Raw genomic sequence first — 56,744 nt, forward strand, 5'->3', positions numbered from 1 at the left:
CACCACCACACCACCGGCACCGATGCCACCGGCGTTTCTACGTGGCCCGCACGCCTTCACCGGCGACCTCGACACCGCAGCCAACCAGTAAGACCACTCCAAACACATTCACTAACAACATTTTTCACAAAGGACCCATTCTGATGAGCATTCATGACCCCAGCCTGCGAGCCGCGCTGAAAACGTTGAAGTTGACCGGCATGCTCGACACCCTCGACGCCCGTCTGGCCCAAACCCACGCCGGCGAACTGGGTCACCTTGAATTCCTGCAGGTGCTATGCGAAGACGAGATCGCCCGCCGCGAGACCGCCGCCCTCGCGCGGCGCGTACGCCGCGCCCGCTTCGAACAATCAGCCACCTTCGATGACTTCGACTTCACCGCCAACCCGAAACTGCCCGCCGCGATGCTGCGTGACCTCCTCGCGCTGCGCTGGCTCGACGCCGGTGAATCAGTCATCCTCTACGGACCCGTCGGAGTAGGCAAAACCCATGTGGCACAAGCACTCGGCCACCAAGTCGCGTTACGCGGACACGACATCCGATTCGTCAAATGCGCCCGCATGCTCGCCGACCTCGCCGGCGGCCACGCCGATCGCACCATCGGGCAACGCATGCGCGAATACACCCGGCCCACCGTCCTGATCATCGACGACTTCGCCATGCGCGAGCACACCACCACCGGCTCCGACGACCTCTACGACCTCGTCTCCGACCGCGCCATCGCCGGCAAGCCAGTCATCCTCACCAGCAACCGCGCGCCCAAAGACTGGTACCCACTGTTCCCCAACCCGGTCGTCGCCGAATCACTGCTCGACCGACTCATCAACACCAGCCACCAGATCCTCATGGACGGTCCCTCCTACCGACCACGCAAGCGCCCCGGACGGACACCGAAAAACAGCTGACCAGTCCTCGCAGCTACGCTCAACCCAGCACACCCAAACATGGGGAAATCCGTGACGGACACCCCTGAGGAATTACGCGACCGTCGACAAGTATGAAACATGTTGGGCAACAACACTATCGACGACACCAACGACGGAGAGTAGGGACGGCGACGACCTCCAGCCTGACCCCGACTCCGACGCTGCCGATCGAGGTCGAAGCGTTGATGAAACAACTCCGGCTACCGCGCCCACGCGATCGCCGCCGACGTACACGCCACCGCCCGCGCCCGACGGTTGAGTTGACCTGCTCCGCTCAACCCGTGACGGCCGAGAGCGCCGCGGGCTACGACCCCGCCATGCGCTCCAACCAATCGCCGAGCAGCGCGAAGACGGCAGCCGATCGGTCGAGATGAACGTTGTGCCCGCCGGCGTCGAACACGGCGAAAGTGGCGCGCGGATAGTGCTCGATCCTGGCCCACGCATCGTCGTAGCCGACAACCTGATCCTGCCGCGCCGTGATGAACAGCGACGGCTGAGTGAACGGCGCAGGAGACGCATCCTCGGGCTCAGCCGACAGCGCATAACGCTCAGAGATGCGATCCAATGCCTGCTGGTCTGCCGCAGCGAGCCCGGGGTGCGCATACTCCAGGAAGGCCTGCGCGTTCTCGCGAGTGTGAACCACGGCCATCTCGGCATACTCGGACCCCACGTCACCGAGTTCGCGCAGCACCGCTGCATCCTCCGACAAGACCGTCCGCTCAGGCACCGTCCGCTGGGAATGGTCCGCTACGAAGACGGCAGCAATGGTCGCCAACCCGAGCACACGGGATCGGAAGTCGTGTGCCAGTCGACGGGCCAGCATTCCACCGAACGAGTTCCCGAGCACCGCGAACGGCTCGTCACCAATCCGGTCACGAATCTCAGCCGTCACCGCGAGCACGACATCCTCCGCGCTCGACACGTCGCCGGCGGGACTCTCGCCGTGGCCCGGAAGGTCGAAGTACAGCCGCCGCCATCCGCCAGCAGCCTCGATCAACGGGTCCAGCGGCAACAGCAACCGATGATCAACAGAGAAACCATGCAACAGCACCAAAGGGACGCCCGACCCCCGCTCGACGACATGCATACCCCGACGGTAGAGGCCCGCAGCTGTCCCGCGTCAAGAGGACTGGCCGGACAGTGCTGACACGAGCTTGGAAACATCCGGATCTACTGACATTTCCACTGACACGAGCTTGGAAACTGACAATTTCTCGTGGAACCTACAACCGATAGCGGCAAGTAGTCAGCCCCTCGCCATATCCACGAACCTGCTCAAATGTAGTTGGTGCGCAACAGTAATCGTGGCGGTTGGACCATTGCGGTGCTTACCGACGATGATGTCGGCCTCGCCAGCGCGGGGGTCGTCGCGCTCGAATGCGTCGGGCCGATGAAGCAGGATGACCATGTCGGCGTCCTGCTCCAGGCTGTTGTGAACAGCGATGCCATCTGCGATGAAATTGTGGGTGCCTGGAACGGTTCCGTCGTAGACGTTTTGCACACCGACGGATTCGATCGAGACGATCTCGTCCCAGTACACGTCGTTGCTCACCGTGAGGTCGATGTCTGCACCATCGAGAAGCTCTGCGATCTCACTGAGGACTGAGCGATCGGCCACTGCGGTCCGCGACCGGGCAGCCGAGTCAAGGCTCGCCGGGACGAGTTCGAGAGCATCGAGAAGCTCGTGCATTCGCTTTGACGTCGTGACAGACCGGACATCGTCGGACTTGGACAAGGGCCGCGGCACGGCGAGACCCACGGTGGCTGCCAACTGCGAGAGCTGATCGTATCCGGTGACCTCAACGGTTCCGCTGGCGGTGATCACCGCGAACACACCCACACGTGCCAGGAGATACACCAAGTCCCGTGCGTGTTGAGCCGACTGGGCGGGCAATATCCACGCAACGTCAGTCATCCTAGCGCCGTTGACAATCAGGCCACGGAGCACCTCTGTCACCGAGTCGTCGGCGAGCCGGCGAACATCACCCTTCGGGTCCGCAGTCGATTCGCGGGGTTCGGGAACGTTCCGCGGAACGCCCAGCCGCTCGCCGACGCCGATCTCGGCCAACGGAATCCAGCCGTCGACGGTCATGAACGGATGATTCCCGGTCGCCTCGACCACGCGTCCCGATGCCATCCGCACGCGGAACACTTCCTTGCGTCCACTCGGGAACACCTTGACCATGGGCCTGGCAACCATGCGAAGGCGTTCGTCGAGCGACCACACGAGCGGTTGCTCTCCGGACTCCAACAACTCGCCGATGGTCACCTCGGACCCGTTGTCCGCACGAAGGATTCGCGTCGATGCGGGAAGACAACCCGATTCGCGCAGATCCGACACCTGCGGCTTCTTGTCGGTTCGCTGCTCGGGACCACGGTTCAGCTGGCTGATCGCGACCACCGGAACCTCGAGTTCCTTTGCGAGAAGCTTCAATTGACGGGAGAACTCCGAGACCTCTTGCTGACGTGACTCGACCTTCTTGCCGGAGGTCATCAGCTGCATGTAGTCCACCACAACGAGTTTCAGGTCGTTGCGCTGTTTGAGCCGTCGGGCTTTGGCGCGGATCTCCATCATGGTGAGGTTGGGTGAGTCATCAATGAACAGCGGCGCCTCGGAGATCTCACCCATACGTCGGGCCAGTCGGGTCCAGTCGTCGTCGGTCATCGAACCGCCGCGCATGTCACCGAGTTTCACCTTGGCCTCGGCCGAGAGTAGTCGCATGACGATCTCGACCTTGCTCATTTCCAGGGAGAACATGGCGCCGGTCATGTGGTGGTGAATTGAGCACGACCGCAGGAAGTCCATGGCGAGCGTTGAATTGTGGGTGGGTACCATCGCCTCACCGGCGAGGAACAGGTGATCATCGTTGTCGACCTGCACGCACCGCACCGGGACGCTGTCGACGGGACGCACCGCAACGATGCGCCGCACGCCTGCCGGGCGTCGGAGCTCCTTGTGCCGCAAGGCTTTGTGGTGAACGGTGAACACGTCGTCGTCGGCGTCGACGCGCAGCCACCCGGTGGCCGAACGACGGTAGGTGTAACCGAGCCCGGCGACGAGGTCGGCCACCACGGCCGTCATGTGCCGGGTGGCGGCGGGCACCGTGATCCAGCCGTCGTCGTCGACGGTCGCGCGTGCGTCCAGCAACCCGGCGAGCAGGGCGCGGCGCTGAGCGATGGACCCGCGCAGATACTCGTAGGGGATGCGCCCGCCGAGGTCGGCCATCAACGTCATCACGTCGACGGGCCCCTCGGCGTCGATGCGCATCCCGATCTCGGGATCATCGAAAGCCATGCCGGCCAACGCGGCGACGGTGTATGGCCCGTAGGCAAACCGCTTGCGCGGCAGTTCCAGTGGCTTGGTGTTGCGGATGAACGCGCTGCCGACGTGGGCACACATGCCCTCGGTGGTGACGACCTGACTGCTGCCGTCGACCTCGATGGCCCACTCGTGCCAGGCGTCGGCGAGGATGGTGTTGCCGTCGGCGAATTCGACCTCGTAGCAGGGCCGTTCGGTCATGACATCGGTCGCGGCCACGACAGTGGTGGGGCGGCCGTGGGCGTCGAGCAGTTTGTCGCCGACGGCGACGCGGCCCATCGTGGTCCAGCCCGTGGGCGTCGGTAGCGGTGTGTCCAGCGACAGCGCCTTGCCGACACCAGGACGTGCCGCCACGATGATCATCTGCCCCGGATGCAGTCCGTTGGTGAGCTTGTCGAGATCGGCGAAACCCGTTGGCACACCGAGTGACAGCCCGCCTCGCGAGGCGATCGAGTCGATCTCGTCCATCGTCGGCTGCAGGAGTTCCTCGAGGGGGACATAGTCCTCGGCGGTGCGGCGCTCTGTCACCTCGTACACCTCGGCCTGCGCGCGGTCGACGACCTCGGCGACGTCCTGGCCGTCAGCCCCGGAGTAGCCGAACTGCACGATGCGGGTCCCGGCCTCCACCAGTCGCCGCAGGATGGCCTTCTCGGCGACGATCTCGGCGTAGTAGCCGGCGTTCGCGGCGGTGGGCACCGTGGAGATGAGGGTGTGCAGATAGGGTGCACCGCCCACGCGGCGCAGCTCTCCGGCGCGTTCCAGCTCGGCGGCGACGGTCACGGCGTCGGCAGGCTCACCCTTGCCGTAGAGCTCGAGGATGGCGTCGTAGACGGCTTGATGTGCAGGCCGGTAGAAATCGGCCGGGCGGATCTTCTCGACGACGTCGGCGATCGCGTCCTTCGACAACAGCATGCCGCCGAGTACCGATTGCTCGGCGGCCATGTCCTGTGGCGGTTGGCGGCCGAACTCTTCGGTCGGGATCGGCGCTTCGTCGTCGAAACCCCCGGACCCCCCGCGTCCGGAATCACGCCGGGCGCCGTGCCCGCGATCATCGACAACCGCCACCGATGCCCCAACCTCTCGCGCCGATCACGGCAGATCCGCAACACGGATCCGCCCCTGCTCTCTCTGCCGTACTCAGTACCCGACGTACTCAATACCCGCGGCCACCGACAGAACCCGCGATCACGTCGCCGACACCGGTGCCGATTCACCCTGAGAGGTGACCCTAGGAGGAGACCGGCGCGCGTTCAAACGCGCCTGTGGACCGAGCTGTGCACCAATTGTGGACGCGTAGCGCGCGGCCTGTGGGTCGTCGGCGACGGCCTGTGGACAAGATGGGGAATGTTGACGCGATTTGTCCCATCACCACAGGTCAGACCATGTGCACGAATTCCACAGAGACGAGTTCTTTACTTCCTCGGCGTGTCGCTTGAATGTGGCGGCCGGGCGTGTTGCGAGTGACGGCAACCACTGGGCGTTTACCAGCTCGTGAACAGTCCGTGAGCCGGCGATGACACCGCGTTGGGACGCTCTCGAACCGCTCGGAGCGGAGCATCGGCCACGACGAGGATCAAACGCTCTCCCGCCTCCGCACGACTGTGATGCAATGAAGCCCGTGTCCAGGATTCGCACGTTCGGTACGTTCTCGCGCGCGCTCGCCACGGTCGGCGTTGCCGCGGCCTTAGCCGTCGTCGCGCCCGCCATGCTGGCATCGGATGCGTCGGCCGCTCCGCCGCCCCCGATGCCCGCAGAATTCGACCTGAGCCGCTACACCCCGGTGAGCCCCGACGCGTTCCGCTCGTTGGCCTACGAGGACAACGGGAGGTCGTTCTTCACCACCGGTCGCTACATGTGTCAGATCGGCCCGCAGTACCGCTACGTCGGCTGTGCGGGCAGCCCGGCCACCGCACCCGCCGACACCCCGACGTCGCAGACACTCGGCGCGACCATTGCCGGCGATCAGCAGGGGCCGTTCTGGGTGCGCACCAACTGGCCGTTCGCCCCGACCTATCGATTCGGCTCCACGACCGGGTTCCGCCCGCCGGTCCTGCACGTCGGGCAGCGGGTGACGATTGCAGGGGTCACCTGCACGGTGCCGACGCCGAACGAGGTCGCCTGCCGAACCGGTTCTCGCGCACTGATCTTCGCGCCCGGATGGCACAAGTTCTTCTATCCCGCATGGGATCAGTCACACGACGGCAATCCGGCGCCGCAGTATCTCCCTGCAGCGCTTCGGGGTTCGAGTCAACTGCCGGCGGCGCCTGTGGCGCCGGCGTGAGGTGCGTTGCAGCGCAAGGGTTACGCGGTCTCGAGGCTCGGCACCTGGGGCGCCTCGCACCTCGACCACCGATCAGAACGACCATCGATCGAATATCGACCGATACCCGACTTTCGATCAGAAAACGACCATCGATCGAAATGCACTTCGGCCCGCCGACCACGCATCATGTGCGTGATCGGCGGGCCGAAAGTTGTTGCGTGCGAGCCTGATCAGCCGGCGACGACGGCCAGCGACACGGTCGCGGCGACGTCGGGGTGCAGGTTCACCACGATCGGGAAGCTACCGGTGGCCTTGATGTGGCCCTTGGGCAGCTCCACGTTGCGCTTGTCGACGACGGGGCCGCCGGCCGAGCGGATGGCACCGGCGACGTCTGCGGCGGTGACCGAACCGAACAGCTTGCCCGAGTCGTGGGTCTTCACCGACAGCGAGACCTCGGAGAGGTTCTCGAGTGCCTGCTTGAGTTCGTTGGCATGCTCGAGGCCGCGGACCTCGCGGGCGGCCTGCGCCCGACGGATGGTCTCGACCTGCTTCTCGGCGCCACGGGTGGCCTTGATGGCCAGACCGCGGGGCAGCAGGTAGTTACGGCCATAGCCGTCCTTGACCTCGACGGAATCGCCGGCCTCACCGAGGTTTTCCACGGCAGCAGTCAGGATGAGCTTCATATCGTGTTCTCTCCCTTCGGCTTATCGGCTGGTCGAGGTGAACGGCAGAAGCGCCACCTCACGCGAGTTCTTGACGGCCACGGCGACGTCGCGCTGGTGCTGGACGCAGTTGCCGGTCACGCGACGCGAACGGATCTTGCCGCGGTCGGACAGGAAGCGGCGCAGCAGCGCGGTGTCCTTGTAGTCGATGGTGCTGGTGTTCTTGTCCTTGCAGAAGGAGCACGCCTTGGTCTTGGTGACCTTTTCGACGCGCACCTTCCGGCTGCTCTTTTGCTTAGCCATGTGATGCTCCAGTCAAAAATGTTTCTTAGAAAGGTGGTTCGTCGTCCCCGCCGCCGCCACCGAACGAGGAACCGCTCGCGGGCGCACTGCCCCACGGATCCTCGGGTGCGGACTGGCCCGATCCGCCGCCGCGGCTTGCGCCGCCACCGGACGAACCGAAGTTTCCACCGCCGGACGATCCGCCGCGCGAGGCGCGGTTGACCGATGCGGTGGCGAATTTCAGCGAGGGACCGATCTCGTCGACATCGAGTTCCACAACCGTGCGCTTCTCACCCTCACGGGTTTCGTAGGAACGCTGCTTGAGGCGACCCTGCACGATGACGCGGGTGCCCTTGGTCAGGCTCTCCGTCACGTTCTCCGCCGCTTCGCGCCAGATGCTGCACCGCAGGAACAGCGCCTCGCCGTCTTTCCATTCATTGGATTGACGATCGAAGGTGCGCGGAGTGGAGGCCACCGTGAAGCTGGCGACCGCGGCACCCGAGGGGGTGAACCGCAGTTCGGGCTCAGCAGTCAGATTGCCTACAACGGTGATGACGGTTTCGCCTGCCATGTGTCTCCCCTTGGTCGTGGTTGGGCACTCGATGATCGATGTGCACCGGACTAGTGATTCACCCTAGGGTCCGGTACCGACTATCTCGGGACATCGGAGAAAGCCTGTGTACTACTTCCGGAGAACCTTGGTGCGGAGCACCGACTCGTTCAGCTTCAGCTGACGATCCAGCTCGCTGACGGTGTTCGGCTCGGCGTTCAGGTCGATGACGGCGTAGATGCCCTCACTGTGCTTGGCGATCTCGTAGGCGAGACGGCGCTTGCCCCAGATGTCGACGTTGTCGACCTTGCCGCCGTCCTTGCGGACCACGTTCAGGAACGTGTCCAGGGACGGAGCAACGGTGCGCTCGTCGAGACTCGGGTCGAGGATGACCATCAATTCGTAATGACGCATGTGACCACATCACCTCCTATGGGCTCATCGGCCACGGACTGTCCGTGGCAGGAGGGTCGCCTGCGTCGGCAACCGTTCCAAGATACACGAGGTACCCCTGACCAGCGAAATCGCGCTCCACAGCCGATCGCGGACACGATCTGGCCGCTATCGGCTGCACGCTGGCGGCATCACATCCGAGAAAGGGCGCACCCTCATGTACTTCGCAGCCACCCGCATCCTCACCGACGACGTCGACGGTCTGGTCGGCTTCTACGAGACGGTCACCGGCCTACGCGCGAACCGTCTGCATCCGCTGTTCGCCGAGTTCACCACCGATTACGGCACCCTGGCCATCGCGTCGTCGACGACCATCACGGCGATGGGCGACGACGTACTCACCGCCGCGTCGAACCGCTCGGTGATCCTCGATTTCCTCGTCGGCGATGTCGACGAGGTGTATCGACGTCTCACCAACGGGCATCTGACCGACGTCGTCGACGGATTCGTCAATGACGGCCCCACCGATATGCCGTGGGGCAATCGCTCGTTTCTCCTGCGCGATCCCGACGGGAACCTGGTGAACTTCTACGCACCTCTCGCCGACCGGGACTGACCCCGCATCGGAGCGGCCCCGATCCCGACTGACCGGTCCGTCGGGATTGGGAGTGAGCCAAGTCACCGTTCGCCGGTCGATTTCATGGTGCGCGGGGCGTTCCGCTTACCCTGTAGCGCATGTCCGACCGCCTGAGCACGACGTTCCGCTACGGGCGCGTCACCCTGTCGCGTCGCGGGGATCTGATCCTGATCCTGACCGTGTCCCTGCTGTTGACCTTGCTGTTCATGTATTGGAGCTACGAGGTCAAGATCAAGTGCGTCGGTCCACCGTTCTTCCCGGACGGGCGCAGCCACAAGTGGCCGGTCGGCGATCCGCACGCGATCATCCCCTGCTACTCGGATCTGGCGTACCTGTGGGTGGGTCGCGACATCAACAACCACGTCTTCCCGTACATCCACGGCGGTATCGGCGCCAACGGCCAACTCTTCGGTGGTTCGGTGGAGTACCCGGTGCTCTCGGGAATCCTGATGTGGCTCGGTGCGATCGGCGCGCACACCGACGTCGACTTCTTCCGCCATTCGGCGGCGCTGCTCGCGCCGTTCGGTGTGGTGATCACCGCGATGCTCGCCGTGCTCACCCGCTGGAATGTGTTGTGGTGGGCGATGACCCCGCCGCTGATCCTCTACGCCTTCCACAACTGGGAACTGCCGGTGGTGGCGACCGCCGTCGGTGCCGTCGCCGTCATGGCCTGGGGGGCGAGCATCAAGCCGTCGACGGGCGAACGCCGAATGAGTTTGCGTACCAGCGCAATCCTCGCGTCGATCCTGCTGGCCATCGGATTCTGTCTGAAGCTCTACCCCGGATTCTTCGTGCTGCCTCTGGCGATCTATGTGTTGACCGGCGGTCTCCGCGGGCGCCGAGCGCTCGACTGGATCGGCGCGGCATGGGTGGCCATAACGGCTGCGCTCACCGTCGTCGTCATCCAGTTGCCCTTCATGGTGCTGGGATACGACGGGTGGCGCGCGGCGCTGACCTTCCAGGGCAAACGTCGCGCCGACGTGGACACCAACTCCATCTGGTACTGGGGCCTACGCCATCTCACCGGCGGCCAGGACGGCACCTACAACTCGATCGTCGGCGTGTTGTCGCCGACGCTCATCGTGTGCGCCTTCGTCGTCGCGGTGTATTTCGGCTGGCGGCAGTACAACCGGACCGGGCTGTATCCGTGGATCGGTGTCAGCGCGGCGATGCTCGCCGGTTTCATGGTGTTCCACAAGGTGCATTCGCCGCAGTACACGCTGTGGATTCTGCCGTTCTTCGTGCTGCTGCGAGTGCGCTGGCCGGTCATCGTGGCGTATCTGATCGCCGATTTCATCCTCGACACCACCATCTTCCGGTTGTTCGGCATCTATGTGTCGGGCGAGCCGATGAAGTGGTGGGTGATGGCCGGGGTCAACGTCGGCGTGTGGGTGCACGCGGTGTTGCTGGTCTATCTCATCGGCGCCTTCGTCAGCGCGGGTCTGCGCGAACCGCTCGCCTCGATCGGCCGACACCCAGACCTCACCGACGCGGCCTCGTCCGAACCCGACGACGCACCACCCGGGCAGCGCGTGCCCGCCGGGGCATGAGCGACTGGCTCGGCACCGGCCCGCTCGTCGGGGACCGGGTGACGTTGCGGCCGTTCACCATCGACGACGCCGACGCACTCGCACGGGTCGTCGGCGATCCGGCCCGATTCCGTTGGGTGCCCGGCGTCCCGACCGACGCCGACTCCGCGGCCCGATGGATCTCGGCGGCGCTCGCCGATCCCCAACGCCGCGTGGCCTTCGCCGTCATCGACAACACCGACGGCCGGCTCGTCGGCTCGACGAGTTTCTACGACATCGACCCGGCCAACCTGTCGGTTGCCATCGGCTACACGTTCTACGCCGAGGACGTTCAGGGCACCACGGTGAACCCGACCGCCAAATACCTGTTGATGCACCACGCCTTCGAGCAGTGCGGGGCCGTCCGGCTGGTTTGGCACACCCACGAGAGCAACACCCAATCCCGGGCCGCCATCGCCAAATTGGGCGCCACCTTCGAGGGGCTGCTCCGCAAACACCGACGCTTCGGTGACGGCTGGCGCACCACCGCGCAGTTCGCGATGATCGACGAGGACTGGCCGGCTGCGAAAGCTGCTCTGCGGGAGCGGATTCGGGGCTAGGGGTACGCCCCGACCTCCTCAATCACGGTCTCCTCGTCCGCAGCCCTCCGGGTGCGTCGCGTCCGCCCCAGCGATAGCCGATCCGCCGCACCGTCGAGCACCCCACCCGCCGGGTCGTCGAGTTCGTTGCCCTCGTTGTCGCGGCGCATCAGGTCGTTCTCGGGCCGCAGGACCTGCCAGATGACGATGATGCAGAGCGCGATCACGAACAGTGCCCGGATCACGATGATCGTGGTGAACCACTCCTGCGGCAACCACTTTCGGCTGGGATCGATGAACAGCGACATCCGCGGAATCCACACGAGGGCGTCGATGGTCATCCACGCGAGCAGCAGGCGCGTGTGCGGGATGGCCAGCACCGCCAGCGGCACCAGCCACAGCGAGTACTGCGGGCTCCACACCTTGTTGACGAGTAGGAACCCGGCAACGATCAGGAAGGCCACCTGCGCGACGCGGGGTCGGCGTGGCGCAGCCATGCACAACCACCCGATGCCGAGGACGACGAGAATCATCAGCCCCAACGAGACGATGTTGAGGACGTCGACCTTCCACGTGGCACCGACCGCCTTGGCGGCCAGACGCAACAGGGTGTCGGCGTCGGCGCCGCGGTCGGAATTGAGCCGGAAGAACTCGTACCAGCCGTGGGGATACAGGATGAGGATCGGTAGGTTCACCGCGGTCCACGCGATCACCGCCGCCGCGGCCGCCGCGCACCAGTCGCGCATCTTGCCCGACCGCAGACACAGGAAGAACAGCACCACCAGCAACAGCAGCGGATAGAACTTGGCGGCTGTCCCCAGACCGATGAACATGCCTGCGAGCCAAGGCTTCCTGCGCGCCCAGCACAGCAGGGCCACGGCCAGGGCTGCGGTGGCGATGGCGTCGAAGTTGGTGAAGGCATGCACGATCACCAGCGGGGAGACGGCCGCGAGCCACGCCGCCCAGATACGCGTCCGAGCGGTCAGTGCGGTGGCCCAGACCGTGACCAACCAGAACAGTGCCAAACCCAGAGCGGCGACGTCGAAATAGAGCACTGCGGGCAACGCACCCGGGATGCCCCAACGGTCCGATGCCGACGCCCATTCACGACCCAGCCAGGCCGTGGCGTACATGTACATCCCGGTGATCACCGGATATTCCATGTACCGCTTGATCTCCTGGCCGTCGCCGTTCTTCTCGAACCAGAAGGTCTTGTACGGGAATTCGCCCCTGTCGAGTTGTTCGGCACCGAAGAGCGAGATGACGTCGGAGTAGCAGAGGTCGGTGAACTGACGCTGATCATCGCGGTCGAGTTTCACCGCGGGCTGCCCCTGGCCCGGATTCACCACCACTTCCTGCTGCAGGCAACCGGCCTTGCCGAACCAGCTCAGCGCCAACGTGCACAGCGCGAGCAGAAACAACACCCGGATCGGCGTCCAATGACGGCTGCGTCCCACCGCTGCGTGCGCACCGAGGGGGCCGCCGACGGCCCGCGAGGCCTCGGCGACCACCGGATCGTGGTGGCTCGGGATCAGCCGACGCGTGTCGGTACGAAGGTCGGCGGCCGGCGGCGCGGGACTGTCGTCGGCGACCTCGTCGGTCGGCGGCGGAGTCCCGTCAGCCACCGGGCGCAGGGACCGCTCCTTCGTCGCCGGTACCGCCCTCGCCGCGGGTGCCGCCTCCGGTACCGCCGTTGCCGGTGCCACCACCGGTGCCGCCGTCACCGGCACCACCGCTGGTACCGCCGTCACCGCGCTCCGCGCCACCCGGGACCGGGATGGTGATGCCTGGTGCGATGGTGATCGCTCCCCCACCTCCCGGATAGTCGGGGGTCGGCGTCCGTTGACGCGTCGACGGATAGTTGTTGTTGTACGAGGTGGGCGGCGGCTCGTACGGGACGCCGGCCTGGCCACCGACCGCTGCGGGCTCGGGGAACTGCTCGATGGGCTGGCCCTCGAGTGCGTCGTCCATGCCGCGCTTCCAGATCTGCGCCGACAGACCGCTGCCGTAGACCATCGACCCGCTGGCGTTGACCAGGGCGGTGCCCTTGTCGGTGCCCACCCACACCGCGGTCGAGAGCTGCGGGGTGTAACCGACCATCCACGCGTCCTTGTTCTGGCCGGTGTTACCCAGCTGCGCGGTGCCGGTCTTGGCCGCCGACGGACGCGAACCCAGCTCGTCGTCGTAGAGGTTGTTGTTGTTGGAGTACGCCGCGATCGGCTCGAGCGCCGCGGTCACGTTGTCGGCGACCTTGGCCGGGAACACGCGCTTGCCCGGGTCGGGCTGGCGCTCGTAGAGCACGTCGCCGGTGGAGGTCTCCACCTTCTGCACGAAGTGCGGAGCACGGTAGATACCGGATGCGGCGAAGGTGGCGTAGGCCGAGGCCATGTCGATGACGCGGGACGGGTACTGCCCGAGCACCACACCGCCCTGCACGCTGCCGTTGGATTCCTGCAGAGTGTGCGCGATGTCGCCGAAGGACTCCGCGATACCGGCGGCATGCGCGGCATCGGCGACGTCCTGCGCCTGGTTCTTGAGGTCCATCATCAACCGGTAGTACACGGTGTTCAGTGACATCTTCATCGCGGTCGCGAGGTTGCACGAGCCGCAGCTCTCACCGTCGGAGTTCTCAATGGTCAGCCCGCTCGGGGTCTGATATGGCGCCGAGCTGTACACCTTCGACAGGGGGATGTCCTGCTCGAGCGCCGCGGCGAGGGCGAACACCTTGAACGACGATCCGGTCTGCAGACCCGCCTGCGCATAGTCCCAGCCCTGGGCGTCGTCGCCGCCGTAATAGCCCGCGACCCCACCGGTACGGGGATCGATCGACACGGCGGCGTCGCGGATCTGCGCCGGCTCGCCGACGAGAATCCCGTTGGGGCACTTGTAGATGTCGTTGTCGCGGCACGCCGCCTGCACGAGGCCGTTCTGCACCTGCGGATCGATCGTCGTGGTGATCTTCAAGCCCTCGGTGCGGACCTGCTGCTCGGAGATGCCGAGATCGGCGAGTTCGGCGAGCACCTGCCGCTTGATGAGGCCGTTGGGTCCGACAGTCTCACCGGTCGCCGTCGGCGGCGGCGCCACCTTGGGATAGCGGATCGCCGCACGGTCGGCCTGGGTGATCGAACCGATCTGCACCATGCCGTCGAGCACGTAGTTCCATCGGGCCGTCGCCGCCTCCTGATTGACCGCCGGGTCGTAATAGGAAGGTGAGCGGATCGCCGCGGCAAGCACCGCCGACTCGGCGGGTGTCAGATCCTTGACGTCCTTGCGGAAGTAGGCCTGCGCAGCGGCCCCGACGCCGTAGGCGCCCCGACCGAAGTAGATGGTGTTGAGGTAGGCCGCCATGATGTCGTCCTTGGACCACTCGCTCGACATCTTGGTCGCGATCACCAGCTCACGCAGTTTGCGCTCGTAGCTGTGTTCATCGCCGACCAGCGCGTTCTTCACGTACTGCTGGGTGATGGTCGATCCACCGCCCGCGAGATCGTTGTCGGTGATGCGACCCCACACCGCGCGGGACAGCCCTCGGATGGAGAAACCGTCGTTGGTGCGGAACTCGCGGTCCTCGGCGGCGATGACGGCGTCCTGCATCGACTTGGGGATGTCGTTGATGCTGACGTCGGTGCGGTTGCCCTCCGGCGGCACGATCTTGGCCAGGGTGTTGCCCTTGGTGTCGACGATCGTGGCGACCTGGTTCTGCTTGATGTCGCCCGGGCGCGGCACGGTGACCGTCGCATAGGCGATCAAGAAACCCACGATCGCGACCAACGCGACAACCGGGACGATCAGACCGAGCGCACCCACGATCCACGCGACCAGCCGGAACCGCGAACGCTTCGGGTCCTGACCGGTCTTGGAGTCGGTGGATGTGGTGCGCCGCGACGTCGTATCGCGTGACTCGCTCATCGTCGGACCTCCCAATGAACCGCATACACCATCGGCTCGACGTTCCTCACACTACTTGTCGGCATGATTGCCGCCTGTCGGCATGTTTGCCGCCCACCACTCTGACGCACCGACGAGCCGCAGCCAAAAGCCGGACATCGATGAGGCGGCCGCGGGCCGCTTACTCGGCCACCCGGCGACGACGGGCAGAGCGCGGAGGCAGACCGGCAACGTATGACTGCACGAGATGGTTCCAGCTGCAGGTCCGGCACACCTCGACGACGTGCACGGAGAATTCCTCGGCGGTCGTGTCCAGGCGGGAGATCTCCTCGGTGGTGCGCGCGGACCCCGACACCTGGCCGAGTCTCTCGCCGAACACCCACGAGACCAACGTCACGTGCTCTTTGCGGCAGATCGGGCAGAGCGTCGAACTGGGGCGACCGTGGAACTTCGCGGCGCGCAGGAGATAAGGACTCGCGTCGCAGACCTCGGCCACGCCAACCCGCCCGGAATGGACCTGCGACAGCCGCGATCGCCGCTGGAGGGCGTAGTCGACGATCTGGCGTTGCACGTGAACCAGCGTACGTGGTCGATATCGGCGTTGTCGGTGTGACCTGCCCGTCGATTCGGGCCTGTCGAGACCACGATCGCCACCCGCAAGTCGAGGCCGATATCGACAGCGTTTATATCGGTGCGATACATTGGGCGAAAGCATCGGCACGACGAACCATCGGAGAGGGGGTCAGCGGTGCTCGAAATGGCGATCCTCGGCCTCCTGCTCGAATCCCCCATGCACGGCTATGAGCTGCGCAAACGGCTCACCGGGCTGCTTGGCGCATTCCGCGCGTTCTCCTACGGTTCGCTGTACCCGACGCTGCGTCGGATGCAGGCCGACGGGCTCATCGACGAGACCAGCGCGCCGTCGGGAGTGAAGGTGCGTCGCGGACGTCGCGTCTATCAGCTCACCGACGCCGGACGCGAACGCTTCACCGAACTCGTCGCCGACACCGGGCCGCAGAACTACACCGACGACGGATTCGGCGTGCACCTTGCCTTCTTCAGCCGCACCCCGGCGATCGCCCGGATGCGCATCCTCGAGGGCCGGCGTCGTCAGGTCGAGGAGCGCCGTGAAGGCCTGCGCGAGCTCGTCGGTCGCGCCACCGGCGCCTCCGACCGCTACACCCGCCAGATGCACGAGTTGAGCCTGGAATCGAGCGAGCGCGAGGTCCGCTGGCTCAACGAGCTCATCGCCGCCGAGGCCTCGGAAGCGTCGTCATCGGCGGCGTCGGCATCAGCCCCCACAGATTTCCCGGCCACCACGTCACCGACGTCAGGTACGTCACCGACGACCGGTGCCGAGGAGCAGGAAGAAACCGAGCAGGACGAACCGCTCGGTCGAACCCCCGTGTCGCAGCCCAGTGCTGCGGCCCGACAAGAAAAAGGAGAACCCGACCATGGGTGAGCCCAATAAGGTGCGCGTGGCCATTGTGGGCGTAGGAAACTGCGCTTCATCCCTGGTCCAGGGCGTGCAGTACTACCAGGACGCCGACGAGAACGCGACCGTGCCCGGCCTGATGCACGTGAAGTTCGGCCCCTACCACGTGCGCGACGTCGAGTTCGTCGCCGCGTTCGACGTCGACGCCAAGAAGGTCGGCTTCGACCTGTCCGACGCGATCTTCGCGAGCGAGAACAACACCATCAAGATCGCCGACGTGGCGCCGACCGGCGTCACCGTGCAGCGCGGTCACACTCTCGACGGTCTCGGCAAGTACTACCGCGAGACCATCACCGAGGCCGACGGCGACGGCGTCGACGTGGTGCAGACCCTCAAGGACAACGAGGTCGACGTCCTCGTCAGCTACCTGCCCGTCGGATCGGATCAGGCCGACAAGTTCTACGCCCAGTGCGCGATCGACGCGAAGGTCGCCTTCGTCAACGCGCTGCCGGTCTTCATCGCCTCGGACCCGGAGTGGGCCAAGAAGTTCACCGACGCCGGTGTCCCGATCGTCGGTGACGACATCAAGAGCCAGGTCGGCGCGACCATCACCCACCGCGTGATGGCCAAGCTGTTCGAGGACCGCGGCGTCGCCCTCGACCGCACTTACCAGCTCAACGTCGGCGGCAACATGGACTTCAAGAACATGCTCGAGCGCGAGCGCCTGGAGTCGAAGAAGGTCTCCAAGACCCAGGCCGTGACCTCCAACCTGACCGGCTCGCTCGCCGGCAAGGTCGAGGACAAGAACGTTCACATCGGCCCGTCGGATCACGTCGAGTGGCTCGACGACCGCAAGTGGGCCTACGTCCGGCTCGAGGGTCGTGCCTTCGGTGACGTGCCGCTGAACCTCGAGTACAAGCTCGAGGTCTGGGACTCCCCCAACTCGGCCGGCATCATCATCGACGCCGTGCGCGCCGCCAAGATCGCCAAGGACCGCGGCATCGGCGGCCCGATCCTGCCCGCGTCGGCCTACCTCATGAAGAGCCCGCCGGAGCAGGTCGCCGACGACATCGCGCGCAAGCAGCTCGAGGAGTTCATCGAGGGCTGACGCCTGATCGTCCGACCCAGCGTTTCCGTGGCGGTTCTCCCGAAGGGGAGGACCGCCACGGTCGTTTCGGTGTCACCCGAACTCGTCCAGCAACTCCAGGAGCCGCCCGTACTCGACGTCAGGATCGCAGTGATCGGGGCCGCCGGCGGCGATGTCGATCAGCTCACTCTCACCGGTACACCACTCGACACCCTCGGTCGTGATCGTGAACGTTCTTGCGGCAGAGCCTTGCTCACGTTCACCAGGAGTCGCGTGGACATAGTGCAGTTGCGTGCCGGGAGGCTTCAGGATCCAGCCGATATCGAAGATCTGCGCCGGGTGCACGTTCCGGGCAGTCTGCTCCACGAACTCTGACGGGATGTCATACCGTCGATATCGACGCGTCCCGTCGGCGAATTCGAAGTCGGCCACGGGCCGTCCGTCGAAGATCAACTGGATGCACTCAGCCAGTTCGGACAGCAGCACCTCACCCGGCATCACCACTCTCCGCCACCGGACCACCCGGGAGTTCTCGACGAGCTCGACGCGAAGGGTGAGCACCGGATACTCGTCGTCCAGGTACTCCCCGTCATCGGGATAGAGGTCGTCCTCGCTGTCGGCGTCCCACGCCAGAAAGCGGTCCTCGTCGAGATGATGCGACGACAGCGGAGGCCGAATGTGGTTGTGCCGACGCATGTTCTGCGCTCTGCCGGCGGTACCGCGTCGGGCTTTGCGCCGAGCGCGTCGTGCGGACTTGTCGATCGATTGTCTCCCCATGCCGGTGACGATATCGGTGGGTACCGACAAATCCGACAGACCTCACATCACTACCGCCCCCGCCCTCGCCTCCGCGAATTGCTCTTGCGCCGCCGATGCTCTTCTCGACGAAGATACTGCTGGTGCTCGAACCCCTTCATTGCAACACTGAGCGGTCCCTCAAGACCTTGGGGCACAACGTATTTGCCGTCCTCCAGACGCATCCACCCGTAGGTGATCATCTCGTCGAGGGCCTCGCGGATCCCCCGGTTTGTCCACGTAATAGGGGTCGTCGTGAATCCGGAGTGCGATTTCCTCGGCAGCCTCGTTGTCCATCTCGTCGTCATCCTCGTCCTCGTCGTCCCACAGGGAGTCGAACCAGTCGACGCCGCGCGGGGTGGAGGACGACCCGGCATCGATGAACGCGCAGAACTCTTCGCCCGATCCGCGGTTGCTCATCGATCGTTGGTCGTCGAGGAGGCGAACCACCCACTCCGAGAAGGTATCCCGTACCTGATCGATCGGCGGGCGCCCATCGCGCCAGTCCTTGGCGCCGGGGCCGCGGTGGATCAGGCCGTCGCCGCCGTAGGAGATCAGGGCGTGCTCGGGGTTACTTGCGTACTGGATGAGCCGCGAGGCGAGCCCTGCGGAGATGCCGAGCTTCGTCGCGCACGTGTCCAGGCCCGCCGGCAGCTGGCCGCCCGGAGCGGTCGGTTTTCCCTTCCCGATCCACTTCAGGATTCCCAACAGGCTGCGCATGGGTTCGACGGACAGCAAGACCTGCCGTTCGGCGTCGAAGTCATCCAGGCGCAGGCCGTCGATCGCGGAGTCGACCACGGTGCGCGCGGCCCGCAGCGCAGCGGGCGTACCGCTCCACTTTCCGGCGGATTCGGTGAAGATCAGGTACGTGTGCAGGGCGAAGCCGAGCTTCTCGCCCGGCACCAGGGTATCGAGCGCGGCCCGGAAGGCGAGCCCGACCTCGGTGAGAATCTCGGCGTCCGTGGACGTCCAGGCGATCGGGTCGAAGTCCGGGTTCGCTTTGTCCACCACCCGGAATGCGGCGCGAAGGTAGCGGCTCAGCAGCATTGACTCGTCGAAGTCGATCTCGGGCACCTCGCCAAGCGCCCACAGGCGGTATTCGTCGACGATTTCTTCGCGGCGCGCCTCGCGTTGCCGTTGTGCGGCGATGTCATCGGACATGTCTCGAGCCTACGAAGCCGGAACGGTCTCGGCGAGGTCATCGGGAGGATCGATGGCGAGCACGATGCGGTCGTGAGTGTTTCCCGTGGAACAACGGTGACCTGGGCCGCCGCCCGCGGTGAGAAGGACTGTCGGGACGATCCGGCACAATCGGCCCATGCGACGACGAGGTCTGGCGCTCGGGGCGTCCGTGGTTGCGATCGCCGCGATCGCAGGCTGTGCCGCACCTGGGGACCCGGTGACCGTTACCTCACCCGGCGCGACCGCGGTGAATGACACCGCACCGAGCTCCGCGACGTCATCGTCCTCGGTCGGGACACCCGCCCCGAGGACGCTGTCCCCCGAAGCAGCGCTGGCGTGGTCGCAGCTGCAGGCTCTGCCGGTCAAGGGACGCGCACCCAAGACGGGTTACAGTCGCGCACAGTTCGGTCAGGCGTGGTCGGACGACGTGAACGTCGACGACGGTCACAACGGCTGCGACACCCGCAACGACATCCTGCGCCGCGATCTCATCGACATCGTCCTCAAGCCCGGCACGCGCGGATGCGTGGTGCTCTCGGGGACGCTGCACGATCCCTATACCGACAAGACCCTCGGTTTCACGCGCGGCGCGGCCACCTCGTCGTCCGTGCAGATCGACCACGTCGTGGCGTTGTCGGATGCCTGGCAGAAGGGCGCGCAACAGCTGACACCGCAACAGCGCATCGACTTCGCCAACGACCCGCGCAATCTGCAGGCCACCGACGGGCCTACCAATCAGAAGAAGCGCGACGGCGACGCCGCGACCTGGCTACCCCCGAACCGTGCGTATCGGTGCACGTATGCGTCGCGGCAGATCGCCGTCAAGACCGCCTACCACCTGTGGGTGACCTCGGCCGAGCGAGATGCGCTGGCGCGCATCCTCGGTACGTGCTCCGCTCAGCCCTGAGCATGAGGCCCGTAGTCCGGGGGCCGTAACCGTGAGGGCCGTAGCCTTGAAGTCATGGGCCCTCGCACCGGCATCCCCACATGACCCCCACACGCCGCTGGGTCGCCCTCGGCCCGGGCGGCCTCGATGATTTCGCCCTCACCGACGTCGACGTGCCGTCGCCCGCACGCGGTGAGGTGACGATCGAGGTGACCGCCGCCGGGGTGAATCCGGCCGACCTCAAGCACGCGCGTGCCGCGACGGATTTCCCGCTCCCGATCGGGTACGAGGTCGCGGGCCGGATCGTCGCGCTGGGCCCCGACACCGAGATCGGTTCTGGTGCCGCAACAGTCGGCAACGAGGTCCTTGCTTTCCGGGTCAGTGGCGGATACGCGACGGCTCTCACGGTGCCCGCGGAGAAGGTGTTCGCGCGGCCGGAGACCCTGGGTGTCGACGAGGCGGCCGGACTCCTGCTGGCGGGTACGACCGCCGCGGACATGCTTCGTGCGGCACGTACTGCCCGGGACGAGCTGATCGTGTTGCACGGTGCGTCGGGAGCGGTCGGGGTGGCGGTGCTGCAGCTGGCGCGCCTGCGGGGAATCCGGGTCATCGGCACCGCAGGTCGCCGATCGTGTGAGCGCGTACGCGACTTCGGCGGCCTGCCCGTCACGTACGGGCCCGGCGTGCCCGACCGCATCCGGGCTGCCGCCGACGGTCGACCGATCGCCGCCGCGCTCGATGCCGTCGGCACCGATGAGGCGGTCGACGCGTCGCTCGATCTCGTCGCCGACCGCTCGCGGATCGTCACGATCGCCGCGCCACGGCGCGCCGCCGCCGACGGGTTCCGCGCCCTCGGCGGCCGCCAACCGGAGAGCGCAGAGTTTCGGGATGCGGTGCGCTCCAACCTGATTCGACTCGCCGCCGACGGTGATCTCGTCGTCCCGATCGGTGCGGTGTTCGGTTTCGAGCAGGCCCGGGAGGCTCTGCGCCTGGTCTCCGACGGGCATGCCGGCGGAAAGGTCATCCTCCGTACCGACCGATGAGCCGTCGAGCTATCACAGGGGTACGACAGAAATGAGCGCCGAGCGAGCCGCCAGAATGCCATTTCACGGCCGAATCTCGGTAACCAAATCGCTGTAAAGCTATGCACGACAGCTGCTTTCATTCTCAGTCATTCACTCGCCCTACTGTTCGCTCGGCGGTCGGGTGATCGGTCGAATCGGACGCGTGAGGCTCGCGTCACCACCATGTGCGGGGTCAGACTGAGTGGGCGCCGACAACCGTCTCACTCCTCGGAAACGCGAGTGAGATAACCGATCTCACGTCGGCCACTTCTTCCCGAGGAGGAGCGCCGTGCTCACCATCAGCGATCTGGACCTGGCCGTGGCGATGGCCGACCGTGCCCGCCGCAGGGTTCCTGCCTACGCAGACTTTCTGCGCCGCAACGGCATCGATCCCGGCGAACGTATCGACGCCGAGGCCTTCACGCAGCTGCCCGTGATGACGAAGGCCGGCTACATCACCCGGTATCCGCAGCCTGCCCGCTACTGGGACGGCCGGATCACCGAGGCGATGATGTGGTCGTCGACGTCGGGTTCCTCGAGCGGAGTGCCCACCCAGTTCGGGCGTGGAGCGCTCGCCCTCGAGCAGAGTGCCGCGATGTACGACCGGATCTTCACCGACTCCTTCACCTCGCAACCGCGAACCACGTTGCTGATCAACTGTTTTGCGATGGGTACCTGGATCGGCGGCACGTACACGATGGCCGGCGTGAGCGAGCTCAACAACCGCGGTCACCGAATCAGCGTCGCCACCCCGGCGATCGATCTCGACGTCGCCGTGGCCACCCTCGCCGAGCTCGGCCCCTTCTACGACCACGTCGTCCTCGCCGGATATCCACCACTGATCAAGGATCTCCTCGACAACACCCCGGCCAATCTGCTCGCGATGGACATCAAGCTGCTGCTGGCCGGCGAGGCGATCACCGAGAAGTGGCGCGACCACGTCCTCGATCTGCTGCATCGACACTCCGAGCCCGAGCGGATCTGCCTCAAGTACGGCACCGCCGACGCCGGACTGATGGGCTACGAGACCCCGAAAAGCATCGCCGTCCGGCGAGCCGCCCTCGATGACGCCGCCCTGTCGGATGAGTTGTTCGGTCCCGGCATCACCGCCCAACCGACGTTCGTGCGCTATCACCCTGAATACCGCTACACCGAGTGCGACGACGAGGGTCATCTGCTGTTCACGGTCGATTCGGCCATGCCGTTGATCCGCTACCGGATCAACGACCGCGGACGGATCCTCGACGGCACGCAGCTCCACGAGATCCTGCGCACCCACGGACACGACGACCTCGCCGCCGACGTGGAGCCGCACGATCACTTCCTGGTGCTGCACGGCCGCACCGACATCGCGGCAATCTTCCACTCGCTCAACGTGTACCCGGCCAACCTGCGGCCGGCGTTCGAGGACCCAGCCTTCGCCGCCGACCTCACCGGACGATTCGTCGTCGAGGTCCTCGAGAGCGAACAGCATCATCAGACCCTGCACATCCGTGCCGAACTGGCCAAGAACACCTCCGCCGAGGCAGGTCTGGCCCGCGCGCTGCGGGACCGCTGCCACGAGTCGTTGGTGAGCACCAACTCCGAATTCCGGGCGCTGAGTGCGTCATTGGGGAAAGCCGCCCGCCCCACCGTCTCCCTGTACGAGTACCACTCGGCGGGATTCGGTTCCGGCGCAAAGGACGTCTACATCCGAGGAGCAGCACGATGATCGAGATTCTTCACCCCACCCACGACCGCAGCCACATCGACACCCTGTGCACAGCGGGCGAGTACCGGCTGGTCGACGCGTGGACGACCGCACTGCCCGAGCTGACCGCGCTCGCCGCGTTCACCGGCGAACCCGTCCCCGAAGGCGGCGACCCCTCCGACGTTGACCCCGACGACGGCGACCTCGACGAGTGGAGCCGCTACGTCGTCTACCCGTGGCGGCACACCGTGGTCCGCACACCCGTCGACCCGGTCTTTCACCGACTGCGCACCGCACGCAATCGCTTTCTGATCACCGACGACGAGCAGGCCGCCTGGTCGGCCGCGCGACTGGCGGTGGCCGGGCTGAGCGTCGGCGCCTCCGTTGTCGGCGTCGCGGGATTGACCGGCGCCCGCCGATTCCATCTCGCCGACCCCGACACCCTCGGGCCGACCAACCTGAACCGGCTGTCGGGTTCGGTGTGCGATCTCGGCGTCGAGAAGACGACCCTGGCTGCCCGGCGTCTCCTCGAGGCCGATCCGTACGCCGAGGTCACCACGTGGGCGCAGGGTTTCGAGCCGGCCATGGCACCGGAGTTCTTGCGGTCACCCGACGGCCGCGCGGTCGACGTCGTGATCGAGGAGATGGACGACCTCGCCATGAAGGTCGCGCTGCGGGTGCATACCCGCCGGGCCGGGCTGCCACTGATCATGGTCACCGACGACGGCGACAACGTGATCCTCGACGTCGAACGCTACGACGTCGACCCCGACTATCCCCTCTTCCACGGAAGCGCCGGGGAGATCACCGACCTCGATACCGCCGCCCTACGTGATCCGGCGAATCGGGTCCGGCTGGCCGGGGCCATCGTCGGTGACGACGTGGCGCCGCGACTGTCGCAGGCGCTCGCCGAGGTGGGCCGGACCATTCCGTCGTGGCCGCAGTTGGGCACCGCCGCGAGCCTGGCCGGTGTGGTCGGCGCCTTCGCCGCCCGCACCATCGTGTGTGGAGGCGAACTATCCTCGGGCCGTTACCGTTTGGCGGTCGACGGAGCGCTGGCAGCGTGACGCGGGCTGCCGGTCACGCCGCCAATACGTCGGCGTGACCGTTGCGGCGACACCAGCTCATCAGGTAGCGGGCGTGCAGTCCGCACCACCGGTACACCGACGCCTGGGTCATCGGCAGATCCTCGTCGTGCTCGCCCCGACGGACGATCATCGGACCGATGTAGTGACTGGTGATCTTGTTGGCGGTGTTGGGTGACACCTTGGCCACCCGCGCCAGCGTCGCGGTGTCGGAGACGTGGCCGGCGGCGATGGCGCCGGCCATCCGACCCGCGGTCTGCCCGCGGCGGCCGGTGAACAGCTCGTAGAGGCTGGGCCGACGATTGGCCGCGGGGGTCTGGGGCAGCCGGCGGCCCAACGCGGCCACGCTGATGGCGTCGGCGAACGCGGCGAAGCCATCGGATTTGGCGACCACCCCGACCACTTCTTCGCGGCGGCGCGCCTCCTCGATGAGGTCGGCCTCCATGCTGTGACCCTGCGCGGTCAGCAGGACCGGCGCCAGCCGATCGTGATTGCGCAACGACTCGATCACGTCGAGACCGTCGAACGCCCACTCGGTGTCCGGCCGGTTCCACACCAGGTCGGCGGTCACCACATCGAACCGCACCCGGCCGGCGACCCGGCGAATGAACTCGGAATCATCAGTGGCCACCTCCACCGTCCAGTCGGCAAATCGCGACCGCAACGGCGCCGCGACCACCTCGCCCAACGGGGAGGCCACCAGTACACGTAAGCCCTCCGACATGGCCTCTATTGTGCCTCGCTAACGACGTTCATGCGTAATCACGCATGACGATCGCGGTTTGGGGGCCTTTTACACCTGAATCCCGACCATTTGTGTCGCACGAAATGGTGACCTGCCCTCGCAAACCGGACATCGTTGAATCCATGCCGCACGACCCCTCAGATCGCCCCGTCCCGACCGTCGTTCCCGACTCCGACGCCGCCGTCGGGGAGGCTGCGCCACTGTTCGTCGCGGTCGCCGCCGAGGACGACATCCTCGACACCGCCCTGTGCACTCTCGTGGAGGCCTGGGGTCATCGGGCCGGCATTCTGCGCCCCGACGCCGACCACTCCCGCTCCGGGCGGCCCGCCGACGAATCCGGGACCGTCATCATCGTCCGCTCGACGCGTCGACTGATGGAGGTCCGGCAACATCTGCGACTGCGCAAGGCGATCATCGTCGGGCTCGGTGTGCGCGCCGACGATCCGCGCGGTATCGACCTCGCGAACACCGGGCGCGCCCCGGCCGAGCTCGCGGCATACCTGACCAGCGTCGCCGATCGCCTTCCCCACCAGTCGGTCCGCGTCCGGCTGACCGATCGCGAACGACAGATCCTCACCACCTACGCGCTGGGCGCGACGATGCCCGAGACGGCCAAGCGCCATCACATCGCAGAAAGCACCGTGCGCGAACACTATCGCCGGGTGACCCAGCGCTACGCCGACGCCGGCAAGCCCATCGGCAACAAGGCACAGCTGCTGCTGCGGCTGATGAGTGACGGATGGGTGCGTCCGCGGGAAATCCTGCACGCGGCAGGGTGAGTCGGCTCGCAGCTCAGGGTCGGGTGGCAGCATGGGACTGTGCTGCTGCCGTCGCTGATCCCCCACGCACCCGACCTGTCCGATGCCGTCGTCGTCGGTGACGACCGTCTGTCACGCGAAGACCTCGTCGGTGCCGCGACCGCGGTGGCCGAACGTATTCGCGGGGCACACACGCTCGCCGTCCTCACCCGCCCGACGGCCTCGACCGTCCTCGCCGTCGTCGGCGGCCTGATCGCGGGGGTCGCGATCGTGCCGGTGGCGCCGGATTCGGGGCGCCGCGAACTCGACCACATCCTGCAGGATTCCGGCGCACAGGCCTGGTTGGGTGAGGCCCCCGCCGAGACGTCGCTCCCGGCCATCCCGGTCCGCCGCTACGCCAAGTCCTGGCATTCCCATCCCGAACCACCCGCCGACGCCACTGCACTGATCCTCTACACCTCGGGCACCACCGGCTTGCCCAAGGGCGTCCCGATCACACGACGCGCGATCGCGGCAGGCCTCGACGCCCTCACCGACGCCTGGGCATGGACGTCGGAAGACACACTCGCCCATGGCCTTCCGCTGTTCCACGTCCACGGCCTGATCCTTGGGGTGCTGGGACCGCTGCGGCGCGGCGGCCGGCTGATCCACACCGTCACGCCGACTCCCGACCATTACGCCCGCGCCGCCGACGCCGGCGCGTCGATGTTCTTCGGGGTTCCGACGGTGTGGTCGAGGATCGGCGCGGAGCCGGAGTCGGCCCGCCGGCTGTCGGGGGCGCGGCTGCTGGTGTCGGGGAGCGCTCCCCTACCCGTGCCGGTGTTCGACCGGATCCGCGCGGCCACCGGCCACGAGATCGTCGAACGCTACGGCATGACCGAGACGATGATCACCGTGAGCACCCGCGCCGACGGCGAACGCCGACCAGGCTGGGTCGGACTCCCGCTCGACGGCGTGCAGACGCGCCTGGTCGAGGGCGATGCCGTGCTGCCGCACGACGGCGAATCCGTCGGCGACCTGCACGTCCGCGGCCCCATGCTGGCATCGGGATACCTCAACCGGCCCGAGGCGACCGCGCAGAGCTGGCTCGACGACGGCTGGTTCGCCACCGGCGATGTCGCCGTCATCGACGGTGACGGCATGCATCGCATCGTCGGACGCCGCGCCACCGATCTGATCAAGTCCGGCGGATACCGGATCGGCGCAGGCGAAATAGAGACCGTCCTGCTCGCCCACCCGTCGGTCGCCGAGGTGGCCGTCATCGGCGTCCCCGACGACGATCTCGGCCAGCGCATCGTCGCCTACGTCGTCGGTGAGCAGGCCATCGACGGGCCCGGCAGCGACGGGTCCGGCAGCGACGAGGACCTCATCGCGTTCGTGAGCGCCGAACTCTCGGCGCACAAGCGTCCGCGCGAGATCCGTCGGGTGGAGTCGTTGCCGCGCAACGCAATGGGGAAGGTGCAGAAGAAGCTGTTGGGGTGAGCGGCGATTGCCGTCCGGCCGTCGCCGCGCCTGACGCAATTTCCTTGTCATCCACAGTTCGTTCGGTCGGCTGACGCATCCCTGTCCGATGCCAAACTCTTCGCATAAGGTGTGTGGCATCGCACGTAGAGTTGCGGTTGGCCGTTCAACGAAAGAAAGGCATACGGACATGGGCGTGAGCCTGAGCAAGGGTGGGAACGTCTCGCTGACCAAGGAGGCCCCCGGTCTGACCGCGGTCGCCGTGGGTCTCGGCTGGGATGCCCGTACCACCACCGGTACCGATTTCGACCTCGACGCCAGCGCCATCGCGCTGGGCACCAACAAGAAGGTGCTCTCCGATCAGCACTTCGTCTTCTTCAACAACCTGCGCTCGCCGGACGGCTCGATCGAGCACACCGGCGACAACCTGACCGGTGAGGGCGAAGGCGACGACGAGGTCATCAACGTCGATCTCGCGGGTGTCCCGCCGGAGATCGACAGCATCGTCTTCCCCGTCTCGATCTACGACGCCGACGCACGCAGCCAGTCGTTCGGCCAGGTCCGCAACGCCTACATCCGCGTCGTGAACCGCGCCGGCGGTGCCGAGATCGCCCGCTACGACCTGTCCGAGGACGCTTCCACCGAAACCGCCATGGTGTTCGGCGAGCTCTACCGCAACGGTGCGGAGTGGAAGTTCCGTGCCGTCGGCCAGGGCTACGCCTCCGGCCTCGCGGGCATCGCCCGCGACTACGGCGTCAACGTCTGAGAAACCGACACATCGCGCGAATGCCGCACCCGCTCATGGCGACGGGTGCGGCATTCGTTGTACACACACCGGCAGTACACATGTCGTTTCGACTCCTGTCGCTCGTCCACATGTAGAAAGGCCACATCCCCGTGGTACTCCGAATATTCGGTCTCTCCATCGTCGTCACGGTCCTCTCCCTGATCGCCGCCTTCTTCTACGGCGGCACGACGGCCCTGTTCCTGACCCTCATCCTCGGCATCCTCGAGGTCTCGCTGTCCTTCGACAACGCCGTCATCAACGCCACCGTGCTGCGGCGGATGAGCGAGTTCTGGCAGAAGATCTTCCTCACCATCGGCGTGATCATCGCCGTGTTCGGTATGCGACTGGTGTTCCCGCTCGTCATCGTGTGGCTGGCCTCGGGCCTGAACCCGGTCGAGGCGATGCGATTGGCGCTGAACCCGCCGGCCGACGGGGCCGCGTACTTCCCCGACGGCTCGCCGAGCTACGAAACCTATATCACCGATGCCCACCCGCAGATCGCGGCGTTCGGCGGCATGTTCCTGCTGATGTTGTTCCTGGGCTTCATCTTCGAGGAGAAGGAGATCACCTGGCTCAGCTGGATCGAACGGCCGCTGGAGAAGATCGGCAAGCTCGACCAGCTCGAAGTGGTCGTCGCGGCGGTCCTGCTCATCATCACCGCCGAGTTCATCGCACCCGATCAGGAGCGGTCGACGGTTCTGTTCGCCGGCATCCTCGGCATGATCACCTACCTCGCCGTGAACGGTCTCGGTGAGCTGTTCAACACCGATGACGACGATCCCGACGAGTCCGATGACGAACGCGCACAAGCGCAACGCACGCCCGGGGTCGACGACGCCGCGGGCGTTGCCGACGCCGAGGTACGCCGCCGTTCGGGACCGAGCGATCTCGCCAAGGCCACCGGCAAGGCCGGCTTCTTCTTGTTCCTCTACCTCGAGGTGCTCGACGCGTCGTTCTCCTTCGACGGCGTCATCGGCGCATTCGCGATCACCGCGGACCCGATCATCATCGCGTTGGGCCTCGGCCTGATCGGCGCGATGTTCGTCCGCTCGCTGACCGTCTATCTGGTCCGCAAGGGCACACTGAGCGAGTACGTCTACCTCGAGCACGGAGCGCACTGGGCCATCGGCGCTCTCGCGTTGATCCTGTTCTACTCGATCGGCACCCACGTTCCCGAGGTCGTCACCGGCCTCGTCGGCGTCGTGCTGATCGTGGCGGCCTTCATCTCCAGCGTCGTCCGGCGCCGCAACGAGCCCGAGGACGCCAAGGATCACATCGAGATCTGAGTTCGACCGACACCGATACACCACACGGATACACCAACGCGGCACGAGCTCGTGGGCGCCCCCTCTGCACGGGGCGCGTCCGCGAGTTCGTGCCGCGTTGGCGTTCTACCTGTCTCCTACTGCTGTTGCCCCAGCTGCTGGGTGATCTCCTGATTGATCTGCTGCAGTCCGGGCACCGACAGCCCGGGTAGGTGGCCCTGGATGGTCCGGACGATGGAGGTGTCGTTGCGGACCTTCTCGCTCGACTGGATGAGAACCGTTCCGCTGCCGGTGAAGTCGAACTGGCGCTCCTCGCCGGAGTTGATGCCGAATCGCCGGCCGGCGGCGGCGATGAAGGAGTTCACCCACGCCTCGTCGAAGTGATGGCTCGGCGACGGGCAATCGGCCCACCCGACGAGGGCTTCGGGGTCGACGCGCACCGGCGGTTCGGCGAACATCACCGGCCCGTTGGACGACGCGAGGAACTTCCCGGTGCCAATGAGCGTCAGGAAGCCGGGCACGATCGACTGCTGCAGCGACAACTGTGGTTGGAACGCAAGGAGATTGGCGGCCCGGATGGTGAGGTTGCCGTCGTCGAGGTCGTAGGCGTTGATATTGTAGCCGCGGTCGCCGATGATGAGCTTGCCCTGACCCTCGGCCACCACGTAGTCGCCCAGGTGCAGCGGAGCCGAGAACTGTTGGGCCACCATGTGCAACAGCTGCCCGGAGAGGCCGTGGGTCAGTGCCGTGAAGTTCATCTGCCCGTAGTAGGCGATCATCGCGCCCTTGGACATGAACCATGGCTGGTTGAGGTCGATGCAGAAGGAGTAGTCGTTGTCGGGGATGTTGTCGTCGGTCGGTAGGGTCGCCGGATTCCAGACGGTGTTGAGCTGGCTCACAACTTCTCCTCCGATGCCTGTACGTAGACGACGCCTTGTCCGGCGCACTCCAGTTGCATTGCCTCACCGCCGGTTCGGCCGACGTTGCGCCAGCTGACGGTGGACCGCAGGGTGGTGTTGACCTGTCCGGCCGCCCCGACATAGGCCTGGGGGTCGACGGTCACCGGCGGCCGGTCCGGTGACACGGGAAGCTCGAAAACCCCTCCGTGACCGAGGATCACGACCTGTCCGGGTCCCGACAGCTGCGTGGTGAACATGCCCTGCCCGGTCATCGCGCCGGCGGCCGCCGACCGCATCGAGCGCAACAGTCCACCGCCACCACCGCCTCCGCCACCACCCTGGGAAGTCACCGACACGATGGACGCCTGCAGATTCGAGGTGTAGGCAAGTGTGCGTGAAGCCTCCACGCGGATCATCCCGCCGACGGCGCCGACGTCGATGATCTGGACCTCGATCCCACGAAAGCCGTAGTGCACCACGCCTTGTCCCTGGGCGACCATCGTCGACTCGTGTTCACCGGACATCATCCGCCCGGCCATTCCGGCAACTCCGCCCATGCCGCCCATCCCGCCGCCGGCACCGGCGACCTGGTGGGGTTGGAAGAAGACGTTGCCGGTGTAGAAGAGCATCGCCCCGCGCCGCGCGACGACCGGCCCGCTGCGGCTGATGTCGACCGAGACGACCTTGCTGTTGACCTTCTCGAACATGTCGGTGCTCCCCTATCGCTCGGCCGGTTGGATGGAGACCACGCCGGTACCGTCCCAGCGCAGCGAGAACGCCTCTCCGCCACCCTGTCCCAGCGCGCTGCGCCAGCTGACGTCGGTGACGAAGGACTGGCTCAACGCGCCGCGCGCACAGACGAAGGCGTCGGGGTCCACGACGAGCGGATACTGCGGGCTCACCTCGAGATGGATCAGTGGGCCGCCCTGCGAGAGCAAGGCGATCTGACCGTGGCCGGTGACGGTGGTGGTGAACAGCCCCTGACCCGCCGTCGCGCCGCGCACCCCGGCAAAGGTGACGTTGGTCTGCAGATTCCCGTTCAGCACCATCAACTGCTGGGATTCGACCTGCAGGGTCTCACCGTTCATCTCGATGATGGTGGTCTCGGCGGCGTTGTGGGCGAAGTACACCACCCCGCTACCGGAGGCCTCCATCAACGACAGTCCCTCACCGGTGGCACGTTGCTTCATCCCGGCGAGAAGCCCGTCGCCACCACCGAATCCGGCGGACTTGAAGTTGACCTGTCCCTCATAGGCGACCATCGACCCCGACAGTGCCCGGACCGCTGTGTTGTTGAGCCGGGCCTCCACCACCCGTTTGGAACGCTGTACGAGCTGCATACGCCACCCCTTCGCGATTGTGCCGTTCGTCCGATACGACACGCCTGCCGAAGAACCTAGTCGATAGCATCGGTGGCGTGCCCAGGAAGTTTGCGAGGAGATGGTTCGGGGCCAGCTCACGTGCACAAGCCGATCTCGATGCGTACACGACTCGAATGACGTCGGCGTTCCTCGCCTCCGAATCCGCACTCTCCGACATCGACTCCGCGGTGCAGACCGCACACGATCTCGATCCCCGATCCCGCGTCCGCGATCAGTGGATCTCGGTCCGCGAACGCTACGCAGAGGTGACCGCCGAGTATCTCCGACTCTCGGCCGCGGCGGGCGCGCCGGAGGGACCGCGCCCAGGCGTCGAAGAGCTCACACGCTGCACCGACGCGCTGGACGCGATGACCGAGGAGATGACCCGCTTCGGGCAGACCCACGCCGCCGAACTCGATCGCGCCCGGCATTCGATCACCGAACTCGGCGTGCTCGAGCAACGCGCGCGGGTCGCGGCGACCACGTCGGCGACCGCACTCGATCAGGCCCCACCCGAGCTCCTCGGGCTGCGTACCGTCTCCCGTGCCGCCGACGCATTGCGTGACGCGACGATCTCGTTCGGCAGCGCCGATGGCATCCGCTCCCGGAAGTCGGCGGCGACGGCGGTGCTCGCCGCCGCCGAACGCGTCGGGTCGGCGTTGTCGGACGCTCCCGGCTTCGCCGACCGCGCCCTGCGCGTCATCCGGTCGGTCGACACCCGCCGCAGCGCGATCGAGACCCGCCAGGCTCAGATCCCCGACCAACTCTCGGCCCTGCGACGCGAGTTCAGTGGGGACTGCTCGCAGGATCTGCAGAACTCCGACGCCGTCATCCGCGAGCACTTGCGGGCCGCCGACGCCCACCTCGAAGCGGCCCGGACCGCTTTGCGCACTATGCCCGACCAGGCCATTGACGATGCGGAGGCCGCCCGCGACGATCTCGACGCCGCCGAGCAGGCCGTCGACGCCGTCGGCGACCGGCTACGACTGCTGCGTGAGGTGCGCGCCGATCCGGCGGCCACCGAGCAGCGGGTGCGGTTCCGGTTACGAGACGCACAACACTTCGCGGTCAACAACGCTCTGGTTGACGAATGGGGCTCGGTGCTCGATGCTCAGGCCGACCGGATCTCGAGGGCGCGGGGGGTGCTCGACCGAGTTCACCCCGATTACTGGTCGTATCTGACACAGCTGCGTGCCGTGGACCAGCGCATCGTCGAGATCGTCGACCGCATGAGAGGACAGGTGGCCGCACGATGACCACGACCGCGCCGCGGGGTGTCGACTCGACGAATCAATTCACCGACTCGACGGCCGAGGTCACCGGCCCGAGGCATTTTCACCAGCTCGCTCCCGACGTCCTCGACCGGCTGTTCCTGCGTCGGCCCGAGCCGATCACGGCCCAGTGGTCGACGCAACGCACCGCCGTCGCCCTGGGTGCGACGCTCTACGTTCCGGCCACCCGCCCCGACCTGGCCGAGGTCATCGCACGACGTCATCGAGAGGGCGTCATCTCCATGGTCATCGACCTCGAGGACGCCGTCGCCGACGAGCATTCCGACGAGGCGATCGACGCGACCGTCGCCGCCCTGCACCAACTCGACGGGTCCGCGGCCGGGCAGATGTTGTTGTTCGTGCGGGTCCGGGACGTCTCCCAGATCTCCTCCATCACCTCCAAGCTCGAGTCCGCCGGGGCGCTCTCCGGGTTCGTCATCCCGAAATTCAGTGCCGGCGAAGCAGATACGGCGTTGCAGGAGATCGATCGGTCCGCGCGACGTCTGGGCGGTCACCTGTGGGCGATGCCGGTGCTCGAATCGGCGGCGCTGGTGCACCGGGAGTCGCGTGATGACGAATTGGCCACCATTGCCACAGCTCTCGACGATCACCGCGATCAAGTGCTGGCGGTGCGGATCGGCGCCACCGACATGTGCGGGCTGTTCGGCATTCGTCGCGACCGCGATCTGACGATCTACGATGTGCGGGTGGCGGCCGACGCGATCGCCTGCGTCGTCAACATCCTCGGCCGCGCGGACGGGACCGGTCACGTCATCACCGGGCCGGTGTGGGAGTACTTCGCCGATCACGAGCGCCTTTTCGCCCCGCAACTGCGCACCACCCCGTTCCGCGATCACGATGCGGTGTGGTTCCGCCAGCAGCTCGTCAGTCGCGACATCGACGGTCTCCTCCGCGAGATCGCTCTCGATCGCGCGAACGGCATGCACGGCAAGACCGTCATCCACCCCGCACATGTGGCACCGGTGCACGCGTTGAGCGTGGTAACCCACGAGGAGTATCACGACGCCGTCGACATCCTGGCCGGCACGACCGGCGGGGTGGCCGCATCGGCATACCGCAACAAGATGAATGAGATGAAACCGCACCGCAAGTGGGCCGAACGGGTGATGGACCGGGCCGCCGCATTCGGCGTCACCGCACCCGGCGTCAACTTCGTCGACCTGCTCACCGCGATGGACGCCGCGTGAGTTCACCGAGCCACACGAGTACCACCGCGCGGCCCGCGGACTGGGTGGCCGAACAGTTCGGGGTGTCGATGACCGGTACCGATGATCTGGTGATACTCGGGCTGCGGCGCAACCGTCGGCGGGCGCACCTGTTGGTGTCGACGGTGCTCGGCAAGCACATCCCCACCCCGCCCGCCCGGATTCGTGGTGCCGCCGACGCCCTCGGCGACGCCGTGATCGAGCTGCTCGGTGCCGACCTCGCGGCGCTTGCCACGGTGCTCGGGTTCGCCGAGACCGCGACCGGCCTCGGGCATTGTGTGGCTCACCGGTGTTCGGCGCGCCTGTATCTGCACTCCACGCGGCGACACATCGACGGTGTTCCCGTATCGGGGACCTTCGAGGAGGGCCACTCGCACGCCACCACCCATCTGCTGCAACCGAGTTCGCCCGAACTGTTGTCGCTGGACCCGGCGGCGCCCGTGATACTCGTCGACGACGAGATCTCCACCGGCTCGACCGCCTTGCGTGCGATCACCGCGCTGCAGCAGATCACCCCCCGCGACCGGTATGTGGTGGCGTCACTGGTGGACATGCGCACCGATGCCCACCGTGCCGAATCCGCGCGCGTCGCAGCCGAACTCGGCGTCCGGATCGATCACGTCGCACTCGCGGACGGGAGCATCGAGCTGCCCGAGGGGCTCGTCGACGCGGTGTGGGACAGCGTTGCCGACCCACTCAACCCGGTCGATGACCGACGTGGCCGCGTCACCGAGATCGCTCTTCCGTGGCCGACGGGCGTACCCGACGGTGGCCGACATGGGTTTGCGCACAGCGATTCCGAGGCTTTCGCTCATGCGGTCGCCGACGCCACCGCGGCGGTGGCCGACCACCTCGATCCGGCGCTCGAGGTGGTGGTCGTCGGTCACGAGGAGCTCATGTACCTGCCGCTGTGTCTCGCCGAGGAACTCGACCGGCGTGGCATCCCGACGCGATATCAGACGACCACCCGCTCACCGGCACACGTCCGCGACGTCGACGGTTACCCGTTGCGTCGCGGGTTCACGTTCACCGCACCCGAATCCGACCCCGGGACACCCCGTTTCGTCTACAACCTGGTGCCGGGGGCAACGGTGGTGATGGTCATCGACGCGCCCGCCGACACCGACCTGCTGCGCGCGCCGGGCGGCCTTCTCGACGTGGTGACCGCCGCGGGCCACGATGTGTGCCTGGCGATCCTCCCGACCGGCAAGGGGCCCCGATGACCACGTCCGCACCACCGCCGCTGCGGGGGCCCGCCTTCGGGTCGTACGACCCCGACGAGGTCACCTGGCTGCTGAAAGACCTCTCGCATGTTGCTCTCGAAGGTGAGCTGGCCGAGCGCGAGCGTCGCATCCAGTCCGGCGCCGCCCATTACGCCGAGTCCCTACCGATCGAGTACCAGCCGGGCGCGCAGTATCAGGAGCTGTTCCACACCGCTCTGCGGGAGTCCGCCGCCCGGCTCGCGCACGCCACCGCAGTGGTGAGCGAACTCGTTGTCGCCGAACGTGATCGACAGCCCACGCTGGTGTCACTGGCGCGTGCGGGCACCCCCGTCGGCATCCTGATGCGGCGGTGGATACGTTTCGCGCACGGCCTCGACGCACCGCACTACACGATCTCCATCGTGCGGGACCGCGGCATCGACACCGTCGCCCTCGACCACATCACCGCACGGCACCGCCCCGAGTCGGTGGTCTTCGTCGACGGGTGGACCGGCAAGGGCGCGATCGCGCGCGAACTCACCGACGCCCTCGACGCCTACGCCCGTGCCGGCGGCGCGCGGCTGGCCGACGAGCTCGCCGTCCTCGCCGATCCCGGGTCGTGTACCCGCACCTACGGCACCCGCGACGATTTCCTCATCGCCTCGGCGTGTCTGAACTCGACGGTGTCGGGATTGGTGTCGCGCACGGTGCTCAACGCCGACCACATCGGTCCCGGGGAGTTCCACGGCGCCAAGTTCTACCAACACCTCCGGGAATTCGACGTGTCGAACCTGTTCCTGGACACCGTGTCCGAGCGTTTCGCCGAGGTGGAGCCCGACGTCCGGAGAAGTATCGAGCGCATCCTCGACAGTGATCGAGAGCCGCGGTGGTCCGGCTGGGCGTCGATGGAGCGCCTACGCGACGAGTACGGGGTGTCGTCGGTGAACTTCGTCAAACCCGGTGTCGGCGAGACCACCCGCGTGCTCCTGCGGCGCGTGCCGTGGATGGTTCTCGTCCGCGAGCCGGATCTGCCCGAACACCACCACATCCGGGTGCTCGCCGCCGAACGCGGGGTTCCCGTCGAGGTGCGCTCTGATCTGGCCTACTCCTGCGTCGGGCTCGTCAAGGAGGATGCGTGAGCGGCCCTGCCTCCACCGGCCTGCTCGCCACCGACCTGGATCGCACCCTGATCTACTCCCGAACGGCGATGGGCGAGAGCCAGTTTGCCGACGTCGATCCGGTGTGTGTGGAGATCTATCAAGACGCCCCGCTCTCGTACATGACCCGCCGGGCCCACGGCCTGTTGGCGCAGCTCACCGAGCTGGTGCCGGTGATCCCGGTGACCACCCGAACGCCGGCGCAGTTCGGGCGGATCACGCTGCCCGGCAGTCCGTTTCGCCATGCGGTCGTCTCCAGCGGCGGCCGTGTGCTGTGCGACGGCGCCGACGACGCGGCGTGGCGAGCCCACATCGAGCGACGCGTCGCCGCCACCTCGGCACCGCTGGCCGAGGTGACGGCCGGGCTGGCGGCCCGCATCGACGACGGCTGGGTGCGCTCGCTGCGCACCGCCGACGATCTGTTCTGCTACATCGTCGTCGACCTCGACACCCAGCCCGCGACCTTCCTCGACGACTGGCGCGCGTGGTGCGCGGCCCGGGAGTGGACGGTCTCGCAGCAAGGCCGCAAGATCTACGCGCTGCCGCGCGAGGTCACCAAGTCTGCGGCACTCGCCCACGTCCGCGAGCGGCTCGTCGACGACGGCACGCTGGCCGCCGCGAACGAGGTCTACGCCGCCGGCGACGGCCGTCTCGACATCGACCTGCTCACCTACGCCGCCGCGGCCGTCCGACCGTGCCACGGCGAACTCGACCAGATCGGTTGGACGCGCCCCGATCTGACGATCACCTCCGATCCCGGTGCCCTGGGCGGGGAGCAGATCGTCGAATGGTTTCTCGCCCGTGTCGGCGCGGATGCCAGGATGGGGGCATGACCGTACTGACCAAGGGCCAGAACGCACCACTGCCGGGAAGTGAGGTCCTCGTCTCCGTCGATGTGGGAGCTCCGGCCGATCTGTCGGCCCTGCTGGTGACCGACGCGATGACGGTTCGCACCGACGCCGACTTCGTGTTCTACAACCAGCCCACCGGACCGGGCGTGGACCTGCAGAATCCGTCGAACCGGCCGGTGCTGCGGGTGCGGACCGACGCGGTGCCCGCCGACATCCACGCCGTACGCGCGGTGATCACCCTCGGCGACGCGGCGTCGAGCTTCGGTCGACTCGGGGCTCCGGTCGCCCACGTGACCGACGCCCGCGGCACCGAACTGTTCACGTACACGATCGACGGACTCTCCACCGAATCGGTGGTGGTGGCGCTCGAGCTGTACCGCCGCGGCGCCGGCTGGAAGGTCCGCGCGGTCGGCCAGGGTTACGCGGGCGGATTCGCCGACCTCGTGCGCGATCACGGTGTCTCGGTCGACGATGCGCCGGCCCCGACGCCGGCCGCCCCGGTGACCCCACCTCCACCTCCGCCACCCGCGCCGACATCCGGATATGCCCCGCCACCACCGGGATTCACTCCGCAGGGTCCCGCGCCGCAGGGATTCGCCCCGCCACCTCCGGCGCCGCCGACTCCCCCGACACCGGCACCGCCCAGCGCGCCCGGCGAGGTCAGCCTGACCAAGAATCGGCGCGTGGATCTGTCCAAGGGCCAGAAGGTGTCGCTGCGCAAGGACGGTGGCGTCGCGCTCACCCGCATCCGCATGGGCCTCGGATGGGACCCGATCAAGCGCGGCGGATTCTTCGGCGGACGCCAACGCGACATCGACCTCGACGCCTCGGTGCTCATGTTCAGCCGCGGGCAGGTCGCCGACGTCGTCTACTACGGCAGCTTGCGCAGCGACGACAACTCGATCGTGCACTCCGGCGACAATCTGACCGGTCAGGGCGAGGGCGACGACGAGGTGATCAACGTCGATCTGACCGCGATTCACCCGGCCATCGACAATCTCGTCTTCACCGTCACCTCGTATCAGGGGCAGACCTTCCAGGAGGTCGACAACGCCTACTGCCGCCTCGTCGACGAGACCACGGGCGCCGAGTTGGCCCGGTTCACGCTTGCCGGCGGGATGGCGTTCACCGGGGTGACGATGGCGGTCATCTCCCGTGAGAACGGGGAGTGGAAGCTGCGCGCAATCGGTGACGGATTCCAGGGCAAGATTCCACGCGATGCGGTGCCGCACGCGGCACGGCATCTGGCCTGACGCACGCGATCCGGCCTGACGTCAGTCCGTCGGGCCGTACATCGCGCCGTACCACAGCGCGGTCATGGTGGCGATCGCCGTCTCGTCGTCGGGCGGCTCGACACCGATGTCACCGTTGCCCGCCAGCCATGTCCAGCAAAAGGATTCGAGCATCGAGATGATCGCCGACGCCATCGTCGGCAGGTCGATGCCGGCCAGATGGCCGGCCTTGCGGGCACGCTTGAGGTGCGTCATGACCCCGCGCATCCCGACCGCGCGCATCTCGCGCGCACGTTGCGCGTACCTCTCGTCGGTCATCGCCATCTGCGTCAGCCCGATCATCTCCGGCAGATGCTGGCGCGACGTCGTCCAGTACGCGGTGACCGCACCGCGCACACTCTGGTACGGGTCGTCGGACATCGCGGCCATCGACTGCTCCATCACCTCACCGGTGAACTGGTCGAGGAGGGCGTCGAGTAACTGCGCCTTGTTCTCGTAGTAGTTGTAGAACGATCCCGGCGAACGGCCCGCCGCGCGCGTGATGTCGGCGATCTTGGCGTTGAAGTAGCCCTGCTCGGCAAACACCTCGCGGGCGGCGTCGAGCAGCGCCCCCTCGGTGCGCTCACCCTTGCGCTTGGTCGCCATCGCCGCTCTCTCTGTGTCCGTTCATGCCGGTGGTCACGCCGCACGTGAATCCGGATTGGAGATTACGGGACCGGCCGATCTGACCGTAACCGAACGCGGAACTGTTTCTAAATCTAGACTCAGTTTCAGAATCAGCATGTTCGGAGGTTCCGCCATGACCGCACAGGCCATCATCCACGACAGCATCGATGCCGCGGTCCGTCGGCGCGCCCGCGAGCACGCCGACGACATCGCCGTCGTCGACCCGTATCGCCACCTCACGTGGAGCGATCTCGATGCGGCCGCCGACCGGCTGGCCGCGACGCTGGCGGCACAGGGCGTCGGGCGCGGTGATCGGGTGGCGTGGTTGGGGCCGAATGTCGCAGCGTATCCGATTACCGTGCTGGCCGCGTGGCGCCGTGGCGCGTCCATCGTCGGGCTCAATCTCCGTCTGCCGGCGGCGGATCTCGCCGCCATGACGCAGGCGGTGCGTCCCGCCCACCTGGTCTACGAGGCGCACTATTCGGAACTTGCTGCCGCCCTGGATGTTCCGGGCCGAACCGTGGTGGCTCCCGACGATGAGATCTGGCCGCCCATTGTGTCGGCGGGTGATGCACGCGTCGATCGTGCGGCGATCGATACCGACGCCGACGACGAGGCGCTGATCTACTTCACCTCGGGATCGACCGGACATCCGAAGGCGGTACCGTTGACCCGCGGCGCGATCGAGGCAACGCTGCCCTATGCGGCCGTCCATCGCTTCGACGAGAACTCCCGAGCGCTGGTGATCCCACCGAATTTCCATGCCGCCGGGGCGACCTGGGCCAACTACGGCATGTACATCGGGATGCGGCTGGTCTACATCGCCGACACCTCTCCGGCGGGCATCGCCGATGCCATCGTGGAGCACGGCATCACCCACATCTTGATGGTGCCCACCTTGATCCACTCTCTTCTCGGCGAACTCCGCGAGCACCCTCGAGCGCTTCCGTCGCTGCAGCACGTCGGCTACGGCGCCTCGTCGATCACCCAGCAACTGCTCGGTGACGCCATCGGGCTCCTCGGCTGCGAGTTCGCACAGGTCTACGGTCTCTCCGAAACCGGTGGCGGCGTGGCCTTTCTGGAGGTCGAGGATCACCTGGGCGATCACCCCGAGCGACTGTCGTCGGCCGGAAGACCCGGTGCCGGTATCGATGTGGAGGTCCGCGGTCCGGACGGGTCGGTACTCGCGGCCGGTGAGTCCGGCGAATTGTGGTTTCGCTCGCCCTGTGTGACCCGTGGCTATCTCGACAATCCCGATGCCACTGCGCGGGTGCTCGTCGACGGCTGGTTCAACACCCGTGACATCGGCTTTCTCGACGACGACGGCTACCTGTATGTGCAGGGCCGTTCGGACGACATGATCTGCACCGGTGGGGAAAACGTCCACCCGCAGGTCGTCGAGGAGGTCCTCGCTGCGATGCCCGGTGTCGAGGAATGCGCGGTGTTCGGCACACCCGACCCGCATTGGGGCCAACGGGTGTGCGCGGCGGTAATCGCCACTAAACCGATCAGCGAAGCCGACGTGATCGCCTGGTGCACCGAGCGTCTCGGACGATTTCAGGTACCCAAGTCGGTGGTGTTCCTCGACGAACTGCCGCGCACGGCGACCGGGAAGGTCAAGAGGTCGGCGTTGAGTGTGTGATCGACCGCGTGTGGGATCGACCGCGTGTCACGCCACATCGATCGCGACCGGCACCGCTTCGGCATTGATCGCCGGACCGTATGAATACTCCGATATTCCGTCCTTGTCTTACATGGATGGCAAACCTAGCGTGGCAGAGGTATGGGGTGGATCACAGCTGAGAGGTCGCACATGTCCACATTCGTTCTCGTCCACGGTGCTTGCCACGGCGGGTGGTCATGGCGACCGGTCGCCGAGATCCTGCGCGAACAGGGGCACACCGTCTACACGCCGACGCTGCCGGGGCTCGGCGCCGAAGACGCGCGAGCAGAGGTTCGGCTATCGGATTCCGTTGCAGCGCTTGTTGATTACGTCGCGGCGCGGGACTTGCACGATATCGTTCTCGTGGGACACAGCTGGGGCGGGTTCCCCGTGTCCGGCGCTGCCGCGGCGATCGCCGACCGGATCGACCGACTCGTCTACTGGAGCGCGTTCGTTCCGCTCACGGGCGAATCGCTGATCGATCTGTGCCCACCGGCCTACGGCGACATGTTCCGGGCCTCGGCCCAGTCGTCGCGGGACAACTCGGTGATGTTTCCCTTCGAGGTCTTCGCAACAGCGTTCATACAGGACGTCGGAGCCGAGGTCCAGCGAGTCATCCACCCGCTCCTCGAACGCCAGCCGTTCCACACCATGAATGACTCGCTCGACCTCGATGACTGGGCGCGGCTCGCACTTCCCTCGGTGTATCTGCTCGCCGAGGACGACTTGGCGCTGCCCCCAGGCGAATACGGTTGGGAACGCTTCGCCGGGCGCCTCCCCGAGGGCTCACCGATGCTGCGGACCCCCGGTAGCCACGAAGCGCAACTGTCGTCGCCCGCGACACTCGCCGCGAGCTTTGTCGAGGCGGCGACGGTGCCACTGCAACCGAAGGTGTCCTCTGCTCGGCGGTAGCCGAGCGGAGGAGTGAGACGTGCACAGCCCACGCATCGCAATCATCGGTGCAGGTATCGGCGGCCTGACGCTGTCACTCGCGCTTCGGCGCCATGGCATCGCGAGTGAGATCTACGAACGCACCGAGGAACTCCGGGAGGTCGGTGCAGCCGTCGCGCTGTCGGCGAACGCGACGCGCTTCTATGAGGGTCGGCTCGAACTCGGTGACCGGTTCGCGAAGGTGTGGGCCGAGATTCCCGAGCTGATCTTCCGGGACGGCCGCTCCGGCGAGGTCATCGGCCGGCACTACGGCGGCGAGGAGTACCGCCGCCGTTACGGCGCGCCCTACGCCGGCGTGCACCGGGCCGATCTCCAGGCCATCCTGTCGGAGGCAGTGGGTCCCGACACCCTGCATCTGGGCCACACGCTCACCGGCATCGACGACAGCGGTACCGAGGCGGTTCTGACCTTCCACGACGGCTCCACCGCCGCAGCCGATCTCGTCATCGGTGCCGACGGTGCCCGCTCCACCGTTCGACGACTCGTGCTCGGCTACGACGATGCGCTCTACTCGGGCTGTTCCGGCTTTCGTGGCATCGTCGACCCGTCGCACCTGAGGTCACTACCGGACCCCGCGGCCATCCAGTTCTGGATGGGGCCCGGTGGTCACCTGCTGCACTACCCGATCGGATCCGGCGCACATAACTTCTTACTCGTCGAACGTGGCCCGGCACCGTGGCCGTATCCTGCCTGGACAGCTCCGGCCACGGATTCCGAACGGATGGAACGTTTCTCGCGCTGGCATCCGGCGGTGACGGAGATGGTCGAGGCGGCCCCTGTCGGGGATCGCTGGGCGTTGTTCCACCGCCCGCCGCTCGCGCGGTGGAACCATGGCCGCGTCACCCTACTCGGCGACGCCGCGCACGCGCTCGTCCCGCACCACGGTCAGGGCGCCAACCAGTCCATCGAGGACGCCATCGTCCTCGCCGACCAACTCGCCGCGGGCACCGATCTCGACGCCGCGCGCGCTGGCTATGAGGACCTCCGGCGAGACCGCACCCGGAGGGTGCAGTACGCCTCGATCACCACCGCCGACGTGCTCCACCTCCCGGACGATTCGCCACTTCTCCACGGGCGCAACGCCCGTCTGGGAGCACCCGGGCTACCCGCTCGCCATCTCGACTGGATTCACGGTTTCGTTGCCTCCCACTCCTGAGGTCACGAGGTCCAGGCATCCGTCCAACACCGCACGGTCGTAGTACTGCGCCGGGGTTCCGCCGGCCACCGCGAGGGTTCGAGCGTGCCGAAAGTGGAGGTGCGCGTCGTGTTCCCAGGTGAATCCGATGCCACCGCTGACCTGGATGAGTGAGCTCGACGCCGCCAGATAGGTCTCGCCGGCCGCGGCATGGGCCAATGAAGCGAGGTGCACTGCGGTATCGGGGTCGGCAAACGTCGCACGGTCCAGCGCCGCGGCGCCCGCTGTCACCAGTCCGCGGGCACCGACCACATCGACCGCGGTCTGCGCGCAACGGTGCGCAATGGCCTGATAGCTGCCGATCGGGTGGCCGAATTGCTCTCGCACTCCGGCGTATTCGACCATCAACGACACACATCCTTGAGCGCCGCCGACCTGCTCGGCGGCCCGCAGCAGCGCGGACGCATCGCGGAATCGTTGCAGCGCAGTGGTATCGCCCGGCTCGGTGACGAGCAGGGCCGGCGCATCGGTGACGGTCACATCGGCGCGCGGCAGTGCGAAGTCGACGGTGGGTCGGGATCTCCGGTCGGCGGAGTTCTCGAGTATCACCAGCGCGGCGGCAACGCCGTCGTCGGTGCGCACCTCGGTGACCGCGAGCCCGGCAACAACACCGTGCGACAGTGCCCAGAGCACACCGCTCACCGCGCCGGCACGCCAGAGCGGAAGAGATTGTGGCTCTGCGATTTCGGTGCCGAGAGTCGACCCGGGGACGGCCATACCAGCGAACAAACCCTCGATGGTTCCGGTGAGGTCGACAGCATCAGTGAGGCCACCCAGCGCCCCCTCGCCCAGAGCCCCCTCACCCAGCGCCCAAGCCGCGAGGACGGCGGCCCGCACCGGTCCGGGATACAGGGCGGCTCCACACTCCTCGACGGCGGCCACCAAGCAATCCAGACCCAAACCCAGACCACCCCACCGCGGCGGCATGCCCAAGCTGCACAGCCCGACGTCCGTGGCGAGCGTCCGCCAGCTGCTCTCGTCGAATCCACTCGGCTGCCGGCCATCCCTGGTGCGGCGTACCTCGTCGAGACCTGGACGGGTCGCGAAGTAATCGCGCAGGGCGGCACGCACCTCGTCCGGTGAGATGTCGGGTGTGGTGCCGGCCGGACGGGTGCTGCTCAGAGACTCGTCCATGACCGCTCGCCCAGCCACTCGGTGATGGTGCCGACCGCCTTCTTCAGGTACGGCAGCTGCGCGCGCCCCGAATAGTAGTGGGTAGCACCGACGATGGTGCGCATCTGCTTGTCCGGGTGGCCGACGGCGTCGTAGAGACGTTGGGTGTGGCTCGGCGTGCACGCGTTGTCGGCGCTGTTGCCGAGTACCAGCGTCGGCACGGCCAGATCGGCGGCACACCGCGGACCATCGCCGTTGGCGTCGTCGAAACTCCACTGCGACAACCAACTCCGTAAGGTGGTGAAGCGGGCCAGGCCCACCGGTCCCATGTTGACGATCCTCGGGTCGCCGAGGTAGCAACCCGGTTCACGGTCGTTGGGGTCCTGGGTGAGGTCGAGCCACCGGGGGTCGGCCATGGTGCCGTGCACGACGAATCCCCGCTCCATCAACGGTTCTCCCTTGGCCCGCAGATCGTCGAGTTGCTCACGCACCCACGCCGTGATGCGCCGGTTCCGGTCGATCTGGGCCGCACGGTATCGGGTGACGAAGTCGTCGGTGTACGGCGGCTGGTTCGGGTTGTTCGGGTTGTAGAGATCGAGTTCGGGATCACGCTTGTCTGGATCGGTCTCGTCGAGGATCGACGGGTCCATCCATTCGGTGAGCGTGCCGTGCCTGCTGACGTGCGCGGCGAGCAACATCATCCCGTCCGCCGCAGGCAGATCGAGCTGCGTCAGATCGGGCGGCTCGCCTGCGGGGGTCGCGGTGACCGTCGCATGTTGCGCCTGCTGCTGGTAGTACAGCGACAACGCTCCGCCGCCACTCCACCCGGCGAGAACGACATTGCGGTACCCGAGCCGATCGCGGGCATCGGCGACGCATGCGCCGAGATCCTGGACGACCTTCTCCATGATCAACGCGCTGTCGACACCCCGGTAGCGGCTGTTGCAGTAGATGACGTGGTGGCCGGCGCGGGCGAGCGCATTGGTCATCGGTAGATAGGCTCCACCGCCGATGGGGTGCATGAACACGATGACGGTGTCCGAGCTGATTCCCTTGGGCTGCAAGAGATAACTCTCGAGCACCACGCTCTCGGTGACACCGCCGTAGGTGTCCCGGTAGGCCGAGGTGTCGTCGAAGACGACGAGATAGGGGATGCGGTCGTAGTCGAATTTGCGCGCCGTCGAATCCGTGGGGCTCATACCTGTGCCTCCGCGGCGACCTCGGCGGCAGCTGCGGCCGTCATCACCGGGGTGGCGGTGAGTCGAAGACGGGTGTCGATCGCGATGACCTGCCATTCGACGCGTTGGTCGACCTCGAATCGGCGCCGGGCTCGTTCGCGCGCGCGTTCGGGAATGCCGTGGTGGATTCCTTGTGGCGCATGCGAAATCAGACCGGGCGGCATGTCGATGCCGAAGACGCTGCCGCCGTGATAAAAGGCGATCTCGTCGAAGTCGGTGTTGCGGTGATACCAGGGCAACCGTTCGGTGCCCGGGCGGCCTTCGACGGGTCGGGGCAGGAAGTTCATCACGTACACGCCGGTGGCCTGCATGAACAGATGCACCGTCGGTGGCAGATGCACCGTCTCGGAGGTGATCACGTCGTAGTCCTCGATGTTGAAGGTGAATGCGAAGTTGTCTCCGCGCCAGCCTTCGACGTCGAGCGGGTTGAACGGGTAGAAGAGCGACGTGGCGCCCTCACGCTGCCGGAACCGCACCTCGTACTCTTCGCGCCCGTCGTCGCCGAACACCTCCGCCTCGGGCACGACCACCAACGACGGGTCGAACGGGAAGAAACGTCCCAGCACGCCGGCGTCGGGGACCCGGTACTCCTCGGTGGCCTCGATGATCAGGAAGTGGCAGCGATCGTCGGGGATCTGCCGGAAGGTGGTGCCCTTCGGGAGGTAGACCCAATCGCCCGGGCGGTAGGCCAGTCGCCCGAATTCGGTCTCGAAATGACCGGTGCCGTCGTGGACGAAGATCAACTCGTCGCCATCGACGTTGCGGGTGTAGAAGGGCGCCACGGTGTCTCGACGCGACAGCGAGATCCGACAATCGGCGTTGTGGAACATGAGCAGCGGCTCACCGGCCGGGTCGATCTGATCGGTCGGCGTCAGATCCGTTGTCGCGCGGTCGACCCCGGCGAGATCTCCGACGGCACGGTACTGCGTCGGGTCGTTGCGGCGGTACAGGTGTGCGGTTCGCCCGGTGAACCCGTAGCGGCCGAGCTCGTCGTCCTTGAGGTCCTCGACGTCGCGGTGAACCTGACGAGGCGTCCGGCCCTTGCGGTGGGTGATGAACGACTCCATCTCGACACTCCTTCGTGGGTGGTGCGGCACGGTCGTGCCGGAAACTATCGGCGGGGCAACCCGAGTCCGCGTTGGGCGATCACGGAGAGCTGGATCTCGTCGGTGCCGCCGGCCAGGTGCAGGGCGGGGACGCCGAGGATGAATTCCGACCACGCGAAGGTGTCGGGGTCACCGTTGTCGACGAATGCCCGCTCCCCGAGCACTTCGGTTGCCAGGCGGGCGATCTCGTCGGCGGCGCGGACCATCAGCAACTTGAGCACCGATCCGCTGACCGGCGCCATCCGGTGGCTCCACGATCCGGGGCTGAGCCCGGCCGCGGCACGCATGGCGGTCACTGCGGTTACGGTACGCGCGATCTGCGGCCGATGGACCGGATCCGCCTCGGCGTCGAGGCGGCGCACCAACTCGACGAGCCGCGCCATCACTACCGGCGTCAGCGGGCCACCGGGACCGCTCATCGTCGACCGCTCGCTACCCAGGCTCGTCGAGGCCACCGCCCAGCCCTCACCGATCCCCCCGATCCGGCGGCTGTCGGAGACCCGGACCCCATCCAGAAAGACCTCGTTGAACGCCGCTCCACCGGTCATCTGCCGGATCGGGCGCACCGTGATCCCGGGCGCATGCATGTCGAGCAGGAACATGGTGAGGCCGGCGTGTTTGGGCGCCTCGGGATCGGTGCGCACCAGGGCCTCGCCGACGTCGGCGAGATGGCCCATCGAGGTCCACACCTTCTGACCGGTGATCACCCAGTCGTCACCGTCACGCACCCCACGGGTGGTCACAGACGCGAGATCCGATCCGGCGCCGGGCTCGCTGAACAGCTGGCAGCCGATCAGATCGCCCCGGAACAGCGCGGGCAGCACGGAGTCACGCAAGTGCGCGGGCGCGTGTCGGAGCAGGGCCGGCGCGACGATGTTCAATCCGACGAAAAGTGCTTCGCGGGACGGGAATCCGAGCTCGTCGAGGACATTCTCCAGGACCTCGTCGTGTGCCGCGGACAGCCCGAGACCGCCGAGTTCGACCGGCCCGCCGGGCCATGCGACACCCGCGTCGAACAGCGCCCCCTGCAGTCGGCGCATCCGCGCGACCACCTCCTCGTGACCCGCACGAAGCTCTTCTACCGCCGCGATCCGGTCGCCTCCGGATTCACCGGCGTCGGGATCTTTGACCTCAGAACAGAACTCACCGGTCATGTCTGCGAGGCGACGCCGCAGATGTCGGGCGAAGGCGTCGAGCCCCGTGGGAATCCCGGTGAGCGTCATGCCAATCCCGCGAGCTCCAGAGCCGCGCGCTTGGCCTTGTCCATGTCGTAGTGTTTGCGTGCCACCAGACGTTGCGCGTAGAGTCCGCCGCCGGACTGCAGCATCGTCACCAGCTGCCAGCCACCATAGGCGTCGGCGGTGAAGTCGCGGATGGCGTGGAACAGTCTGGTGCGGTAATCGCCGTCGATGCCGTCCTTGGTGCGCATGTACTTCTTGATCAGCGGGCCCACCTCGTCGTTGTCGAGGTCGGCGGTCGACGGTGCGGTGAGGATCGAGCCGCCGCCGATGTCATGGAGATGTCGCACCATCAGGCTGTAATCGGCTGCGGCGTAATGCTTCGCGGCATTGGTGTAGAGCTCGCTCGGAAAGTACCAGCCCTCCGGGCTCTCCTCGGCGTTGGCGATCGCCGCCTCGAGGCCGGACCGGACCATGGTGGCGTAGATGACCATTTCGGCGATCTTCTCGCGAATGTGGTTGATGCGTTCGGTGCCGTTGGCCTCGGCGATCAGCTGCGCCAGCCCGACGAGTTGATCGGCGAACTCCGACATGTGGGCGGTTCCGCCGAGACGCTCCCACAGTCCGAGCGCGTGGGCGAAGGTCGCCGAATGGCCGACCTGACCGTCGAGGAAGACCCGCTCGGCGGGGACGAAGACGTCGTCGAAGATGATGAAGCCCTCGGGCATATTGTGTTTCGCGCTGACCGGGAAGTCGCCTTCGCGCTCACGGGGTGCGTAGCTGGTGTTGACGATGCGCACGCCCGGCGCGTTGACCGGCACCGCGCATGCGATCGCGTAATCCTCCTCGCCCGGTTTCATGTTCTTGGTGGGCATGACGACGAGTTCGTGACAGACCGCCGCCGACGAGATGTGCAGTTTGGCGCCACGGATGACGACGCCGTCGGGGCGGCGCTCGACGATCCGCGTGTAGACGTCGGGATCCTCCTGCGCCCCCGGCGGCAGCCGACGGTCGCCCTTGGCGTCGGTGATGGCCTGCACGCAGCGCAGGTCGTTGCGCCGGCAGTAGTCGAAGTAGTCCTCGATGCGTGCGGACGCCTCGGGGTGATCGGCGCGCATGCGGGCGGCCGCGGTCAGCAACGCGAGCAAGCCCTGGCTGGTGGTGACGGTGACCATGTCCCAGTGCAGCAGGTCCGACAGCAATTCCTTGAGTTGGGCAGGGCTGCGCGGGATGTCGAAGTACGGACCGCTCGCATCATCGCCCGGTCGGTAATGGTCGGCGTAACCCTGGCCCACGAGTTCGATGGCGGTGGCGAATTGCGGGTGCCGCGAGAGATCTTTGACCTGCTCCCCCTCGGCGAAGATCCGGCGACCGTCGTCGAGGGACGCGACGTAGGAGTCCCTGGTCATCATCGCCATGTGAGGCCTCTTTCGGGTGAGGGGAATGGGCGCGCGAGTTGGGCTCGACTTTTCTGATGCTAGATTCAGATTCAGAAATATACAAGCGCTTGAGTGCTGTCCATTGCACCTGCACGCCGAGTGGGTGAGGCTGGTTGTCATGACCGTGCAGGCCGCGAGGTGCGATCGCACCACCTTCGCGACGAACCGCAGGATCTCCCCCACGTCGACGACCTCGACGACTGGTCTCTCTGGTGTGCGCGGATCCGGCCGGGTCACCGCACGACCGGGCTCGTGCACCCACTCATCGCCGGTGCCGTCGACTTCGCACGGGATCGGGGCGCACCAGCGGTCGAGGCAAACCCCGTGGACAACCGCGGCGAACGCGTCGACCTCACGATGGCCTACGTCGGCACCCGCGCCATGTTCGAGACCGCCGGTTTCGTCAAGGCTTCCGACACGACGTCGGTGCTCAACGGCTTTCCGCGGGTCATCATGCGATTGCCGCTGGGGTAAGGGTGTGCCGTGGCCGGATACCCATCGGCGCACGGGGTCTCGAGGCTCCGTCGCTATCGCTCCTACGCACCTCGACCACCGGGAGGACAGCCCCCGCTGGGGTGGAGGTGCACCTCGACCACCGGGGAGAAGGCCTCCCCACTCGATGGTCGAGGTGCGAGCCGCGTGCGGCGAGCCTCGAGACCGCTTGCCACGGTGCTGGTTCCGGCTCACCCCGACGAGCAAAGCGCATCCAACGAGCAGTCGGGAACGTGAATCCAGCCCTCCCGCAGCGCCACCGATCGGTCGGCGTCGTCCGGTAGACGAGTGTGCCCCAGCTGCGCGGCACGGGCGATGAGTGCGGTGACGACGGCGTCGAAGGCGTTGTCGTCACGGCACATGAGCGCGTGGTGATCGCCGAGATCGAGCCACCCGGCAGCGTCCTGCAGCGCCGCCACGAGATCGGCCAGCGACTCCCGGTTGCCCGCCCGCTTGTAGCCGCGGGAACGCAGGCCCCAATGTCGCAGAGCGCCTGCGGGATACGCCTCCACTGCCCAGCCGTCCACACGATCGACGACGCCGAGGTCGGCCAGTAGCCCGGCGCAGCGGAACGCGACATGGGCGATCTGATCGGCGGACACGCTCAATGGCCGTCCCAGTCCGTGCTCGACGAGAAACCGGTCGGTGCGCCGAAATGCCAAGGGACGTCGGCGGTCGATCGCGTCGAGCCCGCTGCCGGTCGGCGTCGCGCCGCGGTGGTGGGCGACGACGAAGTCGACGAACTCCTCGGGCCACCCGAACGGCGAATCGATCCCCACCCGCGCCGACCCGGCCACCAGGGCCCGGATAGTCGCATCGTCGGCGGGTGTCACCAGCTCGACCAGCCGCGCGACGCCTGCCGACCAGTCGATCACCGCGACCGCGGTCGATGCCGGTGCGGCCGCGAGATCGACTCCGGCGGTGCGTGTCACACGTGTGACCGGTCGAGAAGCACTCAGGCCATCATGCCGTCGAGGAACTCCGCGTAGGCGGGCAGATCGAGCTGACCGTGGCCCGACAATCCGATGACGATGACCTGCTCGGTGGGATCGTCGGCGACGTGTGCCGCGGCTGCGGCGATGGCATGCGTCGACTCCGGCGCGGGCACGATGCCTTGGGTCCGCGCGAACTGGACGCCGGCCTCGAACGCCTTGCGCTGGGCGATCGCGATGCCCTGCACGAGTCCGAGTTCGACGGTGTGGCTCAGCGCGGGCGCCATGCCGTGGTAGCGCAGGCCACCGGCGTGGATCGGGTCCGGCACAAAATCCATTCCGAGCGTGTGCATCTTGAGTAGCGGGGTCAGTCCGGCGACGTCACCGTGGTCGTACCGGTACTCACCCTGCGTGATCGACGGGCAGGCGGCGGGTTCGGCGGCAACGATCCGCGGATTCGACCGTCCGGCCAGCTTCTCCCGCAGGAACGGGAACGAGAGACCGGCGAGGTTCGATCCGCCTCCGGCGCAACCGAAGACGACGTCGGCGCCGCCCGGCTCGACGCCGGCGAGCTGCTCGACGGCCTCCTGGCCGATGACACTCTGGTGGAGCACAACGTGATTGAGGACGCTGCCGAGCGCATACCGGGTGTCGTCGTGGGTCGCGGCGACCTCGACGGCCTCACTGACCGCCATGCCCAGGCTCCCGGTGGTGTTCGGGTCCTTGGCGAGCATCGCGCGGCCGGCCTCGGTGAGGTCGGACGGACTCGGGTGCACCGTCCCTCCGTAGGTCCGCATCAGATATCCGCGGTACGGCTTGGAATCGTAGGACGCACGCACCTGCCACACCTCGACGTCGATGCCGAACTGCGCTCCGGCGAAGGCCAGCGCGCTACCCCACTGGCCCGCCCCGGTTTCTGTCGTCAGCTTGCGCACTCCGTCGACGGAGTTGTAATAGGCCTGCGCGACAGCCGAATTGGTCTTGTGACTGCCGACCGGGCTGACGCCCTCGTACTTGACATAGATCCGCGCACCGGTGTTCAGCGACTCCTCGAACCGTCGCGCGCGAATCAGCGGCGACGGCCGCCACATCCGGTAGATCTCCCGAACCGGCTCGGGGATCTCGATGTAGGGCTCGGTCGACACCTCTTGAGCGATCAGCCCTGCCGGGAAGAGCGCGGCGAGATCGTCGGGACCGACCGGCTCTTTGGTGCCCGGGTGCAGGTGCGGCGGGATCGCCTCGTCGAGCTCGGCTGCCAGGTTGTACCAGTGCGTCGGCACGTCCACGGTGATCAGATCCGGGCTGGTGGCATCCACGTGCGTCGTCATGGCTGACAACTGTAGCGGGCCCACGCACGACAAGTTGCCGGGTCGTCGGACGCGGGGATCTGCGAGATTGCGGAGAGTTTGCTATGTTCAATTCTCAATCAGTTGTACTCACGTCGTGAGTACTAGCGACAAGGGGAGGTTGTTGACGTGCACAAGAAACTTGTGGGCCTACTGGTGGCACTGGCTGCCGTGACCGGGCTGCTACTCATCGGGGGCGGGCACGCGAGTGCGGCTGACGTTCGGGACACACCGACAAGAGTGTGGGTGGGTTTCACCCCCGCCGAAACCAAGCAGATCGCGGCCAGCGGGGTCGAGTCGATCTTCGACACCCCGCAGCTGCGCCCGTACTGGTACGCCAATCCGGACCGCGACTCCCGGTACAAGACGTTCTACGTCCCGGGTAAGGGCTACGTCGTCTACACCAGCGCCCAGGCGATGGTCAAAGAGGCCGCAAGCCACCCCAACGGCCGAGTCTGGGTGTCGTACAACAAGACACTGCCCAAGCCGCTGACCTTGTGGACCGAGTTCTGATCCAGTGACGTTCTGATCCGGTAACGGGCAACGGCACCCGGCGAGACGTTCGCCGGGTGCCGTGCTGTCTCCGCTCGGGCGCATCTCACCCACCTCGGCGGTTATCGGACACCAACGTCATCGGACACCGACGATTTGTCTGTCCGGCTCGATGAGTGCCACCGTGCGGTCGCGGGAGTAGGGCCGGCCGGTGTACTTCATGGCGATCCGGTCGATGATCTGCCACGCGCGGTCGCCGTCGAGCCAGGCGACGACGTGCCCACGGATTGCAATGGGGTGGAATGGATTGTCGGTCGGGGCGATGGACAGGGCGACCCGCGGATCGCGACGCAGGTTCCTGGCCTTGAGTGAGTGTGGTCCGGTGAAGATCACGATCTGGTCGTCTTCGGTGCCGACGAAGACCGGAACCGCATGGGGTGAACCATCTTCTCCGACGGTGGCGAGGTGTGCGATGGATGCGCCATCGAGAACGTGACGGACTTCTGGATCGAGCATGATGCGCTCCTTCAGCGGGAATGGGTGCGGCGCCAGGTGAGATAGTCCGCAATGGCCTCGGGCAGGTCGTAGGCGGGTACGAATCCGGTCTCGGCTCGCAGACGGGTGACGTCGAGGTGCGGGATCGGTTGCGGCTCAGACGTTCCCGGCTGAATTTCGAGCGGCCACGCCGGGTTGATCGTGCGGAGGGCGTCGACGAGTTCCTGATTCCGATACGTCTGTCCGCCGGAGACGTTGTACACGTCGTGCCGCAGGTCGGGCGCCGTCATGAGCAGCGCGATCGCTCGCCCGGCGTCCGGCGCGTAGCAGCAATCTCCGCCGCCATGGGGGTCGAGTGGCGCGGGACGCTGTCCGCGTAGTAGCGCGCTGATGTAGGTGACGATGCCTCGAACGGTGAGAACGGATCGAACAGCGGTCCCCAGATGCTGCCGATCCGTAACAGGACGGGCTGGATGTCGGTGCCGAGCAGTGCGTTCAGGACGATCGGCTCGGCGGCCTTCTTGAAGCCGACGATCAAATGCGGCGACGGCACCGTCGGCAGGGCGAGGTCTTCGGTCCACGGCACCTCCGGCCGACCGGCGTACACACCGAGGCTGCCGGCGACCGCAAAGCGACGCACCTTCCACTCACGCGCGGCATCGAGTAGTGCGAACAGCCCCGCCATGTCGTTGCGGAAGAACGCGATCGGGTCCTCGCCCGGGACCGTACCCGCCAGATGCACGATGTCACGGATGTCGTGACGGCGTCCCAGTTCGCGCACGGCGTCGCGGTCGGTGACGTCGAGGGCCTCGACGGCAACGCGGCCATCGAGAAACGCCGGGACGTCGGTGCGCTTGTGAGCAGTGACGACGACCTGCCTGCCCAGGTCGGCCAGAGCGCGGGCGGTGTGGGCGCCGATCATTCCGAGGCCGCCGGTGACCAGGATCATCGCTGCACCTCGTAGTGCAGGTGGGTGACGTCGGGGGCAGTCACCACGTCGACGATCCGCAGGGCGATGTGCTCGGGCAATTCGTGGAAGAAGCGTCTGCCGACGCCGAGGAGGACGGGCACCTGGTGCAGGATCAGCTCGTCGACGAGGCCGGCCTTGAGCGCTTCGGTGACGAGAACCCCGCCCATCAGGGCGACATCCTTGTCGGCAGCGGCCTCGCTCGCGGCAGCGACTGCCTCCTCGATCCCGGTGGTGATCAGCCGCTGGCGGTCACCCATCGCCGGTGCGGGCCGGTGACTGAGAACGAACAGGGGTGCGGTGGGATGCGGGGCGCCGACATCTCCGAATCGTTCGGAGTGGTCGTAGGTGGTTCGGCCGGCGAGGCTCGCACCCACCCGGCCGGCGAGTGCGTCGAAGAACGGCGCGCTCTGCGGGCTCAGGTGGAACCCCTCGAAGACGCTGCTGGGCACCTCACCGCTGCCGAACCAGTTGAACAGCTCATCGCCCGCGCCGAGGCCGTGCCCGGCGCGCGCGTCGCGTCCGGTGATGTAGCCGTCGACCGATACCGATAATCCGCAGATCACCTTGCTCATTGGCCTGTACCTTTCCTCGCTGGTTGGTCCTCGCACGTCCGGATCGTGCGACATCCTCACTCTGCGCGGCAGCGGTGGCGGGCAGTAGTGGCCGAGCGCAGGAGTGCTCCGGGCGTTGTGCACTCGGCAACCGTGCAAAGTGCACGACTGCCGAATGGACCCTGACCGAGCCCCGTGCCGGTCCTAGAGTTGAACCGTGCAGCCGAGCATCGCGAAGGATGTGCCCGGCGGGGACTCTCCGCGGGCCGCTGCGGAGTGCTCGGATCGGCCACGCCCGGACTTCGCTCCCGGCGCGGCGTCGGGGGCCAGGCCACTGGTGGTGGCGTATCTGGGAAGCCTGTTGATCAGCAAGCTCGCCGATGCGAACCAGCACCCCGATCTCCGCTATATGCCTGTGGTCGCACTGTGTTTCGTCCTGCCGTTCTGGTACGCGAGCGGCTGGGCACGTGCTCCCTGGCGACGGTGGGGTCGGTGCTTGCTACTCGGGCAGGCCGCGGTGACCTACCTCGGTTTTGCGCTCTTCGGAGATCACTGGGTCGGCGGGGTCTCCGGGCTGTTGGGCGCCCTGGTGCTGCTCGTGGTCCGACCACCGTGGCGCTGGTGGGTCTTCGGCGCCGTCGCGGCCGGCGAACTCGCCCTGTGGCTGGTGGTGGGTCTGCCGTACCGACCGGCGGTGAACGCGGCCGGGTGGCTGCTGATCGTCTTCGGGAACGTCAGTTTGGGAGTGTTCGGCCTGACCCGGCTCTCGGAGTTGGTGGAAGGCCTCGCCGCCACTCGGGAAGCTCTCGCCGAGGCGGCGGTGACGGCGCAGCGAGTCGCTGCGGCGACCGATGTCCGCATGCGGATCATGCACCACCTCGGCGACGTGCGGGCGCATGTTCGCAAGGCGCTCGCCGGGGCACCGCATGTCGAACGGGACGAATTGCGACAGGCCGGCGATGCGGCGCGCACAGCCGCGGCGTCGGCGCGGCGGATCGCCATCGATCTGCCCGAGTCGCCGGCCCATGCGACCGATCGGATCGATCGGACCACTCCAACCCTTGCCCGTCGTGTGGTCATCGCGGTCGTGATCTTGTTCGCCGGTCAGTACTTGCTGAACCTGATCGTCCCGGCCGAAGGGGGCGCCACACCAAGCCTGGCGACCACGCTGCTCGCGGTGTCGATCGCGGTGGTCATGGTCGCTCTCCAGTTGCGGCACTCACGCTGTCGCCCCGACGACCGACGGCCGCCGGGTTGGCCGTGGACATTGGGAGTGCAGGCCGTGCTCTGCTTCATCGCCTACCCGGTCTTCGGGGTGGTGAGCGTCGTCTTCCTCGCCTTCCTCAGCGGCAGCATCCTGTTGTTGATCAAGAGCCCGCTCCGCTGGGCACTCTTCGGTGTCGTCGTGATCTGCGTACCGATACTCACTGCGCTCGGTCCGGCAGATCTCGTCGGAGTGGCGTTACAGATTCGCTGGTCCATCTATGCCGCGTCGACGCTGGCCGCAGCGGGTCTGTTGATCTACGGTCTCTCGCGATTCAGCCGCACCGCCACCGAATTGGATCTGGCCCGACGAGAGCTGGCCGAGGCCGCCGTGACTGCAGAGCGGCTCCGGATCGCCCAGGACACCCACGACACTCTCGGCCTCGGACTGTCGACCATCGCCCTCAAGAGTGACCTCGCCCAGACCCTCCTCGATCGCGACGAGCCACGAGCACGACGCGAGATCGTACAGATGCTGCACCTGGCCCGCACGGTGACGTCGGACGCATCCGCCCTCGTGAACGGCACGTTGCGCCTCGAGTTGGACGACGAACTCGCGACCGCCCGGGACGTCCTCACGACTTCCGACGTGGTGACCACGATCGCCTGCGCGACGGTCTCCGCGGGGGCCGACGTCGAATCGGAGGTCGCGGCCATCCTGCGAGAGTCCGTCACGAATGTCCTTCGGCACAGCACGGCACGGGAATGCCGGATACAGCTCGCCTGCCAGGAGGGTTGGCTGTCACTTCGGGTCGTCAATGACGGCGCGTCCTGCGTGGGCGAGGTGACGCGGGGACAGGGGCTGACGAATATCGCTGCGCGGGCCACACGTCTGGGCGGATCGGTGAGCGCCCGAGTCGAGGATGACCGATTCACACTTGTCGCCGGCGTGCCGGTGGGAACGGGAGCGGGCGAATGATCCGGGTCCTGATCGCCGAGGATTCGGCCATTCTGCGCGACACGCTCGTCGCGGTACTCGATCTGGAAGAGGACTTGGCCGTGGTCGCCGCTGTCGCCACCGGCCCGGAGATCGTCCCGGCAGCCCTCGAGCGGTCGCCGGACGTTGCCGTCCTCGACATCGATCTACCGGGCACGGATGGACTGACCGCCGCGGGTCGCCTCGCCACCGCACTGCCCACCTGTCGGGTGCTGATCCTGACCGCTCATGCCCGGCCCGCCAATCTGCGG

At 66.8% G+C, this 56,744-nt stretch carries 54 protein-coding genes and 1 pseudogene (1 of these 55 running past the window's edge); 28 read left to right on the top strand and 27 right to left on the bottom strand.

Annotation, left to right across the window (positions count from 1 at the left end; translation table 11 throughout):
• The first annotated feature begins 143 nt into the window (after nt 1–143).
• The gene (istB, locus tag GOPIP_RS27370) at nt 144–905 is read left to right on the top strand and encodes an IS21-like element helper ATPase IstB (protein WP_006373156.1); all 762 of its coding nucleotides are present in this window, start codon (nt 144–146) and stop codon (nt 903–905) included.
• Between the two features lie 325 nt (nt 906–1,230).
• Here istB and GOPIP_RS27375 read toward each other — a convergent pair whose 3' ends face one another.
• Together GOPIP_RS27375 and dnaB are read right to left on the bottom strand one after the other, a co-directional pair.
• Nucleotides 1,231–2,013: an alpha/beta fold hydrolase gene (locus GOPIP_RS27375; protein WP_006373157.1), complete on the bottom strand. Its 783-nt coding sequence runs from the start codon at nt 2,011–2,013 to the stop codon at nt 1,231–1,233.
• Between the two features lie 159 nt (nt 2,014–2,172).
• Nucleotides 2,173–5,310 carry a replicative DNA helicase gene (gene dnaB, locus GOPIP_RS27380; protein WP_006373158.1) on the bottom strand — a complete coding sequence of 1,046 codons (3,138 nt, stop codon included), beginning with the start codon at nt 5,308–5,310 and terminating at the stop codon, nt 2,173–2,175.
• A gap of 544 nt (nt 5,311–5,854) precedes the next feature.
• On the opposite strand from dnaB, the gene GOPIP_RS27385 reads away from it, so the two are divergent.
• Nucleotides 5,855–6,526 carry a hypothetical protein gene (locus GOPIP_RS27385; protein ID WP_035728932.1) on the top strand — a complete coding sequence of 224 codons (672 nt, stop codon included), beginning with the start codon at nt 5,855–5,857 and terminating at the stop codon, nt 6,524–6,526.
• A 212-nt stretch (nt 6,527–6,738) separates the two neighbouring features.
• Here the strand turns inward: GOPIP_RS27385 and rplI are convergent, their stop codons facing one another.
• From rplI to rpsF, 4 genes are all read right to left on the bottom strand, one after another.
• Nucleotides 6,739–7,191, bottom strand: coding sequence for a 50S ribosomal protein L9 (rplI, locus tag GOPIP_RS27390; RefSeq protein WP_006373161.1), 453 nt, complete (start codon nt 7,189–7,191; stop codon nt 6,739–6,741).
• A 21-nt stretch (nt 7,192–7,212) separates the two neighbouring features.
• Entirely contained in the window at nt 7,213–7,473 is a 261-nt protein-coding gene (gene rpsR, locus GOPIP_RS27395; protein ID WP_006373162.1) for a 30S ribosomal protein S18, read from the bottom strand.
• Between the two features lie 25 nt (nt 7,474–7,498).
• Nucleotides 7,499–8,023, bottom strand: coding sequence for a single-stranded DNA-binding protein (locus GOPIP_RS27400; RefSeq protein WP_006373163.1), 525 nt, complete (start codon nt 8,021–8,023; stop codon nt 7,499–7,501).
• 111 nt (nt 8,024–8,134) lie between these two features.
• The gene (rpsF, locus tag GOPIP_RS27405; RefSeq protein ID WP_006373164.1) at nt 8,135–8,416 is read right to left on the bottom strand and encodes a 30S ribosomal protein S6; all 282 of its coding nucleotides are present in this window, start codon (nt 8,414–8,416) and stop codon (nt 8,135–8,137) included.
• Between the two features lie 196 nt (nt 8,417–8,612).
• On the opposite strand from rpsF, the gene GOPIP_RS27410 reads away from it, so the two are divergent.
• The 3 genes from GOPIP_RS27410 to GOPIP_RS27420 all read left to right on the top strand — a co-directional run bounded on the left by GOPIP_RS27410 (nt 8,613) and on the right by GOPIP_RS27420 (nt 11,160).
• Nucleotides 8,613–9,011, top strand: coding sequence for a VOC family protein (locus tag GOPIP_RS27410; RefSeq protein ID WP_006373165.1), 399 nt, complete (start codon nt 8,613–8,615; stop codon nt 9,009–9,011).
• 119 nt (nt 9,012–9,130) lie between these two features.
• Nucleotides 9,131–10,582 (top strand): glycosyltransferase family protein, encoded by a 1,452-nt coding sequence (locus GOPIP_RS27415; RefSeq protein WP_006373166.1) that lies wholly within the window; start codon nt 9,131–9,133, stop codon nt 10,580–10,582.
• Nucleotides 10,579–11,160, top strand: coding sequence for a GNAT family N-acetyltransferase (locus tag GOPIP_RS27420; RefSeq protein WP_006373167.1), 582 nt, complete (start codon nt 10,579–10,581; stop codon nt 11,158–11,160). The genes GOPIP_RS27415 and GOPIP_RS27420 overlap by 4 nt, the downstream gene beginning before the upstream one ends.
• On the opposite strand, the gene GOPIP_RS27425 is transcribed toward GOPIP_RS27420, so the two are convergent.
• The 3 genes from GOPIP_RS27425 to GOPIP_RS27435 form a co-directional block, all read right to left on the bottom strand.
• Nucleotides 11,157–12,764 (bottom strand): glycosyltransferase family 87 protein, encoded by a 1,608-nt coding sequence (locus tag GOPIP_RS27425; RefSeq protein WP_006373168.1) that lies wholly within the window; start codon nt 12,762–12,764, stop codon nt 11,157–11,159. The genes GOPIP_RS27420 and GOPIP_RS27425 overlap by 4 nt on opposite strands.
• Nucleotides 12,757–15,048, bottom strand: a complete 2,292-nt coding sequence (locus tag GOPIP_RS27430) for a transglycosylase domain-containing protein (protein ID WP_006373169.1) — start codon at nt 15,046–15,048, stop codon at nt 12,757–12,759. Before GOPIP_RS27430 ends, GOPIP_RS27425 begins: the two co-directional genes overlap by 8 nt.
• A 160-nt stretch (nt 15,049–15,208) precedes the next feature.
• Nucleotides 15,209–15,598: a DUF5318 family protein gene (locus GOPIP_RS27435; RefSeq protein WP_006373170.1), complete on the bottom strand. Its 390-nt coding sequence runs from the start codon at nt 15,596–15,598 to the stop codon at nt 15,209–15,211.
• A 177-nt stretch (nt 15,599–15,775) separates the two neighbouring features.
• Between GOPIP_RS27435 and GOPIP_RS27440 the strand changes: the two genes are divergently transcribed.
• Nucleotides 15,776–16,489, top strand: coding sequence for a PadR family transcriptional regulator (locus tag GOPIP_RS27440; protein WP_006373171.1), 714 nt, complete (start codon nt 15,776–15,778; stop codon nt 16,487–16,489).
• Nucleotides 16,482–17,570 carry an inositol-3-phosphate synthase gene (locus GOPIP_RS27445; RefSeq protein WP_006373172.1) on the top strand — a complete coding sequence of 363 codons (1,089 nt, stop codon included), beginning with the start codon at nt 16,482–16,484 and terminating at the stop codon, nt 17,568–17,570. The genes GOPIP_RS27440 and GOPIP_RS27445 overlap by 8 nt, the downstream gene beginning before the upstream one ends.
• A 72-nt stretch (nt 17,571–17,642) precedes the next feature.
• Here GOPIP_RS27445 and GOPIP_RS27450 read toward each other — a convergent pair whose 3' ends face one another.
• Both GOPIP_RS27450 and GOPIP_RS27455 read right to left on the bottom strand, forming a co-directional pair.
• Nucleotides 17,643–18,326 carry an IS1096 element passenger TnpR family protein gene (locus GOPIP_RS27450; protein WP_240524039.1) on the bottom strand — a complete coding sequence of 228 codons (684 nt, stop codon included), beginning with the start codon at nt 18,324–18,326 and terminating at the stop codon, nt 17,643–17,645.
• A gap of 159 nt (nt 18,327–18,485) precedes the next feature.
• Nucleotides 18,486–19,505, bottom strand: coding sequence for a hypothetical protein (locus GOPIP_RS27455; RefSeq protein WP_006373174.1), 1,020 nt, complete (start codon nt 19,503–19,505; stop codon nt 18,486–18,488).
• A 157-nt stretch (nt 19,506–19,662) separates the two neighbouring features.
• Between GOPIP_RS27455 and GOPIP_RS27460 the strand changes: the two genes are divergently transcribed.
• The 4 genes from GOPIP_RS27460 (at nt 19,663) to GOPIP_RS27475 (ending at nt 24,233) form a co-directional block, all read left to right on the top strand.
• Nucleotides 19,663–20,433, top strand: coding sequence for an HNH endonuclease family protein (locus GOPIP_RS27460; protein WP_006373175.1), 771 nt, complete (start codon nt 19,663–19,665; stop codon nt 20,431–20,433).
• A gap of 80 nt (nt 20,434–20,513) precedes the next feature.
• Nucleotides 20,514–21,455 (top strand): quinone oxidoreductase family protein, encoded by a 942-nt coding sequence (locus tag GOPIP_RS27465; RefSeq protein ID WP_006373176.1) that lies wholly within the window; start codon nt 20,514–20,516, stop codon nt 21,453–21,455.
• 310 nt (nt 21,456–21,765) lie between these two features.
• Nucleotides 21,766–23,187, top strand: coding sequence for a phenylacetate--CoA ligase family protein (locus GOPIP_RS27470; RefSeq protein ID WP_006373177.1), 1,422 nt, complete (start codon nt 21,766–21,768; stop codon nt 23,185–23,187).
• Nucleotides 23,184–24,233, top strand: a complete 1,050-nt coding sequence (locus GOPIP_RS27475) for a ThiF family adenylyltransferase (RefSeq protein WP_006373178.1) — start codon at nt 23,184–23,186, stop codon at nt 24,231–24,233. The genes GOPIP_RS27470 and GOPIP_RS27475 overlap by 4 nt, the downstream gene beginning before the upstream one ends.
• 13 nt (nt 24,234–24,246) lie before the next feature.
• Here the strand turns inward: GOPIP_RS27475 and GOPIP_RS27480 are convergent, their stop codons facing one another.
• Nucleotides 24,247–24,975, bottom strand: a complete 729-nt coding sequence (locus GOPIP_RS27480) for an MSMEG_1198 family transcriptional regulator (protein WP_006373179.1) — start codon at nt 24,973–24,975, stop codon at nt 24,247–24,249.
• Nucleotides 24,976–25,118: 143 nt separating this feature from the next.
• On the opposite strand from GOPIP_RS27480, the gene GOPIP_RS27485 reads away from it, so the two are divergent.
• The 4 genes from GOPIP_RS27485 (at nt 25,119) to GOPIP_RS27500 (ending at nt 29,288) form a co-directional block, all read left to right on the top strand.
• A complete protein-coding gene (locus tag GOPIP_RS27485; RefSeq protein ID WP_006373180.1) occupies nt 25,119–25,775 on the top strand; it encodes a helix-turn-helix transcriptional regulator in 657 nt (218 codons plus the stop codon).
• A gap of 39 nt (nt 25,776–25,814) precedes the next feature.
• Entirely contained in the window at nt 25,815–27,236 is a 1,422-nt protein-coding gene (locus GOPIP_RS27490) for an acyl-CoA synthetase (RefSeq protein ID WP_006373181.1), read from the top strand.
• A gap of 169 nt (nt 27,237–27,405) precedes the next feature.
• Nucleotides 27,406–27,981 (top strand): TerD family protein, encoded by a 576-nt coding sequence (locus GOPIP_RS27495; protein ID WP_006373182.1) that lies wholly within the window; start codon nt 27,406–27,408, stop codon nt 27,979–27,981.
• A gap of 131 nt (nt 27,982–28,112) precedes the next feature.
• Entirely contained in the window at nt 28,113–29,288 is a 1,176-nt protein-coding gene (locus GOPIP_RS27500; protein ID WP_006373183.1) for a DUF475 domain-containing protein, read from the top strand.
• Between the two features lie 116 nt (nt 29,289–29,404).
• On the opposite strand, the gene GOPIP_RS27505 is transcribed toward GOPIP_RS27500, so the two are convergent.
• Genes GOPIP_RS27505 through GOPIP_RS27515 form a run of 3 tightly spaced genes read right to left on the bottom strand, consistent with a single transcriptional unit; the run spans nt 29,405 to nt 31,506 of the window.
• Nucleotides 29,405–30,166, bottom strand: coding sequence for an AIM24 family protein (locus tag GOPIP_RS27505; RefSeq protein WP_006373184.1), 762 nt, complete (start codon nt 30,164–30,166; stop codon nt 29,405–29,407).
• On the bottom strand, nt 30,163–30,873 hold the full coding sequence (locus tag GOPIP_RS27510; protein WP_006373185.1) for an AIM24 family protein: 711 nt from the start codon (nt 30,871–30,873) through the stop codon (nt 30,163–30,165). Before GOPIP_RS27510 ends, GOPIP_RS27505 begins: the two co-directional genes overlap by 4 nt.
• A 12-nt stretch (nt 30,874–30,885) precedes the next feature.
• Complete coding sequence (locus GOPIP_RS27515; RefSeq protein WP_006373186.1) at nt 30,886–31,506, bottom strand: AIM24 family protein; 621 nt, start codon at nt 31,504–31,506, stop codon at nt 30,886–30,888.
• A gap of 155 nt (nt 31,507–31,661) precedes the next feature.
• Between GOPIP_RS27515 and GOPIP_RS27520 the strand changes: the two genes are divergently transcribed.
• Genes GOPIP_RS27520 through GOPIP_RS27545 form a run of 6 tightly spaced genes read left to right on the top strand, consistent with a single transcriptional unit; the run spans nt 31,662 to nt 38,487 of the window.
• Nucleotides 31,662–32,783, top strand: coding sequence for a hypothetical protein (locus tag GOPIP_RS27520; RefSeq protein ID WP_006373187.1), 1,122 nt, complete (start codon nt 31,662–31,664; stop codon nt 32,781–32,783).
• Nucleotides 32,780–34,006 carry an HpcH/HpaI aldolase/citrate lyase family protein gene (locus tag GOPIP_RS27525; RefSeq protein WP_006373188.1) on the top strand — a complete coding sequence of 409 codons (1,227 nt, stop codon included), beginning with the start codon at nt 32,780–32,782 and terminating at the stop codon, nt 34,004–34,006. Before GOPIP_RS27520 ends, GOPIP_RS27525 begins: the two co-directional genes overlap by 4 nt.
• Complete coding sequence (locus GOPIP_RS27530) at nt 34,003–35,247, top strand: phosphoribosyltransferase family protein (protein ID WP_006373189.1); 1,245 nt, start codon at nt 34,003–34,005, stop codon at nt 35,245–35,247. The genes GOPIP_RS27525 and GOPIP_RS27530 overlap by 4 nt, the downstream gene beginning before the upstream one ends.
• On the top strand, nt 35,244–36,365 hold the full coding sequence (locus tag GOPIP_RS27535; RefSeq protein ID WP_006373190.1) for a cysteine protease StiP family protein: 1,122 nt from the start codon (nt 35,244–35,246) through the stop codon (nt 36,363–36,365). Before GOPIP_RS27530 ends, GOPIP_RS27535 begins: the two co-directional genes overlap by 4 nt.
• The gene (locus GOPIP_RS27540) at nt 36,362–37,216 is read left to right on the top strand and encodes an HAD family hydrolase (RefSeq protein ID WP_006373191.1); all 855 of its coding nucleotides are present in this window, start codon (nt 36,362–36,364) and stop codon (nt 37,214–37,216) included. The genes GOPIP_RS27535 and GOPIP_RS27540 overlap by 4 nt, the downstream gene beginning before the upstream one ends.
• A complete protein-coding gene (locus GOPIP_RS27545; protein WP_006373192.1) occupies nt 37,213–38,487 on the top strand; it encodes a TerD family protein in 1,275 nt (424 codons plus the stop codon). Before GOPIP_RS27540 ends, GOPIP_RS27545 begins: the two co-directional genes overlap by 4 nt.
• A gap of 21 nt (nt 38,488–38,508) precedes the next feature.
• On the opposite strand, the gene GOPIP_RS27550 is transcribed toward GOPIP_RS27545, so the two are convergent.
• Entirely contained in the window at nt 38,509–39,111 is a 603-nt protein-coding gene (locus GOPIP_RS27550) for a TetR/AcrR family transcriptional regulator (protein WP_006373193.1), read from the bottom strand.
• A 154-nt stretch (nt 39,112–39,265) separates the two neighbouring features.
• Between GOPIP_RS27550 and GOPIP_RS27555 the strand changes: the two genes are divergently transcribed.
• From GOPIP_RS27555 to GOPIP_RS27565, 3 genes are all read left to right on the top strand, one after another.
• Entirely contained in the window at nt 39,266–40,774 is a 1,509-nt protein-coding gene (locus tag GOPIP_RS27555) for a class I adenylate-forming enzyme family protein (protein ID WP_006373194.1), read from the top strand.
• 171 nt (nt 40,775–40,945) lie between these two features.
• On the top strand, nt 40,946–41,707 hold the full coding sequence (locus tag GOPIP_RS27560) for an alpha/beta hydrolase (protein ID WP_006373195.1): 762 nt from the start codon (nt 40,946–40,948) through the stop codon (nt 41,705–41,707).
• Between the two features lie 19 nt (nt 41,708–41,726).
• A complete protein-coding gene (locus tag GOPIP_RS27565; protein ID WP_006373196.1) occupies nt 41,727–42,902 on the top strand; it encodes an FAD-dependent monooxygenase in 1,176 nt (391 codons plus the stop codon).
• On the opposite strand, the gene GOPIP_RS27570 is transcribed toward GOPIP_RS27565, so the two are convergent.
• The 5 genes from GOPIP_RS27570 to GOPIP_RS27590 are packed head-to-tail and all read right to left on the bottom strand — an operon-like array spanning nt 42,849 to nt 48,994.
• Nucleotides 42,849–44,075: an acyl-CoA dehydrogenase family protein gene (locus tag GOPIP_RS27570; protein ID WP_081482575.1), complete on the bottom strand. Its 1,227-nt coding sequence runs from the start codon at nt 44,073–44,075 to the stop codon at nt 42,849–42,851. The two genes, GOPIP_RS27565 and GOPIP_RS27570, sit on opposite strands and share 54 nt — an antisense overlap.
• Complete coding sequence (locus GOPIP_RS27575; protein ID WP_006373198.1) at nt 44,060–45,253, bottom strand: alpha/beta hydrolase family protein; 1,194 nt, start codon at nt 45,251–45,253, stop codon at nt 44,060–44,062. Before GOPIP_RS27575 ends, GOPIP_RS27570 begins: the two co-directional genes overlap by 16 nt.
• Complete coding sequence (locus GOPIP_RS27580; RefSeq protein ID WP_006373199.1) at nt 45,250–46,359, bottom strand: homogentisate 1,2-dioxygenase; 1,110 nt, start codon at nt 46,357–46,359, stop codon at nt 45,250–45,252. The genes GOPIP_RS27575 and GOPIP_RS27580 overlap by 4 nt, the downstream gene beginning before the upstream one ends.
• 44 nt (nt 46,360–46,403) lie before the next feature.
• Nucleotides 46,404–47,621 (bottom strand): acyl-CoA dehydrogenase family protein, encoded by a 1,218-nt coding sequence (locus GOPIP_RS27585; protein ID WP_006373200.1) that lies wholly within the window; start codon nt 47,619–47,621, stop codon nt 46,404–46,406.
• Nucleotides 47,618–48,994 carry a 4-hydroxyphenylacetate 3-hydroxylase N-terminal domain-containing protein gene (locus tag GOPIP_RS27590; RefSeq protein ID WP_006373201.1) on the bottom strand — a complete coding sequence of 459 codons (1,377 nt, stop codon included), beginning with the start codon at nt 48,992–48,994 and terminating at the stop codon, nt 47,618–47,620. Before GOPIP_RS27590 ends, GOPIP_RS27585 begins: the two co-directional genes overlap by 4 nt.
• A 169-nt stretch (nt 48,995–49,163) precedes the next feature.
• Between GOPIP_RS27590 and GOPIP_RS27595 the strand changes: the two are divergent.
• Nucleotides 49,164–49,489: pseudogene (locus GOPIP_RS27595) on the top strand (GNAT family N-acetyltransferase); the annotation flags it as partial.
• A 209-nt stretch (nt 49,490–49,698) separates the two neighbouring features.
• Here the strand turns inward: GOPIP_RS27595 and GOPIP_RS27600 are convergent.
• On the bottom strand, nt 49,699–50,439 hold the full coding sequence (locus GOPIP_RS27600; protein ID WP_006373203.1) for a DUF429 domain-containing protein: 741 nt from the start codon (nt 50,437–50,439) through the stop codon (nt 49,699–49,701).
• A 23-nt stretch (nt 50,440–50,462) separates the two neighbouring features.
• On the bottom strand, nt 50,463–51,767 hold the full coding sequence (locus GOPIP_RS27605) for a TrpB-like pyridoxal phosphate-dependent enzyme (protein ID WP_035728935.1): 1,305 nt from the start codon (nt 51,765–51,767) through the stop codon (nt 50,463–50,465).
• 147 nt (nt 51,768–51,914) lie between these two features.
• Between GOPIP_RS27605 and GOPIP_RS27610 the strand changes: the two genes are divergently transcribed.
• Nucleotides 51,915–52,298 carry a hypothetical protein gene (locus tag GOPIP_RS27610; protein WP_006373205.1) on the top strand — a complete coding sequence of 128 codons (384 nt, stop codon included), beginning with the start codon at nt 51,915–51,917 and terminating at the stop codon, nt 52,296–52,298.
• A 117-nt stretch (nt 52,299–52,415) separates the two neighbouring features.
• Here the strand turns inward: GOPIP_RS27610 and GOPIP_RS27615 are convergent, their stop codons facing one another.
• Genes GOPIP_RS27615 through GOPIP_RS27625 form a run of 4 tightly spaced genes read right to left on the bottom strand, consistent with a single transcriptional unit; the run spans nt 52,416 to nt 54,314 of the window.
• Nucleotides 52,416–52,793 carry a TIGR03618 family F420-dependent PPOX class oxidoreductase gene (locus GOPIP_RS27615; RefSeq protein WP_006373206.1) on the bottom strand — a complete coding sequence of 126 codons (378 nt, stop codon included), beginning with the start codon at nt 52,791–52,793 and terminating at the stop codon, nt 52,416–52,418.
• A gap of 11 nt (nt 52,794–52,804) precedes the next feature.
• The gene (locus tag GOPIP_RS29300; RefSeq protein WP_210739819.1) at nt 52,805–53,062 is read right to left on the bottom strand and encodes an NAD-dependent epimerase/dehydratase family protein; all 258 of its coding nucleotides are present in this window, start codon (nt 53,060–53,062) and stop codon (nt 52,805–52,807) included.
• Nucleotides 53,059–53,721 carry an NAD-dependent epimerase/dehydratase family protein gene (locus tag GOPIP_RS27620; RefSeq protein WP_006373208.1) on the bottom strand — a complete coding sequence of 221 codons (663 nt, stop codon included), beginning with the start codon at nt 53,719–53,721 and terminating at the stop codon, nt 53,059–53,061. Before GOPIP_RS27620 ends, GOPIP_RS29300 begins: the two co-directional genes overlap by 4 nt.
• Nucleotides 53,718–54,314: a dihydrofolate reductase family protein gene (locus tag GOPIP_RS27625; RefSeq protein ID WP_006373209.1), complete on the bottom strand. Its 597-nt coding sequence runs from the start codon at nt 54,312–54,314 to the stop codon at nt 53,718–53,720. Before GOPIP_RS27625 ends, GOPIP_RS27620 begins: the two co-directional genes overlap by 4 nt.
• 196 nt (nt 54,315–54,510) lie before the next feature.
• Here GOPIP_RS27625 and GOPIP_RS27630 point away from each other — a divergent pair, with 196 nt between their 5' ends.
• Complete coding sequence (locus tag GOPIP_RS27630; RefSeq protein ID WP_006373210.1) at nt 54,511–56,475, top strand: sensor histidine kinase; 1,965 nt, start codon at nt 54,511–54,513, stop codon at nt 56,473–56,475.
• Nucleotides 56,472–56,744 carry the 5' end (the start) of a response regulator transcription factor gene (locus GOPIP_RS27635; RefSeq protein WP_006373211.1) on the top strand. It continues 333 nt past the right edge of the window, so 273 of the gene's 606 nt are visible here — the first part of the coding sequence; it begins with the start codon at nt 56,472–56,474; its stop codon lies beyond the right edge, outside the window. Before GOPIP_RS27630 ends, GOPIP_RS27635 begins: the two co-directional genes overlap by 4 nt.

This window comes from Gordonia polyisoprenivorans NBRC 16320 = JCM 10675 (genome assembly GCF_000241325.1).
Lineage (GTDB): Bacteria > Actinomycetota > Actinomycetes > Mycobacteriales > Mycobacteriaceae > Gordonia > Gordonia polyisoprenivorans.

Bases quoted from the DNA above. Each gene is read 5' to 3' on its own strand.
- rpsR (WP_006373162.1), bottom strand. From the start codon at position 7,473: ATGGCTAAGCAAAAGAGCAGCCGGAAGGTGCGCGTCGAAAAGGTCACC.
- GOPIP_RS27520 (WP_006373187.1), top strand. From the start codon at position 31,662: ATGACGTCGGCGTTCCTCGCCTCCGAATCCGCACTCTCCGACATCGAC.
- GOPIP_RS27575 (WP_006373198.1), bottom strand. From the start codon at position 45,253: ATGAGCCCCACGGATTCGACGGCGCGCAAATTCGACTACGACCGCATC.
- GOPIP_RS27605 (WP_035728935.1), bottom strand. From the start codon at position 51,767: ATGACGACGCACGTGGATGCCACCAGCCCGGATCTGATCACCGTGGAC.
- GOPIP_RS27385 (WP_035728932.1), top strand. From the start codon at position 5,855: ATGAAGCCCGTGTCCAGGATTCGCACGTTCGGTACGTTCTCGCGCGCG.
- GOPIP_RS27480 (WP_006373179.1), bottom strand. From the start codon at position 24,975: ATGTCGGAGGGCTTACGTGTACTGGTGGCCTCCCCGTTGGGCGAGGTG.
- GOPIP_RS27415 (WP_006373166.1), top strand. From the start codon at position 9,131: ATGTCCGACCGCCTGAGCACGACGTTCCGCTACGGGCGCGTCACCCTG.
- GOPIP_RS27570 (WP_081482575.1), bottom strand. From the start codon at position 44,075: ATGGACGAGTCTCTGAGCAGCACCCGTCCGGCCGGCACCACACCCGAC.
- GOPIP_RS27460 (WP_006373175.1), top strand. From the start codon at position 19,663: ATGCGACGACGAGGTCTGGCGCTCGGGGCGTCCGTGGTTGCGATCGCC.
- rplI (WP_006373161.1), bottom strand. From the start codon at position 7,191: ATGAAGCTCATCCTGACTGCTGCCGTGGAAAACCTCGGTGAGGCCGGC.
- GOPIP_RS27465 (WP_006373176.1), top strand. From the start codon at position 20,514: ATGACCCCCACACGCCGCTGGGTCGCCCTCGGCCCGGGCGGCCTCGAT.
- GOPIP_RS27455 (WP_006373174.1), bottom strand. From the start codon at position 19,505: ATGTCCGATGACATCGCCGCACAACGGCAACGCGAGGCGCGCCGCGAA.
- GOPIP_RS27525 (WP_006373188.1), top strand. From the start codon at position 32,780: ATGACCACGACCGCGCCGCGGGGTGTCGACTCGACGAATCAATTCACC.
- GOPIP_RS27375 (WP_006373157.1), bottom strand. From the start codon at position 2,013: ATGCATGTCGTCGAGCGGGGGTCGGGCGTCCCTTTGGTGCTGTTGCAT.
- GOPIP_RS27550 (WP_006373193.1), bottom strand. From the start codon at position 39,111: ATGGCGACCAAGCGCAAGGGTGAGCGCACCGAGGGGGCGCTGCTCGAC.
- GOPIP_RS29300 (WP_210739819.1), bottom strand. From the start codon at position 53,062: ATGACGGCGCCCGACCTGCGGCACGACGTGTACAACGTCTCCGGCGGA.
- GOPIP_RS27555 (WP_006373194.1), top strand. From the start codon at position 39,266: ATGACCGCACAGGCCATCATCCACGACAGCATCGATGCCGCGGTCCGT.
- GOPIP_RS27475 (WP_006373178.1), top strand. From the start codon at position 23,184: ATGATCGAGATTCTTCACCCCACCCACGACCGCAGCCACATCGACACC.
- GOPIP_RS27625 (WP_006373209.1), bottom strand. From the start codon at position 54,314: ATGAGCAAGGTGATCTGCGGATTATCGGTATCGGTCGACGGCTACATC.
- GOPIP_RS27615 (WP_006373206.1), bottom strand. From the start codon at position 52,793: ATGCTCGATCCAGAAGTCCGTCACGTTCTCGATGGCGCATCCATCGCA.
- GOPIP_RS27545 (WP_006373192.1), top strand. From the start codon at position 37,213: ATGACCGTACTGACCAAGGGCCAGAACGCACCACTGCCGGGAAGTGAG.
- GOPIP_RS27620 (WP_006373208.1), bottom strand. From the start codon at position 53,721: ATGATCCTGGTCACCGGCGGCCTCGGAATGATCGGCGCCCACACCGCC.
- GOPIP_RS27410 (WP_006373165.1), top strand. From the start codon at position 8,613: ATGTACTTCGCAGCCACCCGCATCCTCACCGACGACGTCGACGGTCTG.
- GOPIP_RS27420 (WP_006373167.1), top strand. From the start codon at position 10,579: ATGAGCGACTGGCTCGGCACCGGCCCGCTCGTCGGGGACCGGGTGACG.
- istB (WP_006373156.1), top strand. From the start codon at position 144: ATGAGCATTCATGACCCCAGCCTGCGAGCCGCGCTGAAAACGTTGAAG.
- GOPIP_RS27495 (WP_006373182.1), top strand. From the start codon at position 27,406: ATGGGCGTGAGCCTGAGCAAGGGTGGGAACGTCTCGCTGACCAAGGAG.
- GOPIP_RS27535 (WP_006373190.1), top strand. From the start codon at position 35,244: ATGACCACGTCCGCACCACCGCCGCTGCGGGGGCCCGCCTTCGGGTCG.
- GOPIP_RS27510 (WP_006373185.1), bottom strand. From the start codon at position 30,873: ATGTTCGAGAAGGTCAACAGCAAGGTCGTCTCGGTCGACATCAGCCGC.
- GOPIP_RS27400 (WP_006373163.1), bottom strand. From the start codon at position 8,023: ATGGCAGGCGAAACCGTCATCACCGTTGTAGGCAATCTGACTGCTGAG.
- GOPIP_RS27430 (WP_006373169.1), bottom strand. From the start codon at position 15,048: ATGAGCGAGTCACGCGATACGACGTCGCGGCGCACCACATCCACCGAC.
- GOPIP_RS27445 (WP_006373172.1), top strand. From the start codon at position 16,482: ATGGGTGAGCCCAATAAGGTGCGCGTGGCCATTGTGGGCGTAGGAAAC.
- GOPIP_RS27515 (WP_006373186.1), bottom strand. From the start codon at position 31,506: ATGCAGCTCGTACAGCGTTCCAAACGGGTGGTGGAGGCCCGGCTCAAC.
- GOPIP_RS27450 (WP_240524039.1), bottom strand. From the start codon at position 18,326: ATGGGGAGACAATCGATCGACAAGTCCGCACGACGCGCTCGGCGCAAA.
- GOPIP_RS27485 (WP_006373180.1), top strand. From the start codon at position 25,119: ATGCCGCACGACCCCTCAGATCGCCCCGTCCCGACCGTCGTTCCCGAC.
- GOPIP_RS27580 (WP_006373199.1), bottom strand. From the start codon at position 46,359: ATGGAGTCGTTCATCACCCACCGCAAGGGCCGGACGCCTCGTCAGGTT.
- GOPIP_RS27585 (WP_006373200.1), bottom strand. From the start codon at position 47,621: ATGACGCTCACCGGGATTCCCACGGGGCTCGACGCCTTCGCCCGACAT.
- GOPIP_RS27590 (WP_006373201.1), bottom strand. From the start codon at position 48,994: ATGGCGATGATGACCAGGGACTCCTACGTCGCGTCCCTCGACGACGGT.
- rpsF (WP_006373164.1), bottom strand. From the start codon at position 8,416: ATGCGTCATTACGAATTGATGGTCATCCTCGACCCGAGTCTCGACGAG.
- GOPIP_RS27560 (WP_006373195.1), top strand. From the start codon at position 40,946: ATGTCCACATTCGTTCTCGTCCACGGTGCTTGCCACGGCGGGTGGTCA.